Here is a 56,930-nt window from a genome sequence, read left to right on the forward strand (position 1 = left end):
GGGGCGTTGACTACCGTGAGCATGAGGCGTGCCTTTCCGCCAGCGCTGCAACGCTGACTTGATCAAGTGACTACCGGGATCATTCTGCGGGAAGGCACGCCCTCCCAGATCCACAGGTCTTGATCATTCCTCCTCATCGCTCGCTGCCCGGCCCAAGACGGCCTGCATCGCGTGGGCAAGTGCGGGAACGTCCTCCACAACGACGTAGCTGAGCTTGCCTCGGCCAAGCGACAACGCCCGCCGCCAGTCAATCGGCGCGTCGCTTGGGACTTGAAACGGGTCGCGGTCGACCACGGACGGCCACCCAGCCTCATTCACCTTGTACTCGACTGGTCGCTTCCTAGGGGTGTACTTGCCCGAGCCCACATACGAGAGGACTGCTTCGCGAGCCGCAGCCACTGCCGGGGCTGTGACCTCCCAGAGGAATTCGTTAATTGGGTCACCGGTCACCATCTGACCGCTCCCTGCAGACGGCCACGCACGGTGGGCAACTCCCCTCGATATTGCCCGCTTATTGCCCGGGCGGCCAAATATCGCCTTGACCTTGTGGTCCCGGCTGGGATCGAACCAGCGACCTCCCCGGTGTGAACGGGACGCTCTTCCACTGAGCCACGGGACCGCGCGTGGCGCCTCACGGCGCCGGTGCACGAGGGAGAAGATTACACGTGTGGTGCCGCGGAACCAAAATCGCCCCCGCAGGCCCCGCGCGGCACCGGTCACCTGGGCTCCGACGTCGTTATGACCTGAAACGTGGCGCTGACCAGGCGATTTGGTATCCGACCGATGCGTCGGATAGTGTTCACAATCGCTTCGTGAGCAACAAATGGTCCACAAGATCAGCTCACGATGCATGCGGATGTAGCGCAGCTGGTAGCGCATCACCTTGCCAAGGTGAGGGTCGCGGGTTCGAATCCCGTCATCCGCTCGGCGCGAGTCGACTCGCATCTGGTGGTGTGGCCGAGTGGTGAGGCAACGGCCTGCAAAGCCGTGTACACGGGTTCGATTCCCGTCGCCACCTCCACCACCAACTCCATACTCGCGCGATTAGCTCAGCGGGAGAGCGCTTCCCTGACACGGAAGAGGTCACTGGTTCAATCCCAGTATCGCGCACCACTGTTTTCGCAGGTCAGGCCCGGTATCCGCCGGGCCTTTCTTGTTGTCGTGCAACCCTGGGCCTATTTGTCGGTACCCGAATGTATGTTCTAAATATGCCCGACGAAGTCCCGCTCTACCCGTCCCCAGCAGACCCGCCCCCTGCAGACCCACAACCTGCAGGCCCGACGCCTGCCGGCACCGCCCGTGCCGCGGCCGGACGCGGCGCCGTGGAGACCCTGCTCGCCCAACTCGCCGACGACGAGCGGCACTACGCTCCGGAGCTGATCGAGATTCTGGTCAGCTCCAACGCGGTCCGGTCCTCCGCCGATTACCGCATTCTGCAGGCTGCGAGCCTATTGCACGAAGAACGCGAGGCCGATTACCTCGAACGCGTGCACCAGGTCGTCGGCGACGGACGATTCACCGACCCGGCGGAACTCGAGGCCCATGTGCGCGGACTCGTGCGCGAGGGAATCACACCCCAGGAGCGCTACGGCCCCGATGGCCTCGAAGCAGCCATCTGCGAGGTCGGCGCCGCACTCACCGTTGCGCCCGGGCGCGCCCGCGAGATCATCATCGCCGGGTCCGTCATGCGGTATCGCCTGCCCGATGTGGGGCTCGCACTGGCGATCGGGCGCATCGATTTGCAGCGAATGCTCGACGTGGTCGCGCGCACCAGTCTGGTCGACGACGACCACATTGCCGATCTCGACACCGCACTGTCCGAGGCAATCATGTCCCGAGAGCCCATGTCCACCACGCGGTTTCGCACCATGATCGATGCCACCATCGCCGCGATCGATCCCGATGCCCTCGTCCGTCGCCGCCGCTCCGTCGAGGAGGACCGGCACATCTCGATCCGACCCGACCGCGCAACGTTCGGACAGTCACGAGTGTCCGGCAGCCTCGCGAGCGAAGCGGCAGCCGCCGTCGATTCCCGTCTCGACGCGATGGCCGCGGCGGTGCACACCAAAGGCGACGGTCGCACCAAGAAGCAATTGCGGGCCGACGCACTTCTCGCTCTCGCGCGGGGCGAACAGAGCATCGCGTGCACGTGTGACGAATGCCGGGCGACCCCGACCACGGCCGGCCCCGAGATCGCGCCGACGGGTATCACCGCGCAGCCGCTCACTCCCGCGCCTCGCCCGACGTTTCACATCGTGGTGAACCTGTCCACCCTTCTCGGCCTCGACGAGACGCCGGGGTTCATCGACGGTCAGGGGCTCATCGATGCCGCAACGGCGCGCGATCTCCTTCGCGAAGCCAAGCGGAGCTACATCAACCCCGGACATGAGGAGCAAGCGCGGCAAGCCTTCACCTATGAGGTGCCCCGGAAACTGCGCGCCCTGGTGAGTGCCGGTGAACTCTGCTGTACTTTTCCCGGATGCACCAACCCCGCGTGGCGATCGGACATGGACCACACCGAACCCTTCGACCACCGCAACCCTGCCGCGGGTGGAACCACCACACGCCGGAACATCAAGCCGCTCTGCAGAATCCACCATCGGGCAAAAACTCACGGCGTGGGCTGGCAGGATCGTCAGACCGCCCTGGGCGAGGTGTTCTTCAGAACGCCCGGCGGGTACGTGTTCGCCGGCAACTCCTTCACCGGAAGCGACCTGTTCACGTCGCTACGAATGGGTGAGAAGCCTCCCGATCACCCCGGCCGCCGGCGAATAGATTCGCTCCGGGCCCGCCGGGCCGCCAAGATCACCCGCATCGCCGAGCGGGCCGAAGAGACGTGGAACCGCGAGAACCCACCACCGTTCTGACACCTGCGGCGGTGGCACGACGCACCGGCAGATCGCGGGAGCCTGCACCGTAGACACCCCACCGGACGGCATAGTGGGTGCCATGAACATCGACTACCGGCCCGGGAGCTTCGCCGTGCGCGACGCCACCGGCGACACCCAACGGTTCGACGGCGACCGATTCAAATGGCAGATCACCGACGGCCTCCTCGTCGTCAGCATGACCACCACCGACACCCGCAGCGCCGTCCCCTACGAGGTGAGTGAGATACGCGAGATCTACTCCGGCTCCTGGCGGCTGCAGCTGGAATGAGCACCACTCGCGGCCGCAGAGCCCACCCGCCCTCGACCCGCTGCCCGAGAACTAGACTGAATTCATGAACACCCCCTTGATGCCCGGCTGCGACAACCCCGACTGCACCTGCGGGCCTGACTGCAAGTGCGGCGAGAACTGCACCTGCGGCAAGAAGTAGTGCCAGAGGCCACCTCCCCCGGCGCCGGAACAGCACCGGCCACCGGGTCGCTGACTCTCGCCCTGGTGTCCGACCCGTCGCTCGCCTCGGCGATCGCCGACGTCGCCGCCGCCACCTTTCCGCTCGCCTGTCCCCCGCACTCCGAGCCGGCCGACGTCGCGGCCTTCATCCGCGAGCACCTCTCCGAGCCGGTGTTCGCCGGCTACATCGCCAGCGACGAGAGCGACGTGATCGTGGCCCGCGACGACGTCGGCACCATCATCGGGTACACGCTTGTACACCACCGGCCACCCGCCGACACCGATGTCGCCGCGGTCATCACCGACCGCCCGGCATCGGAGGTGTCCAAGATGTATGTACTGCCCGATCATCACGCCCGCGGCCGCACCGACCCACCGTCACATCTCCTGATGCGCGCGGCCGTCGAGCGCGCCGCAGACCGCGGCAGCGCCGTCATATGGCTCGGCGTGAACCAGGAAAACGCACGGGCGCAACGCTTTTACGAAAAGATGGGCTTCCGGCGCGTCGGCGTCAAGTCATTCGACCTCAACGGCAACATCGAGCATGACTTCGTGCTCGCCATGTCTTTGCGCTGACCACGCCCGAGCCGTTCAGCGCGCGGGCACATCCAGCGCGCGGGCCAGCGTGGGCCACGCCTTGTGAAGGTCGATGTTCCAGTAGCCCCACGAGTGCAGACCCTCGCGGAAGTCGTAGGTGATCGGAACGCCGGCGCTGTCGGCACGCTTCTTGAACTCCTGAGTGCAGTGCAGCGCCGCACCCTCGAGCGCACCACCGACGGGAGAGGCGATTCCCGCGACTCCCAGCCGCAGGTCCGGCAGTCCGTTACCCACCGCCACATACATCGGCTTGCCCTTGAGCGCCGCGATGTGCTCGGCGGGATCGTGTGCGGCCCAGGTCTTGTCGTCGACGGGCCCCCACATGTTGTCCGGATTTCCACCTCGGGTCTGCACGGTGGCCGCCGTGGCCTGTCGCAGTTCGGGCGTGCCCTGATCGAGGCAGCCGCTGAATGCCGCGACGCCCGCATACATTTCGGGATGGCGCACCGCGATCGACATCGCCCCGAGCGCGCCCATCGACACCCCGCCGATCGCGTTGACACCGGTGGTGGTGAACCGCTCGTCAATCAACGGAGGGAGTTCCTTGGTGAGGAAGGTCTCCCACATGTTGGTCCTCAGCACCGGATCGGTGCGGACCCAGTCGGTGTAGTACGACCCGGTCCCACCGATCGGAAGCACCACGTTGACAGGCTTGTCGGCCATGAACTTGACGATGTCGGTCTGGAACGTCCAGCCGCTTTGCGTGTAGTTGGTGTACACACCCCCGTCGATCCCATCGAGCAGATACAACGTCGGACGCGGATGCGACCGGTCCGCGGGAAGCAGAACGGTCACGGTGACCTGCCGGCGCATCGCGGGCGAGAACACACTGACCTGAGCCCGCGTCGGACTCTGCATCACGACCTTGTCGATACGAGCGCCGCCGGCCGCGGCTACGCCCGCACCGGGTACCGCCGAGGCGGGCGTAGCCCCGCCGACCAGCACAGCAACGAACATTGCCGCGGACACCACGGCAACCACCACAGACTTCTGCACCAAATCCCCCACGGATAATGGACATGAACTTGCGTCCCTTTGACACGGTCTACGCCGCCGTGCGCGACCGGATGCACACCAGTACATCACGTCGAGATTACATCTGTACTCCAAACGCGACATTCGCGTATGCCCATGGCGACCGCCCCGTGCCGCAACCGTGACCGACACCGGTCACCGCAGCCCGGCAGCCCGGATTCGCCGGCAGAAGGTGGCGGTCAGACGGTGGAGGTCAGACGGTGGAATCGGCGAAGCGCGACAGCGCGAGCAACCGCGACGTGGCCCGCAGGTACTTCTTGCGGTAGCCGCCGGCGAGCATCTCGTCGGTGAAGATCTCGTCGAGTTTGCTCCCCGACACCGTCACCGGGATGTCCGCGTCGTACAGGCGGTCGGCGAACACGACGAGACGTAGCGCCACGGACTGGTCGTCTGCCGGATGAACCCCGCGGATGCACACCAGGGAAACCCCGTCGACGAGGTCCTTGTACTTCGACGGATGCATCTTGCTCAGGTGCCCACACAACTCGTCGAAATCGTCGAGTGTCGCGTTCGGGGTGGACTCGGCGATCTCGACGAGTTCGTCGTCCGATTTGGGCTCCGGCGCGGGCGGGAGGTCGCGGTGGCGGTAGTCGGGTCCGTCGACGCGGACCGTTTCGAACACCGACGCCAGTTTCCGGATCTCCCGTAAGAAGTCCTGTGCGGCGAACCGGCCCTCGCCGAGTTGTCCGGGCAGCGTGTTGGAGGTCGCGGCGATCGACACGCCCCGCGCAGTGAGCTCGCTGAGCAGCCGTGAGATCAGCATGGTGTCGCCCGGGTCGTCGAGCTCGAACTCATCGATGCACAGCACACTGTGCTCCGAGAGCCGCTCCACCGCCTGCATGAACCCCAGTGCACCCACCAGATGCGTCACCTCGACGAACGTCGCGAAGGATTTCGGCGCGGGCATGGCGTGATAGATCGAGGCGAGCAGATGCGTCTTGCCGACGCCGAAGCCGCCGTCGAGATAGAGTCCGATGCCCTGTTTGGGCTGCTTGCGGGAGAAGAGGCCCTTCTTGCCGTTGCGGCTCTTGGCGGCACGCTCGACGAAATCACGCGCGGCTGCCACCGCCTGGGACTGCGTAGGCTCGTTCGGGTCGGGGATGTAGCTGTCGAAGCTCACCTCGTCGAACGTCGCGGGCGGCACCATTTCGTCGATCAACGCGTCGGGAGAAACGACCGGATTGCGGTCGACGAGACTGGCCACCATATGGGGAGCCTAGCCACAGCGGTTCGGAGGACGAGATGCTCTACGTGCAGAAAGCGACCCAGGTCACATTTTCCCAGGACGAGGCGACCGACTACCTCGCCGACCTGTACGCCTATCCGGAGCCGACGGCAGGCGCGTGGGTCCGCGCCAACATGATCGCCACCATCGACGGCGCAGCGTCGGTGGACGGCACATCGGGCGGACTCGGCGGTGACGGTGACAAGACTCTGTTCACCGTCCTGCGCGGCCTCGCCGACGTGGTCCTGGTGGGCGCGCGAACCGCCATCGCCGAGAACTACCGGCAACCCTCCCCCGATTCGTCCTTCGCCGAACGCCGCGCCGCGGCCGGGCAGGCACCCGCCCCCGCACTGGCGCTGGTGTCCCGATCGTTGTCGATCGATCCCGCCTATCCCCCGTTGCGTGGTCCCGGCACCACCGTCCTCACCTGCTCGGCCGCCGATCCGCAACGCCGGTCCGTCCTCGCCGACGCCGGCGCAAGCCTCGTCGACTGCGGCGACGAGACCGTCGACTTCCGGCTCGTGGTCGAGCACCTCGCCGCGGCGGGACAACCACGCATCCTGTGCGAGGGCGGTCCGAGTCTGCTCGGCTCACTCATCGCCGTCGACGCGCTCGACGAACTGTGCCTGACCACCAGTCCGTACGTGGCCGGCGGTGACGCCGGGCGCGTCGCCGCCAGCGCCGGGTCGGGGTCACTGCACGCACTGCGTGCCGCCCACGTGCTCACCGACGACGACGGCTATGTCTTCAGCCGCTGGACCCGTTGACTACGCTCGCCCTCATGCGAGGAGCGCGACGCGGCCACCGAGGGTCCGAGACGACTCGACCGACCCGCCGCCTCACCGTCATCGGGCTGAGCGCGGCGACCACCGCGCTGCTCTTGTCGTCCTGCGCCGTCGGCCCGGACACGGGGCCCGGACTCGTCCCGGCGGGTGAGGGCGGCGGGCAGGCGCCGGCCTCGTCGAGTGCACCGCCGCAGATCCCCGCACTGGAGACGCCGCGCGATGATCTCGACTGGCGAGAGTGCGGCTCCACCCTCGCGTCGGACTACTCCACCGACAAGCCGTCCGGGGTGACCCTGGAATGCGCCAGCCTCCAATCGCCGATCGACCCCGATCGCCCCGACGACACCATCGACATCGCACTCACCCGCGCCCGCACCGCCACCACCCCCGCGGATGCCGCTCCGCTGGTCCTGACGTCGGGCGCCGACATGCCCTCGTCGCGCACCCTGCTGCTGCTGGCATCCGGGCCGGGGCAGCAATTGCTGTCCACCCACCCGGTGGTGGCGGTGGATCGCCGCGGCATCCCACAGAGCAGCCCACTGGACTGTCTGGTCCGGGAGGATCGCACCACGATCGCCAACAACGGACTCCCCGCGGCCACACAGTCGGCCCGCATCAGCCGCCTGGTCACGGCCGCGACGTCGTCCGCGGACGGCTGCACCGAGACGCTCACACCCAACCAGTTGCAGTTCGGTGTCGCCGGTGCCGCGTCGGATCTCGAGACGCTCCGAAAGAAGTGGGGAGTCTCGCGGCTGGGCCTCATCGGCGTCGGTGAGGGCACCGACGTGGTGATCGCCTACACCGCGCAGTACGGCGGGCGCACCGGGCGCATCATCCTCGACACCCCAACCCCGTTCGGTGCCAATGCGCGCGACACCGGCGCGACGGAGGCCACCGGGGTGCAGGCCGCCCTGCGGACCTTTGCGCAGCGGTGCGCGGCACTGCCCGGATGCGCTTTCGGCGCCAACGGCCAGGCGACGATGGGCAGCGTGCTGACGAAGGGACGCGCCGGAACCCTCGGTGGCGGCCTGTCGGACACCGAAGCGCTCGCCGCGATCACCACCGCGCTGGCACTGGCCCCGAACGATCCCTCCGCGGTGACCAGGGTGGCGGCCGCGATCGCGGCCGCCGACAGCGGGAACACCGCGCCACTGGCCGCCTATTCGGCGACCGCCGGATCACTGCGGCTGACCGACGGACAGATCGTCGCCGCCTGCAACGACATGACCGGCCCCGTGGGCCAGAACGAGATCTCCGGGCTCATCGATTCGTGGACCAAACAGAACCCGCTGACCGGGGCCAACAGCGCGCTGGCCCTGGCACGGTGCACCGGCTGGGCGGCCGCCACACCGGTCAATCCGCCCAGTTCCTTCCCGGTACCCCCGCTGGTCTTGAACAGCACCGGCGATCCCGTCAACGGCGGCGCGGGCGCCGCAACACTGGATTCGCTGTTCGCCAAGTCGGGCACGCAGCCGACGACGGTGACCTGGGAAGGACTGGGCTACTCGGTGGTCGCGCGTAGCGCATGCGCCGCCGACGTCGTCGCCGACTATGTGCGCGCCGCTCCGCTGACCGGGCCGTCCGAACGGGGTTGCCCAGCCTGACCGGCAGCACCCCGGGGGTTCTGCGCAGGATCTGCGGCGCCGCGTAGTACGGTTCGCGGGTGGCAGTTCTCGACAGGTATCTGTACCCACAGATGAGCGTGACGCGCATCGTTCCGCTGGTGTTGTGGCCGCTGACCATCCTGACGATCGTGCACCGCTCACTGATTCTGGCGGTCAACGGTGATCGCACCGACGATTTCGCGCCGGTCTACCAGGCCGCGCTGGCATTTCTGAACCGCCAGCCGGTCTACAACGAGAACCTCAACACCGTCGACCCCCACTACCTCTACCCCCCGTCGGGCACCCTGCTGATGGCACCTCTGGCCGTCATCGATCCCGAACGGTCGCGCTGGCTGTTCATCATCGCCAGTGTGCTGGCGCTGCTCGTGTGTGGGTACCTCATCACGCGGCTGTTCGGTTTCTCCGCGCGGTCGTGGGTGTTGCCCGTGGTGCTGTTCTTCTTCTTCAGCACCGAGACCGTCGCCCACACCCTGATCTTCACGAACTTCAATTCGTTTGTGCTGCTGGGGATGTTGGCCTTCATGATGCTGATGATGCGCCGCCACGACTGGTGGGCGGGAGTGCCCATCGGGCTGACCCTGGCGATCAAACCGGTGCTGGCCCCGCTGCTGTTGCTGCCGTTGCTCAACCGGCAGTGGCGCGTGCTGGTGACCGCGATCGTGGTGCCGCTCGTGCTGATGGTGGTGGCCTGGCCGCTGTCCAACGATCCGGGCCGATTCATCTCCCACACGCTGCCCTATCTGGGTGAGGCCCGGGACTACTACAACAGCTCCATCGCCGGCAACGGTGCCTACTTCGGCGTGGCGCCCTGGCTCGTGGTGCTGCTGCGGATCGCCTTCACCCTGATGGCCGTCTTCTCACTGTGGTTCCTGTACCGCTACTACCGGACAACCAACGAGTTGCTGTGGCTCACCACGTCGTCGGGAGTGCTGCTGTGCACCACGTTCCTGGTGGGATCGCTGGGTCAGGGCTACTACTCGATGCTGTTGTTCCCGCTGCTGATGACCGTGCTGCTGCCCGGATCCACGGTGCGCAACTGGCCTGCCTGGCTGGGCGTGTACGGCTGCATGACCTTCGACTCGTTCTACTCCGAACGCTGGCAGGCCTTCGGCTGGATGCTCGAGTACAACAAGGTCACCTGGGGCTGGTCGCTGCTGATGATCGCGGTGTTCTGTTCGCTGCTGTTCCGCTACCTCGACATCCGGCAGCTCGGATCCGCGGCCACACCGCAGCGGGCACCCACCGACAGCATCGACGACGCCGAACCCGCCACCTCGCCGGTCACCACCGCCGGCTGACCGAACCTGGCGCCCCATCGCGCCCGCTCGTACGGTGGAGAAATGACCTCCGACACCACCGGCAACGAGACCTCCACTCCTGCCGACTTGGCCGACCTGACCGACGAGCAGTGGAAGCAGCGGCTGACGCCCGCCGAGTACCGGGTGCTCCGCAAGGCGGGCACCGAAGCGCCCTTCGCCGGCGAATACACCGACACCACCGCCGTCGGCGTCTACCGCTGCCGCGCCTGCGGCGCCGAACTGTTCCGCAGCCAGCAGAAGTTCGAGTCCCACTGCGGCTGGCCGTCGTTCTTCTCCCCGCTGGCCGGCGACGCCGTGATCGAACGCTCCGACGACTCGATGGGTATGCGCCGCACCGAGGTACTCTGCGCCAACTGCGGGAGCCACCTCGGTCACGTCTTCGAGGGCGAGGGCTACGACACCCCGACCGACCTGCGGTACTGCATCAACTCGATCAGTCTGCGACTGGAAGAACAGACGTAAGTCCGGCGCCGACGACGTTCGCGCGCTCTAATCCCACTGGGCGAGCCGTTTGCTCACCGGCCCTTCCAAGGCCACCGAGGTAATCGTCTGCCCCTCAGGAACGTCGAAAGCAACCGCGCCCGTGGCCGTCTGGCCCGCCTCCAGGGCGTCCGGCTCGAGTGACCCGTCCACGGTGCCGAGTGATCCCTCGACGTACTGGCCCGTGTTGGTGGTGGCCGACAGATACGCCGGATTGACCGTCCACGTTCCCTCAGTGGTCTGGACAGTCACCATCACCGAGTACAGGGCACCGTCGACGCTCGCCCATTCCGTCGCCTTTGCCGGCGTCGGCGCCGACACCGTCACCCGCGCCGCATCCTCCTGATAGGTCAGATCCACAGCGGTGCCGAAGGCGAACGTCTTCGTTGTATCGGCCTCGACATTCACGGACCCGGAGGCCTGGGTTGCCGAGGAATCCGTGTCTGCGCAGCCCGCGAGCAGTCCGGCGGCACCGGTGACAGCGATGCAGACGGCGATGATGCGGGTCCGGTACCTCATGCTTCGAGCCTCCTTGTCGCGGCCACATGCCCGGCCCGCGACAAGAAGTCCGGGTTGGGTTTTGCCCTAGTGACGCACCCTGCCACCGAATCACTTTCGCGAGCCGCAGCAGTCCACCAAATGGCACGATTTTGCAGCAACTTGTCAGGGCAGGGCGCTTGTCAGGGCCGCCCGCTCATCAGGGCAGGGCGCTCATCAGGGCAGGGCGTCGATGAGGTCGCCGACCTCGGTACGCGGACCCGTGAAGAACGGTGTCTCCTCCCGGACGTGGCGGCGTGCCTCGGTGGCCCGCAGGTCGCGCATGAGGTCGACGATGCGGTGCAATTCGGGGGCCTCGAACGCCAGCAGCCACTCGTAGTCGCCGAGCGCGAACGACGCCACCGTGTTGGCGCGTACGTCCTTGTAGCCGCGGGCAGCCTTGCCGTGCTCGGCGAGGATGGACCTGCGCTCCTCGTCGGGCAGCAGGTACCAGTCGTAGGAGCGCACGAAGGGGTAGACGCAGATGTAGCGTCCCGGCTCTTCGCCGGCGAGGAATGCGGGCACGTGACTCTTGTTGAACTCCGCGGGCCGATGCAGGGCCGCGTTGCTCCACACCGGATCACAGACCCGGCCGAGCACCGTTTCGCGGCGGAAACGGCTGTAGGCGGCCTGCAATTGCTCGATCTCCTCGGCGTGCCACCAGATCATGAAGTCGGCGTCGGCGCGCAATCCGGACACGTCGTAGACGCCACGCACCACCACTCCGGTGTCCTGCAGTGACTTGAAGAAGTCCGTGGCATCCGATTTCACCTGATCACGATCGTCCGGTAGTTCGCCGGGACGCACGGCGAACACCGAGAACATCAAGTAGCGAATGGTCGAATTCAACTCGGCGTAATCCAAACGGCTCATGACCCCAATCGTGCCACCGGCGCGCCACCTCCCGATACCCAGGTGGCCACCGTCACCGCGACGGGCCCCGGGGTCGGGAGTGCTCAGTTCAGATGCGCCAGCAGGCCGGTCACGGCACGGCCCGCCTGACCGATACAGGCGGGCACACCGACACCGCCGTAGGAACATCCGGCCAGTTCGATGCCGTCCGGCGTGGCCGCCAGCACCTGCGACATCGCGGCCAGGTGACCCGGTGCGTACCGCGGCAACGTCCAGCGCTGCACCCTCGTGTCGATCACGTGCGAAGACGGCGGCGCGACACCCGCGTCCGCGCACACACTGTCGAGGTCGGCCAGCGCCAGCTCACGAAGTCGCGCGTCGATCCCCGGTTGCACGCCCTCGTCGGGAACGGGATCACCGTAGCGGCCGAACGAGGCACGCACGGACCGCGGTCGACCGGGCTCGCCGAGGTGCGCCCACTTCTGCGAACTGAACGTGAATGCTTTGGCGTGCAGGTCTTCTCCGGTGGCCACCAACACCCCGGAGTGCTCCGGCAGTTCGGTATCGGCGTCGAGGGTGATCGACACCACCGCCGACGGTGCCTGCTCCACATCGCGCAATGCGGTGACCGACTCGGGTGCCACGTCGGCGAGCAACCGGGCGGCAAGCCAGGCCGCCACCGTGATGATCACGCCGTCGTAGTCGCCCTCGACCTCGTCGTGCCCGCTGCGCAACGCCCACCGATCGCCATCGCGGTGCACCGCGGTCACCGGCGAACCCAGGTGCACGTGCGGTTGCGCCGCATCCACCAGTGCATCCACCAGCACCCGGTAGCCACCGGGCAGGCTGCCGAACACCGGACCCGATCCCGCGTTGCCGCCGGTCAGTGCCGCGACCCCGGCGCGCAACCCCGGCGCCCCTCCGTCGAACTCCGCGGCCAGCGCCGGAAGTGCTTCGCGCACACCGATATCGGCTGCCAGACTGGAATACACCCCACCGAGCATCGGATCGACGGACCGGGCCACCACCGTCGGGCCGAAGCGGTCGGAGACGAGTTCGCCGACCGAGATGTCGTCACCGGGTGTCCAGTTCCACGGACGGTCGGGTTCGGCCGCGATCCGCTCGAGGTCGGCGGCCGAGGCGAGCCCGCTGACCGCGTCGGCGTCGGCCGGGATGCCCATCAACGCCGGCCGTGGCAGGTCGTGAAGCCGCCCCGCCGCCCACACCGCCGGCCGTCGCGCGGTCGGCGACACCACCCGGTCGGCCAGGCCGAGGTCGTCGAGCAGGTCGAGGGCTTCGGGCCGGCGCACGATGAAGGCCTCGGCGCCCACATCCACCGCGATCGGTCCCACCTCGACGGTGTGCAGGATCCCGCCGAGCCGGTCGTCGGCCTCGAACAGGTCGATCGTGACCGACTCTCCCAGCGCCTGACGCAGGCGATAGCACGCGGTGAGTCCGGAGACACCCCCACCGACGACGGCGACGCGTCGGGTTCCGGACGCGCCGGCCGTATCGGTCCCGGTTGCGGTCACGTTCCCGTCCTCACCCACCGCGTCACATCCTCGGCGTCAGATCGAATGAACCAGATCGACGACGTGGCTGAGCACGTCGGGATCGGTACTCGGCAGCACCCCGTGCCCGAGGTTGACGATGTGGCCCGGCGCTCCGGCCGCGATGGCCCGCTCCCCGTCGGCGATCACCCGCCGCACCTGCTGGTCCACCACGTCGGGTCCGGCGAAGAGCACCGTGGGATCGAGGTTGCCCTGCACCGCCACCCCGGGGCCCACCCGGCGCACCGCTTCTTCGAGGGGCACCCGCCAGTCGACGCCGATCACATCGGCACCCGCGTGCGCCATCGACGCCAGCAGTTCGCCGGTACCCACGCCGAAATGGATGCGCGGCACCCCGGCCTCGCCGATCTCGGCGAGTACCCGCCCGCTGTGCGGTGCCACGAAGGTCCGGTAGTCGGCGTCGGAGAGGGCACCGGCCCACGAGTCGAAGAGCTGGACGGCATCGACGCCTGCATCGATCTGCACCCGCAGGAACGCAATGGTGATGTCGGCGAGGCGACCCATCAACGCTTGCCACAGGCGCGGTTGGCCGTACATCATCGCCTTGGTGAGCGCATAGGTGCGGCTCGGGCCGCCCTCGACCAGATAGGACGCCAGCGTGAACGGGGCACCCGCGAACCCGATGAGCGCCGTCTCATCGGACAGTTCGTCGAGGAGCAAGCCGATCGCGTGCGCGATCGCACCGACCGACTGTGGGTCCAGCAGCGGCAGATCGTCGACGTCGGCGGCGGTGCGCACGGGATGGGCGATCACCGGGCCGGTACCGGCGACGATGTCGAGATCAACACCGGCCGCCTTGAGCGGCACCACGATGTCGGAGAACAGAATCGCCGCGTCGACGTGGTGTCGGCGGACCGGCTGCATCGTGATCTCACACACCAGCGCCGGGTCGAAACACGATTCCAGCATCCCGTGATCGGCACGGATCTCGCGGTACTCGGGCAACGACCTGCCCGCCTGCCGCATGAACCACACCGGGCGCCGCGCGGGCCGCTCACCCCGGGCGGCCGCCACCAGCGGCATACGGGAATGGGTTCTGCGGGTGCGGACCGGCGGTGTCATCATCGATCACTCTGCCATGCCGCCATGAGCGCATCGCCGATGAGGGCACCCTGGCCACGGTTTCGGCGCGCCTCCCGGTGCGCTCGGCGCCCGAGCCTTACCGTCGATGTCGTGACCTCCTCCGGAGCTGCGACCGAGCCCGCCGACTTCCGCGCCGCGGTCGAGTCGTTGCACAGCGCCCGCGTCCGGCGAGACATCGAGGTCGGGCCGATCCGCCCGCCGCAACGCCTCGCGCCCTACAGCTACGCCGTCGGCGCCGAGGTGGCCTCCGCGGATGCTGCCGACGCCGACGTTCCGGTCGATTCCGCGGGCACCGCCTTCGGCCGGCTGATCCTGCTCTACGACCCGGCCGGCCAGGACGCCTGGAACGGCACCATCCGTCTGGTCGCCTACATTCAGGCCGAGGTGGAGGCCGCGCTGGCCATGGACCCACTGCTCCCCGAGGTGGCGTGGAGCTGGCTGGCCGACGCACTCGGTGTTCAGGTGGGCTCGACGACGTCGTCGGGCGAACAGACCAGCCGGACCGGTGAGCCGATCGCGGTGACCGCACTCGGCGGCACGGTCACCTCCACCACGTCGGTGCGCTACGGCGACATCGCCGGACCGCCGCGGGCCCATCAGCTGGAATTGCGGGCATCGTGGACTGCGCCCTCCGCCGACGGCCTCGGCGGACATCTCGAGGCGTTCTGCGATGTGCTGTCGGCGGCCGCGGGCCTGCCACCCGTCGGGGTCACCGAACTCGGGTCTCCGTGAGCGACACGCCCGACGGCCCCGGCGACACGACAGACGATACGGCGCCCGCTGACGATGCGCCGGTGGTCGAACCGCTGCTCGCACCCGCCGACGGGGTACCGCCGGTACTCTCGCGGGCGACCGACTTCGCCGCGGTGGCCACCGCGCTCGCACAGGGGCACGGTCCCGTCGCGGTGGACACCGAACGCGCCTCGGGTTACCGCTATTCGCAGCGCGCCTACCTGATCCAGCTGCGCCGGGCCGGGAGCGGATCGTTCCTGCTCGACCCGATCACCGAACCCGCCGCCCTCGCACCCGTCATCGAGGTCCTCGACGGTCCGGAATGGGTACTGCACGCCGCCGATCAGGATCTGCCGTGCCTGCGCGAGCTGGGCTTCCGGTGCGCCCAGCTCTACGACACCGAACTCGCCGGCCGGCTGCTGGGTCTGCACAAGGTCAACCTCGCGGCGATGGTGGCGGAGTTCTTACACCTGGGCCTGCAGAAGGGCCACGGCGCGGCCGATTGGTCGCGGCGTCCGCTTCCCGCCGAATGGCTCAACTACGCCGCACTCGACGTCGAAGTGCTCGTCGAGTTGCGCGACGCCATGGACCAGGCTCTACGCGATGCGGGCAAAGACGCGTGGGCGCGTGAGGAATTCGCGTTCATCCTGCAGCGACCCCCGACACCACCGAAGACCGACCGCTGGCGGCGCACCACCAACGTCCACACGATCACGAACACCCGATCGCTGGCCGCGGTGCGCGAACTGTGGACCGAACGCGAACGGATCGCACAACAGCGTGACGTGGCTCCCGGCCGGGTGCTTCCGGACTCCGCGATGGTGACCGCGGCCGCGGCGATGCCCACCAGCGTCGACGAACTCACCCGGCTGCCGGTGTTCGGGGGACCCAAACAGCGTCGTCAGTCCGGCACATGGTTCGCGGCGATCGATCGTGCCAGAGGGCTACCGGAATCGGAGTTGCCGTCGCGGCGCGGCCCCACCACGGGCCTGCCGCCGGTGAGTCGCTGGGAGCAACGCAATCCCGAGGCAGCGGCAAGGGCGGCCCGGGTGCGGCCGCGCGTCAAACAGATTGCCGATGCGCACGAACTACCCGTGGAGAACTTGCTCGCACCCGACCTCGTGCGCCAATTATGCTGGGACGGAATCGATCTGCCCGCCACCCCGGATTCGGTGGACGAGCGGCTGCGGGCCGGCACGGCGCGACCCTGGCAGCGTCAACTGTGCGACGAGGCCATCGCCGACGAACTCAACGCAGCCGCCACGGTGACCGAGCCCGACACCTGACGGCGCGAGCCAGCGCTTGCGCGACCTACTCGGTGGCGCCCTCGGTGTCGCCGGCCTTCAGCTCTCTTGCACGCGCATCGAATTCGGCTCGTTCGAGTTCCGGGGCGGTCTGCATGCCGGCCACCGTCGCGGTGATCGACCGGGCCAGATCCTGAGCCGTCAGCCCCAGATCGGAGAGGATCTCACCACGGGAGGCGTGTTCGATGAAGCGTTGCGGAATTCCGCGGACCTGCACCGGCACATGGACATCCGACTGGGCGAGGGCAGCGCTCACGGCCGCGCCCACACCACCGCTCACACATCCGTCCTCGAGCGTCACCACCAGCCGGTGGCGACGCGCCAGGTCGATCACCGATTCCGGCACCGGCAGCACCCACCGCGGGTCCACCACGGTGGCGTCGATGCCCTGCCGGCCCAGACGGTCGGCGGTGTCGACGGCCAGCGCGCAGAACGCGCCCACCGCCACGATCAGCACGTCACCGGACGCCTCACCCACACCGGGAGCCGAGCGGCGTAACACATCGGCACCGTCGGCAAGGCGCTCGACGGCCCGGATATCCTCGGGCACAGCACCTTTGGAGAATCGCAGGGCGGTGGGTCCGTCGTCGACGGCGAGTGCCTCGTCGAATTCCTCACGTAGGCGCATCGCGTCGCGCGGCGCGGCCACCCGCAGACCGGGCACCATCGCCATCAGCGACAGATCCCACATGCCGTGGTGGCTGGGGCCGTCGGGACCGGTGATGCCCGAACGGTCGAGCACCAGGGTGACCGGCTGTTCGAGCAGCGCCACATCCATCATCAGCTGGTCGAAGGCGCGATTGAGGAATGTCGAGTAGATCGCCACCACCGGATGCATGCCGCCGAGGGCAAGGCCCGCCGCAGACGTGAGTGCGTGCTGCTCGGCGATGCCGACGTCGAACATGCGCTCGGGAAACTTCTCGCCGAACGCACTCAACCCGGTGGGTCCGGGCATCGCCGCGGTGATCGCCACCACGTCGGAGCGCACCGATCCGGCCTCGACGAGCGCGGACGAGAACACCGAGGTCCAGTCCTGCGGGGCCACCGACTTCGCGCGTCCCGTCTTGGGGTCGATCACGCCGGTGGCGTGCATCTGGTCGGCGGCATGGTTCTCGGCATGGATGTAGCCGTTTCCCTTGCGGGTGACGGTGTGCACGATCACCGGTCCCCCGAAGGCGCGGGCCTGGCGCAGTGCCGCCTCGAGCGCACCGATGTCGTGGCCGTCGACCGGACCCACATATTTGAGGCCGAGGTCGGTGAACATCGCCTGCGGCGCGAGGAGATCCTTCATGCCGCTCTTCATGCCGTGCAGCACCGCATACGCCGACGGTCCGACGACCGGGACGTGCTGGACCATCCGGCGGCCCTCGTCGAGGAACCGCTCGTATCCCGGCTGCAGACGCAGGCCCGACAGGTGGCGGGCCAGCCCACCGATGGTGGGGGCATAGGAGCGGCCGTTGTCGTTGACCACGATCACCACCGGCCGGTCGGCGTCGGCGATGTTGTTCATCGCCTCCCAGCACATGCCACCGGTGAGCGCCCCGTCGCCGACCACCGCGACCACGGTGCGGTCCTGCCCGGTGAGCGCGAACGACTTGGCCAGACCGTCGGCGTAGGACAGCGCCGCCGACGCGTGCGAGGACTCGACCCAGTCGTGCTCACTCTCGGCGCGTTCCTGATAACCGGTGAGCCCGCCGCGCTGACGCAGGTGGTCGAATCCGGCAGCCCGGCCGGTGACGATCTTGTGCACGTAGCTCTGGTGCCCGGTGTCGAAGATCACTGGATCGGTGGGTGAATCGAAGACGCGATGAACCGCGAGAGTCAGTTCGACAACCCCGAGATTGGGTCCGAGGTGGCCGCCGGTCGCCGACACCTTGTCGATGAGGAACTCCCGGATCTCGAGGGCCAGATCGTCGAGTTCCTGCTCTGACAGGGACTTCAGATCGGCCGGAGACGAGATCTGCTCGAGAAGACCCATCGAGTTCCTCCATACCCAGTGTGCGGACGCGTGGCTGTCGCGACCGTGTCCGTCCAGTGTACGGATCGGGGCACCTCTCACCGGCCCGCCGGCCGCCGTAGGTTGATGGGATGACCGGATTCGACGCCACCGCCGCACACCCACTGCCGGGCGGCCAGCCGCCACCCGGGGTGACCGAGATCGCCCGCCGTATCGCCGCCGGCGAGATCTCGTCCGCGGACGTCGTCGACGACGTTCTCGTGGCGATCGAGCGGCACGATCCGCAGCTGAACGCTTTCATCCGGGTGTTCGCCGACAGTGCGCGAGCCGACGCCGCCCGACTCGACGCCGCCGCGGCGGCAGGCCAAGTACACGGGCCGTTGCACGGGGTGCCGATCGCGGTGAAGGACGAGAACGACACCGCCGGTGACGTCACCACCTTCGGTGGGCGTGCGTTCACCACGCCCGCTGCTGCCGACAGCGAGATCGTGACCCGCCTGCGGCGTGCCGGTGCGATCATCGTCGGCAAGACCGCCATGCCCGAGTTCGGGATCTGGCCGTTCACCGAATCACGTGTGTTCGGTCTCACCCGCAATCCGTGGACCGCTCCGGGCGAGCCGTCGCGATCACCCGCCGGATCGAGCGGGGGCAGCGCGGCCGCGGTGTCCGCCGGGCTGGTGCCCGCGGCCATCGGCGGCGACGGCGGCGGTTCCATCCGACTGCCGTCGGCCTGGTGCGGTCTGTTCGGCCTCAAGCTCGGCCGCGGCCGGATCAGTTCCGCACCGCACGCCGCGCTGTGGCGCAGCCTGGGCACGCTGGGACCGCTGACCCGGTCGGTGGCCGACGCCGCCCTGATCTACGACGCCATCGCGGGTACGGTGCCCGGCGACCGGTGGCGTGACCCGTCACCGCTGCCCGACCTCACCGCAGCAGCCGCCGTCGATCCGCCGACGTTGCGGATCGGGATGGCACCGAACGCTCCCGGCTTCGGAAATCCGTCACCGAGCGCCGCGGTGCTCGCGGCACTCGCCAACACCGCCGACACCTTGCGTGGCCTCGGCCATGACGTCGTCGACATCGATCCCGGGTATCCGATGATCTCGCTGGAGTTCGTGATGGAGATGCTGGGCGGGGTCCGCGACGAGGCGGCCGAAGCCGACCGGCCCGACCTGCTCGAGGCGCGAACCAGGCGGGTGGTCCGCCTCGGTGCACTGGTCGACGGGCCGCGCCGGACGCGGTGGGCGCAGCGACGCCTGGCCCGCGCCGCGAGTGCGTACAACGATCACCTCTTCGGCCCAGCCGACCACGGGCCGCACCTCGATCTGCTGCTCACCCCGACCATCGGTACGACCGCGCCGATCGCCGGGCGGCTCGATTCGGCGTCGGTGCTGCGCGCGGCGGTCGCCGCGCTGCCGGTATCCGCGTACACGTCGATCTGGAACGCGCTGGGCAACCCGGCGGCCTCGCTGCCCGCCGGGTTCGACGCGGCCGATCTGCCCATCGGTGTGCAGCTCGTCGCGGCCCCCGGCCGCGAGGACCTGGTGGTGGCGCTGGCCGCCCAACTCGAGCGTGCCGACCCGCGTCACCGCGTGCGGATACCGCAGGCCTACGCCCGCTGATCAGCGGGCACGGGTCAGGCAGGCGATCGCCTCGACGTGGTGGGTCAGTGGAAAGGCGTCGAAGGCCCGCAGGTCGGTGATCGCGTATCCCCGCTCGGCGAACAATGCCAGGTCCCGGGCGAATCGTGCCGCGTCGCATCCGACGTGGATCACCACCGTCGGGTCGGCGGCGGTGATCCGATCGATCACGCGGGCTCCGGCGCCGGTCCGCGGTGGGTCGAGCACCACGACATCGGGTGCCGGTAGCCCGGGCACGATGTCGGCGACCTCGCCCTGATGTGTGTGCAGGCGCGGGTCGTCGGCGAACACGCCGGCTGCCGCGGCGAGTGCCGCGGTGTCGGAGTCGACGAGGTGGACGGCCGTGGCGCCGGTGTGATCGGCGAGCGCGCCGGCGAAGATCCCGGCACCGCCGTACAGATCCCAGCACACCGCCGGATCGGGGCACGCCGAACCGAGCACGAAGTCGGCGACGGTCTGCGCGTACACCTCGGGTGCGTTTCGATGGGCCTGCCAGAATCCGGTGACCGGTATCGACCACACCCGCTCGCCCACCTGATGCTGCGCGAGCTCGGTGCCGTCGAGTACGCGAAGTGACCGCGGTGCATCGCGGCTGCGGCGCCGCCGCTGGGCGTCACGCCGGCGGTCGGTGCCTTTCCGGCCGCGTTGCACAGGTGCGTGGACCGGGGCCAGCTCGGCCAGATGACGACCGCCCGAGCGGTCGGCCACCGCGACGAGTTCGGCGCCGGGCGTGAACCGCCGGTCGCCCAGATCGTCGACGAGCCCGGGAAGGGGCTGCACGCACACCGAATCGGTGACGAGTGCCGAGCCGTGCCGGTGTCGCAGACCGGCACGGCCGTCGGCGTCCACGGCCAACCGGGTGCGGATCCGCCAGCCGGTGGCCGGGGCGCCGAGCGATCGCAGTCCTTCGCCGCCCATCCACCCGTCGACCATGTCCGCGGACAGACCACCCACCCGCACCAGGACGTCGCCGAGCGACGCCGCCTTGAGACCGCGGGCTGCCGACGGCTCGATGAACGCGAGGTCACAGCACCCCGCGCCACGCGCCGCGGCCGGACAGATCGACTCCACCCGACTGGCCGCGGGCGCGATCACCTCGACGGTCTCGGCGCGCCAGAAGGCGTCGCGGCGCGTATCGGTGATCTGCGCGACCACGGTTTCGCCGGGGATCGCGCCGCGCACGAACACCACGCGGCCGTCGGCCGCGCGGGCCACCGCCTCTCCCCCGTTGGCCAGACGATCGGGCCGCAGTTCGACGACCGGGCCGGCAGCGGCGTCCGGGCCGGCAGCGGCGTCCGGGCCGGTGGCAGCGGCGTCGGGACCGCGCGCCTTGTCGGGACCGGCCACCTCAGCCCAGCGCCCGCCGGGTCTCGCCGGGCGCGTTGTACTCGAGATCGGCCTTGCGCCGATCCGACGAACTGAGCTGCCACGGCACCGAGGTCACCATCACCCCCGGCTCGAAGAGCAGCCGCGTCTTGAGCCGCAGCGCGGACTGGTTGTGCAGGATCTGCTCCCACCAGTGACCCACCACGTACTCGGGGATGAACACCGTGATCACGTCCCGCGGATGTTCGCGACGCACGCGGCGCACGTATTCGATGACGGGGCGGGTGATCTCGCGGTAGGGAGACGCGATCACCTTCAGCGGCACGGAGATGTCGCTCTCCTCCCACTGCGACACGAGGATGCGGGTGTCGCGGTCGTCGACGTTGACGGTGATCGCCTCGAGCACGTCAGGCCGCGTGGCGCGGGCGTAGAGAAGCGCGCGTTTGGCGGCGAGGTGCAGCGTGGACACCAGGACGATCGAGTGGGTGCGGCTCGGCAGCACCGACTCGGAGTCCTCCTCGACCCGCTCGAGTTCGGCCTGCACCGAGGCGTAGTGGTGATGGATGAGTTTCATCAACACGAACAGGATCACCATCGCCAGGATGGCGATCCAGGCTCCCGCGGTGAACTTGGTGATCAGCACCACCACCAGCACCGAGGCGGTCATCACCAAGCCGACGCTGTTGATCACCCGGGACTGTTTCATCCGGCGCCGCGCGCTCGGATCGGTCTCGGTGCGCAGCAGCCGGGTCCAGTGACGCACCATGCCCGTCTGGCTCAGCGTGAAGGACACGAACACACCCACGATGTAGAGCTGGATGAGTGCGGTCACCGCACCACCGAACGCGACGATGAACGCGATGGCCGCCAACGCGAGGAAGATGATGCCGTTGCTGAAGGCGAGGCGGTCACCACGGGTGTGCAGCTGCCGCGGCAGGTACCGATCCTGCGCCAGCACCGAACCGAGCACCGGAAAGCCGTTGAATGCGGTGTTCGCGGCGAGCATGAGGATCAGGGCGGTGGCCACCGCGACGAAGAAGAAGCCGATCGGGAAGCCGTCGAAGACGGCGTGCGCCAGCTGGGCGATCATCGCCTTCTGCTGATACCCCGGCGGAGCGCCGATCAGGTCCTGCGACGGGTCCATCACGTACTTCGCACCGATCTTCTCCGCGAGGGTCACGATCCCGAGCAGCAACACGATGGCGATCGACCCGAGCAGCAGAAGTGTGGTGGCCGCGTTGCGCGACTTGGGTTTCTGGAACGCCGGCACCCCGTTGCTGATCGCCTCCACCCCGGTCAGCGCCGCGCATCCCGAGGAGAACGCACGGGCGATGAGAAAGACGAACGCGATACCGACCAGGTGATTGTTCTCGGCGTGGATGCCGAACCCGGCGGTCTCGGCCTGCACGTCTCGACCCAGGATGAAGATCTCGACGTATCCCCAGATCAACATGACCAGCACGCCGAAGATGAAAGCGTAGGTGGGGATGGCCAGCACGCTGCCCGATTCTTTGATCCCGCGCAGGTTGACCGCGGCGAGCAGGACGATGGCCGCGACGCAGAACCACACCCGGTGATGCTCGACGAACGGGATCGCCGAGCCGATGTTCTCGGCGGCCGACGAGATCGACACCGCCACGGTGAGCACGTAATCCACCAGCAGCGCGCTGCCGACCGTGAGTCCGGCGGTGGGACCGAGGTTGACAGTGGCCACCTCGTAGTCACCACCACCGGAGGGGTACGCGTGGACGTTCTGCCGGTAACTGGCCACCACCACCGCCATCACGATGGCCACCGCGACGGCGATCCACGGCGCCATGGTCATCGCGCTCAGTCCGGCGACCGACAGGACGAGAAAGATCTCCTGCGGCGCATACGCCACCGACGACATCGCGTCGGAGGCGAAGACGGGGAGTGCGATGCGTTTCGGCAACAGGGTGTGGCCGAGTTTGTCGCTCCGGAACGGCCTGCCCAGCAGCAGTCGTTTGGTGGCGACCGACGCCTTCGACACGGTAGACACCACGCAACACTAAGACCTCGGTGCATCGAAGGCCACCACGACCCTCGGCGAGCGCGCCTGCTCCCGGATACATCACCCAATTCGCGGTCGGCGTGCCGCACCACCACTGCGCCGGGTAGGTTCAGATCGCGCGGCCCCGTCGCGACGGATGTCGCCGCGGCCGGACCGGTCACAACGCAGAGAAGGGCTCGGTGTGCGGGTAGTCATCATGGGATGCGGGCGCGTGGGATCGTCGCTGGCGATGGCCATGCAGAAGCGCGGTCACCAGGTGGTGATCATCGACCGCAATGCCACCGCCTTCGAGCGTCTGCCCGACACCTTCACCGGCGAGACCGTCGTCGGTGTCGGCTTCGACCGTGAGGTGCTCACCCGCGCGGGCATCGACAAGGCCGATGCGTTCGCCGCGGTGTCGTCGGGCGACAACTCCAACATCATCGCCGCACGGGTCGCGCGAGAGACCTTCGACGTCGAGCGGGTGGTTGCGCGAATCTACGATGCCCGGCGCGCGGAGGTCTACGAACGGCTGGGTATCCCGACGGTCGCGACGGTGCCGTGGACCACCGAACGCTTCGTCTCGGCGCTCGGCGAGACGTCGACCACCACCGAATGGCGCGACCCGTCGGGCACCATCGCGATCGCCCAACTCGAACTGCACGAGTCGTGGATCGGGGTCACCTCGGTGAAGTTCCAGGAGCTTACCGGCGCCCGGCTCGCCTTTCTCAGCCGTGTCGGCCGAGCGATCCTTCCGGAAGCGAAAACCGTTCTGCAACAGGATGACATCGTATTCGCGGCAGTTCGGCTCGACGACCTCGCGCGGGTGCGGGCAGAGGTGGCCGCACCCGCGAAACTCGACGACTGACCCGACGGTCCACGGAGGAGACAACATGAAAGTCGCGATCGCAGGCGCGGGCGCGGTGGGCCGGTCGATCGCCCGCGAACTCATCGCGGCCGGTCACGAGGTGACGCTCTTCGAACGTCTGCCCGCTCACCTGGACACCGAGTCGGTGCCCGGCGCCGCCTGGCTGCTGGCCGACGCGTGCGAGCTGACCAATCTCGAGAAGGCGCAACTGCAGTTGTTCGACGTGATGATCGCGGCGACCGGCGACGACAAGGCCAACCTGGTGGTCAGCCTGCTCGCGAAGACCGAGTTCGCGGTCAGCCGTGTCGTTGCGCGCGTCAACGATCCGCGTAACGAATGGCTCTTCGGTGAGGAGTGGGGTGTCGACGTCGCGGTGTCGACGCCGCGCCTGTTGGCCTCGCTCGTCGAGGAAGCCGTGTCTGTCGGTGATCTGGTGCGCCTGATGACCTTTCGTCAGGGACAGGCGAATCTCGTGGAACTCACGCTGCCCGCCGACACCCCGCTGGCGGGTAAGCCCGTCCACAAACTTGATCTGCCGCGCGACGCGGCCCTGGTGGCCATCCTGCGTGGCGGGCGGGTGATCGTGCCGCAACGCGACGACCCCATCGAAGGTGGCGACGAACTCGTCTTCATCGCCCCCGCCGAGACGGAATCCGCTCTGCACGAGGCGATGCGGATGGCCGGCTGAGCGACTCCCACACCAGGGAGATCAGTGCTATGTCTGCGGTTGCTCGTCGCGGCCGGCCCGCCGAACCAGCAGCACGGTGACCAGCACCGAGATCGCGGTCAGCGGCCAGCCCATGCCGATGCGGGTCGCCGCCAGCCACCCGGTGGCACCGTCGTCGTAGAGCGACGACTGTGCCAGGTAGCGCGCCAGGAAGACCAGTGCCCAGAACGCGGTCGCGACGTCGTAGGCGATGAGCGTGCGCCGATGCCGTCGCCACTGTGTCCCGGTTCCGTTGATCAGATTCCACGCGACGCCGACAATCGGCCAGCGGACCGCGATGGACACCGCGAAAACTCCCGCGTAGACCAGCGCGGTCCAGATGCCGAACAGGAAGTAGCCTTTGGCGTCCCCGACACGGTGGGCGATGAACACGCACAGCGCGACGCCGAGTAGCCCCGACACCGCAGGAGTGAGGGGTTCACGTCGACCCAGTCGGATCCCGAACACCACCAGCGCCGCCGCGAGCGCGCCCACCGTGGCCACCTGAAGGCCCCACGCGGCATTCATCGGGACGAAGACGATCACCGGAATGGTGGAGTAGATCAGTCCGGCGACACCGCCGATCTGGTCGAGAACCGTGGCCGGCGCCGCGGCACCGGACCGGTCGTCGGAGGGGTCAGTCGTCTCCGTCGCCATGCAGTTCGTAGTAGGGGTTGTAGATCACCTTGACGCCGTCGTGCTCGCCGACGCGACCGCGAACGGTGATCTTGCGGCCCGGCTCGATCCCAGGTATCCGGTTGCGGCCGAGCCATTTGAGGAAGACGATGTCGCTGCCGTCGAAGAACTCCGCCTTGACGCCGCTCTTCGCCGCGCGCGAGCAGGTCTCCACGGACCTGAGTTCGCCGTGCATGGTCACCTCGTCCCCGCGACAACACTCCACCGCGCGTTGCGCGCCGGTGGCCGCGGACTGCTCGGCGATCTTCTCCGCGTCGGCTTCGCCGAGGTCTTCGGTGAGGCGCCGTGTGAGCCGTTTGAGATATCCCGCTGTAGGCATCACAACCTCCAAGTACGAAATCGGTGGTCACATCGCGGTGTGCACATCTACTGGGCTTTCAGAGCACGCCGCGTGGGGCACAGCGGAGCGCGTAATCGTCAGCGTAGACCTCTGTACTCGTAGCACACAACGCGAGGCATGATCGATTCATGCCCGCAAAGGACACCGGCCACACGGCAGCGCCGACGGCCCTGATCGCTGTGCCCGGAACGGGTTCCGACGCCGACTACGTCGTTCGCGCCTTCGGTCCGGCGGCCCGGATGCTGGGCGTGGAACTCATCGCCCCCGACCCTACCGACGACCTGGTCAACGGCTACCTTCGGCACTTCGATCACGCGGCCGCCACCCACCGTCGCGTATTGGTCGGCGGCGTGTCGATCGGCGCGGCCGTGGCGCTCAGGTGGGCACTGGGACCCGCCGGCGCCTCACGGTGCGCCGGTGTGCTCGCGGCGCTGCCCGCGTGGAGCGGCGACCCGGACAGTTCACCGGCCGCGACGTCGGCCCGGCTGACCGCCGAATCGCTGCGCGACAACGGATTGTCGGCGACGGTCGGCGCGATGGCCGCCGACTCTCCGAAGTGGCTCGCGGCCGAGCTCACACGGTCGTGGCGTGCGCTCTATCCCGGCCTGATCGACCAGCTTTTCGCCGCCGCCGCCCACACCGCGCCCGACCTCGCGGACATCGCCGCACTGCGCGCGCCCCTCGCCGTCACCGCGGCCGTCGACGACCCGCTGCATCCCTATTCGGTGGCCGAGCAGTGGTGCGCGGCCGCGCCGCGCGCCGACCTGACCGCGGTGCGGCTGGCCGAGTGGGGTGCCGATCCGTCGCTGTTGGGCACTTCGTGCGCGCGAGGGTGGCTGCGGATAACCGGCTCAGCGGCGACGCCGACGGAATCGCTGCATCGCCGAGCCCGATGAACGCGGCTGCAGGTCGTCGTCGGCGGCGCCCGGTTCGTCGGCGGGATCGGTGGCCGGCACGTCATCGGTCACCGGGACCCGCGACTGATCGTCGGTGACCACCACCGCCTGCTCGAGCTGGTCGAGCGCGCCGCCGGGAATCCGGTTGTCTGTGGTGTCGAACGATTCGGCGTCGCCGCCCGACGGATCGGATGCCCAAGGATCTGACGCGGAGGTATCGGACGTGGAGGTATCGGACGTGGGGGTATCAGACGCGGAGGTATCAGACACCGAAGGATCAGACGCGTAAGCACCGGCGCCAGAAGGATCGGCGTCGATCTGATCGGCATCGGGCGGGGGAACGAAGCCGGGCGGCACCTGCGCACCCTGTGCGGCCATCTGGGCGAACATCTGTTGCTGCGCGGCCGCGACCTGCTCCGCCAGGACCGGCGGCAGGACGATCGGCAGCATCTCGCGCGGTGGCACCGGCTCGGCGCCGCGCCGGATCACCGACTCGGCGAGCACCGCGCGCGCGAGTTGGGCAAGTTCGGTGGCCGACTCGGTGGGCCCGCTGGCCACGCATCGCACCATCCAACGCGGACCGTCGACCCCGATGAACCGGTGCACACCGCCGGGGACCTCCGCGACGATCTCGCGTCCCCAGTGACCGTCCTCGACGCTGGTCGTGGCACCGTCGTTGCGCAGGGATTCCACCAGTTCGCGCACCACCTCGCGCCAGAGTCCGGGCGATTTCGGTGCGGCGAACGCCGTCACACTGATCCGTCCGTGGGGGGTGACGAGGTAGACGGCCTCCGGCTGGTGGTCGGCGCTCATCTCCACCGTCACCTGTCCGCCCTCGACCACGGGAACCAGCACCGAGCCCAGATCGAGGTGCGAGTTCTCCAGATCCTCGGCCGGGGTGTCGAGCGCCGCGATGTCGTAGGGTCCGGCCGCCTGGCCGATCCGCAGTACCGACTCGTCTTCGCGTGCCATCAGTTCAGGTTCTCCTCACGGGCTGACGGGTCCTCGCTCCCGAGTATGGCGTGACCCCCGCTCGATCCGTAACCACCCACGCCGCGACTGGTGTCGTCGAGTTCGTCGACCTCGACGATGTCGGGCAGTTCGACGCGTTGCACGACCAGCTGGGCGATCCGGTCGCCGCGTGCGATGGAGATCGTCTCCGCCGGGTCCAGGTTGACCAGGCACACCTTGATCTCGCCGCGATATCCGGCGTCGATGGTGCCGGGGGTGTTCACGATGGACAGACCCGCACGTGCGGCGAGCCCGGATCGTGGGTGGACCAGCCCGACCGTGCCCACCGGCAGTGCGATCGCGATGCCGGTGCCCACCACCTGCCGGCGACCGGGCAGGAGTTCGAGATCGATGGTCGAACACAGATCCACCCCGGCATCGCCGGGGTGGGCGCGGGTGGGCAACGGGATTCCGGCGTCGAGACGCCGCACGCGCAGCGATACGGCCGTGGGGTCGGGGGTGAATTCTGCGGGCACGCACGCAGACTACGCTGGCCGTGTGAGCGAACCCGAACCACCCGAGGCGGCACATTCGGCGACATCCGGGTCGTCCACGGAGTCGGCGGTCGACCGCTATACCGAGCGTTTGTGGGTTCCGTGGTGGTGGTGGCCGGCCGCCGCAGTGGTCACGGCCGTCGCCGGGTACGAGATCCAGTTGTCGGCCCACCGCGCGTCGTGGAGCTTCATCGGCTACATCGGCGTCGGCGCACTCTGTGTCTTGATGCTGTGGTCGCTGGGCCGACCGACAGTCCGGGTGACCGCCGACGGTGAGTTGCGGGCGGGAAAGGCCCGACTTCCGCGCTCGGTGATCGCCCGGGGGGCCAGTGTTCCGGCGAGCGCGAAGAGCGCGGCCCTCGGTCGCCAGCTCGATCCCGCCGCATTCCTGATGCACCATGCGTGGGTCAAGACCATGGTGCTGCTGGTGCTCGACGATCCCGACGATCCGACGCCGTACTGGCTGGTCTCGACCAGACATCCCGGCGAGGTACTCGCCGCCCTCGGCGTCGCTGACGCGACCGCCGGTGCGGGCGACTGATCGGGATCGGTCAGGCGCAGTCGACGCAGATCATCGAGTTGCCGTTCTCCCGCGCCAGTCGGCTGCGGTGGTACACGAGAAAGCAACTCGTACAGGTGAACTCGTCGGCCTGCTTGGGGATCACGCGAACCGAGAGCTCTTCGCCGGACAGGTCGGCGCCGGGGAGCTCGAACGATTCCGCGGTTTCGGATTCGTCGACGTCGACCGCCGACGACTGGGCCTCGCTGCGTCGCGCCTTGAGTTCCTCGAGCGAATCCTCGTTGAGTTCTTCGGTCTCCGTGCGTCGCGGCGCATCGTAATCAGTAGCCATTGTGTGCCTTACCTCGTTCAGTGGAGCCGACCGATCAGCTCGGCTTGTGGCCGCGCCGATCGTTGGGCGCAGTGCTCGCCGGGATTGTCTTGCCGGCGTCACGTCAACGTCGTGACCGGTGCAATTCGTTACCCGCAAACCATCGGACTTATGTGACCTTGATCACATTGAGCTGTGATCGATACACACCCGATGGCCGGCGGTGCGGAGTGCGGGCGCCCGAACAGTAGTCCATCGGGTTGCGACGGTCAACACCATGACCATCGCGATTCATTCCCGGCGGCCACGGGTCCGCCGATCTCGCTGCCGACGGCACCCCTCCGGCGCGCCGCACCGGCCTGTCGGGGGCCTGCCCCGCGAGCCTCTACAGTGGGCGCATACCGCACACGTGTGTGGAGAGGAGCGGAGTCCACGGTGGTCTCGAAGATTACGGTCGGCTACCCGACCGACGAGAAGGGTCGGCCATACCGACGACGCCGCTACCGCCCGGCGATCATCGCGGCCGTGGTTCTCGCGATCGCCGGCGTGATCGTATGGGCGGTCGCGCTCACCGACACCAACGCGGGCGCGGTTCCCACCGACTGCAACCAGCCCACGGCGGCCAGCGCCACATCCTCGGTGGCTCCGGGTGCACCGGCCGGTCCGATGCCAACGCCGACGGCCGCAGCGCCGAAACTCACCGCCGCCGACCGTGACGAGATGCTCGCGGTGCCGCCCGCTCCCCTGTCGGCATTCCAGGTACGTGTGCTCAACGCCTCCACCAAACGCGGTGCGGCACGCTCGGTCTCCGACGATCTGACCGCCCAGGGATTCAATCCGGTACCCGAGGCGCCCTACGCCGACGACACCGTCTACCCCAACCGCGACCTGAACTGCGTCGCGCAGATCCGCTTCGGTCCGGCGGGCAAGTCTGCGGCCGCCGCGGTCTGGCTGGCGATCCCCTGCGCACAACTCGTCGACGACGGGCGTCCCGGGACGTCGGTCGACGTGGCGCTCGGTGAGTACTACCAATCACTCGAGCAGTCCCAGGACACCCAGGCCGCGCTCGAGGCCCTGCGCTCGGCCGATCCCCGCAACCCCAAGGCGGGCGTCGATCCCGGACTGGTCAAGGCGGTTCACTCGCAGTCGTGTTGACCCGACCCGGTTGACCCGGTGCGGCCGCCCAACCGACCCGGCCGGGTTCAGGCGTCGGGGCCGAGCGGTCGTCGCGCACCGAACTCGTCGAGGGTCGCGATGAACTCGTCGGCTATTCCACTCGCGACGGCGATCGTGGCGTGGCCGTCGGCCGACCGTGAGTCCGGCGGCGGCGTGAGTACCACCGCGCCTGCCTCGGCCGCGATCAGACCACCTGCGGCCCAGTCCCACGGGCTCAGTCCATGCTCGAAGTGCGCGTCCACGGCACCGGAGGCAACCATGCACAGGTCGAGTGCCGCCGCACCGATCCGGCGTACATCGCGCACCCGCGGCAACAGTGCCGCGACGATGGCGCCCTGGGCCCGCCGACGCTGCGCCGCGTAGCCGAAACCGGTGGCGACCAGCGCCATGTCGAGTCGGTCGACACCGTTTGCCCGCAGCGGCGTTCTCACCCCGTCGGCGTGCATCCAGGCACCGCCACCGAGCGTGGCCGAGTACAGCACCCTCCGGGCGACGTCCACCACCGCCCCGGCCACCGACCGCCCGTGCACCTGCGCAGCCACCGACACCGCATACGCGGGGATTCCGTAGAGGAAGTTCACCGTGCCGTCGATCGGGTCGACCACCCACCGCACACCCGACGGCACCTCCACGCTGCCACCCTCCTCCTCGCCCAGGATCGCGTCGCCGGGCCGCAGTTCACCCAGACGTGAGCGGATGAGTTCCTCGCTCTCCGTGTCGGCGAGGGTCACCGGGTCGGTCGGCGTCGACTTGGCGGCCACTCCGTTGTCCACCGGGCCACCGGCCCCGAACAGTTCGGGCCGCCGGCGGCGGACATGGTCGGCGGCCGCGCTCGCCACCTCGACGGCCACCGCGCCGAGCGCGGCCACCCCCGCCGCATCCACCCCCACCGGATCGTTCGTCTGCCCGGCATCTGCCCACACGTCCCCTGAAGTCTCCACGCCTCCATCATGTCAGCCCGCGGACAGACACCCGTCAGGCAAACACTGGGCAACCGATTGCGCGGAGATCACGCACCACGGCCCCGACGTGGATAGCCTGAACAGGCACGACATCGCTACCCCGCGCCAGCACCGAGAGAGGACGCCGTCATGACCGACGAGCCCGCACCCGACACCAGCACGACGCCAACGAATCTCGGATTCGGGGTCGACGTCGGCGGATCCGGCATCAAGGGCGGGGTGGTCGATCTGGACACCGGTGAGCTGGTCGGCGAACGGTTCAAGGTGCTGACCCCGCGACCGGCCACACCCGACGCCGTCGCCGACAAGGTGGCCGAAGTGGTGGCGCACTTCGATTGGACCGGACCGGTGGGTGTCACGCTTCCCGGCGTCATCACCGACGCCACGATGCGCACGGCGGCCAACATCGACAAGTCGTGGATCGGTACGGACGTCTACAAGTTGTTCAGCGCGCACCTCGGCGATCGCGAGGTGTCGGTGCTCAACGATGCCGACGCGGCGGGCATGGCCGAGGACGCCTACGGTGCCGGGCGCGGTGTGGACGGCGTGGTGATGCTGCTGACCTTCGGTACCGGCATCGGGTCGGCGATCCTCATCAACGGCACGCTGGTACCCAACACCGAACTCGGGCACATGGTCGTCGGCAAGAAGGAGGCCGAGCACCAGGCCGCGTCGAGGATCAAGGATGAGAAGGGCTGGAGCTACGAGAAGTGGACCAAGAAGGTCAGCAAGGTACTCGAGGCCTACGAGGTGCTGTTCTGGCCGAAGCTGTTCATCGCCGGTGGCGGCATCAGCCGTAAGAGCGACAAGTGGATCCCGTTGTTGACCAACGCCACGCCGGTGGTGCCGGCCAAGCTGCTGAACACGGCGGGCATTGTCGGCGCCGCGATGGCCGAGGCCCAAGGGCTGCGGGTGTAACCCGGTTGCCGGGTTACACCGGCTTCGGCACCCCGGCTGACCTGCTGCTTGTCACATCGGCGGTGATGTTGTCGTTACAATGGTCGACACCGGTGATATGCACCGACAAGCCAACCTGATTCCAGCGGCGGTCCGCTGCGAATCTGTGTGTGTGAGATCGCGTTCGGAAAGGTTGTACGTGGCAGCCACCAAGACCCGCCAAAGCGACGCCGAGGTCGAGGAATCGACAACGTCGACAGCCCCGGCAGCCGCCAAGGAACCCGCAAAGAAGACGGCCAAGAAGGCCGCGAAGAAGGCACCCGCCCGCAAGGCGCCCGCGAAGAAGGCAGCCAAGAAGGCCAACGCACGGAAGGCGCCTGCGAAGAGCGCCGGCACCGAGCCCGACGCCGAGGTCCCCGCCGACGAGTTGGAGTCCGACGAGGCATCGATCGACGACATCGACGGCCCGGATGCCGAGCTCGACGACGTGGAACTCGACGCCGAGGACCTCGAGGTGGATGACGACGCCGAGTCCGATGACGACGCCGAGGACTCCGCCGACGACGAGGATTCGGCAGACGACGAGGATTCGGCAGACGACGAGACCGACACCACCGCGAACGCGCCGGTGGCCATCGCCGTTGTCACCACCAAGGCCGAGGAGAAGTCGAAGGACGACGCCCGCACCGCAGGTGACTTCGTCTGGGACGAGGAAGAGTCCGAGGCCCTGCGTCAGGCCCGCAAGGACGCCGAACTCACCGCGTCGGCCGACTCGGTGCGCGCCTATCTCAAGCAGATCGGCAAGGTGGCCCTGCTCAACGCGGAGGAGGAGGTGGAGCTCGCCAAACGTATCGAGGCCGGTCTCTACGCCACCGAGCGGCTGCGCCGGATCGTCGAATCGGGCGAAAAACTCAGTACCGCCCAGAAGCGCGACCTCAACTGGATCTCCCGTGACGGCAATCGCGCCAAGAATCACCTCCTGGAGGCCAACCTGCGCCTCGTGGTGTCGCTGGCCAAGCGCTACACCGGTCGCGGCATGGCGTTTCTGGACCTCATCCAGGAGGGCAACCTCGGTCTGATCCGTGCGGTCGAGAAGTTCGACTACACCAAGGGCTACAAGTTCTCCACCTACGCCACGTGGTGGATTCGGCAGGCCATCACCCGCGCCATGGCCGACCAGGCGCGCACCATCCGTATTCCGGTGCACATGGTGGAGGTCATCAACAAACTCGGACGCATCCAGCGCGAACTGCTCCAGGACCTCGGCCGCGAGCCGACGCCGGAGGAGCTCGCCAAGGAGATGGACATCACGCCGGAGAAGGTGCTGGAGATCCAGCAGTACGCGCGCGAACCCATTTCACTGGATCAGACCATCGGCGACGAGGGCGACAGCCAGCTCGGTGACTTCATCGAGGACTCCGAGGCCGTGGTCGCGGTGGACGCGGTCAGCTTCACGCTCCTGCAGGATCAGCTGCAGTCGGTTCTCGAGACGCTCTCCGAGCGCGAGGCCGGTGTGGTGCGGCTGCGGTTCGGCCTCACCGACGGTCAGCCACGCACCCTCGACGAGATCGGTCAGGTCTACGGCGTGACCCGCGAACGCATCCGCCAGATCGAGTCGAAGACGATGTCGAAGTTGCGCCACCCCAGCCGGTCTCAGGTGCTTCGGGACTACCTGGACTGATCTCCGTCGTCTGGCGCCTGGCCTGACGACAGACGTGCACCGGTTGCGTCGTTACCGCAGCGGGGCCCTTGGTCCCACCGTGGCCACTTGGTCTTCTGACCTGCTACCAGACGCCCGGCACGAGTCGGTGGCTGTGTCGTGTGTAGTCGGGCCAGGTGTCGGGAAAGGCGCGAGCAAGCATCGTCTCCTCGACCCGAATCCGGTACAGGTAGCAGGACGTGAGGACGACCGCAGCAAAGAGCCCACCGGCCCACGTCTGAAATCCGAGCGCTGCTCCGGTGAGGGTGAGAATGGTGGAGGTGTAGCCGGGGTGGCGCAGGTGCGCGTACACGCCGGTGGTCACCAGCTGTTGCCCGTCCTGGATCCGCAGCGTGCGGGTGTACGACCCGGCCAGCGACGTCATCGCGCGGACACGAAGGAACACGCCGGCGACCGCCACGGCAGCTCCCACCAAGCCGATGATGCGCCAGTTGCCGTGGAAATTGCCAACATCTCGCAGCAGCCACGGCGCCAGCAGCGCGACGACGATTCCAGCGATGACCACCGCGGTGCTGCGCCGGTCTTCCGGCGCCCCGGACCACTGCGCTGCCTGCCCGCGACCACGGGTAAACAGTTCGAGGGCTCCGTAGGCGACGAGTGCGGCTACTGACATCCAGTAGCTGACGGTCACCAACACGCTCATCGGGGTTTCTCCGTTCGATTGGAATGACTCATACGTTGGCCGGCAATTGCGCGGCGAGAGGCGCTCGAGCCTTGCTGGTCGAGCGCGGCGAGGACGTCATCGCACCAGGCGATCGACATGTCGAGGTAGTCCAACCCGAAGGTGTGCACGAAGGTCGGACCCCAGATGCCGTTCTCGTGGTCGGGGATCGAGCGGTGGGCACCGGGCACCACCTGCGCGAGCTGAGCTCTCAACTCCGCGTGGAGTGCTCGGCGCTCGAGCACGATCGCGCGGATTGCGTCTGCGCCGAGCAGGTCAGCGAACATGAGCTTGACCAGGCCCTCGTCGCGCATCGTCGGCGGCGCGGACGGCGAGCTCAGCCACGTATGGAGCGCCGTCAGGCCGGCATCGGTCAGCCGCCAGCGCTGGCGCGCCTGAGTGCCTTCCGGAGCGCCATGAGCCTCGATCAATCCAGCGTCGGACAGCGCATGCAACTGCGGATACAACTGACCGTCGCTGATCCCCCAGATCATGCCGGTCGATCGGCGAGACGCCTGGCGGATCTCGTAGCCGCTGCGCGGTGCCAGCGACAGAAACCCCAGGATCGCGCGGGCGGTGGGAGTCAGGTTCATGAGGGAAAAATACCTCTGGCAGATACACTCTGCAAGAGGCACTCTCGGAGATGCACTCTGTGAGAGCTGCTGGCAGGTGGACGCAGCGGTGTGACTGTTCTGCGTGCGGCCCCGACCGCCGCTCGACTGACGCATGTGATCCATGTCGCTGTGCGAGTAACGAGGGCGTGTAGTCGTGTTGCGGTCCGGAACACCCGTGTTAAGGGTGAGTGACGACACACCCGGCGGCGCGTCGGAACAATACCGAAGCCGAGAACGTCTGACACAGTGAGGTTGATGCATCGCCCGGATGTGTCGGCTCACGAAGGGAAGGCGACCGACAGGCGCCGGACCGGGACGGAGGAAACAATGTCTGACATCGCTACCACACCCCCGATCTCCATGCCGCTCACCGCTGCCGACCGTTGCGATCGTTGCGGCGCGGCGGCAAAGGTACGTGCCGTCCTGCCCAAGGGCGGCGAGCTTCTCTTCTGCCGCCACCACTTCAACGAGCACGAGGCACGACTGGTCGAGCTCAGCGCCACCGTCGTCGAATCGGCCGGCGAGCTGGTCTAGCGCGCATCACGAGACGTCGCCGACACCCCGGAGCCCACGCGGCCCGGGGTGTTCGCGTATCCGGGACCCGCAGTTCAGCGCCACTCCCGCAGCGCCTTGATCCGTTCCCGTAGCTGATCTGCCGTCGCCATCGCGGTGGGTGGTCCGCCGAGTTTGCCACGTAACTCGTTGTGTACGGCGCCGTGCGGCTTGCCGGTGCGGTGGTGATGCATGGCGACGAGACTGTTGAGTTCGCGACGCAGCGCGTGCAGGTTCTCTCCCGCGACGCGTGTATCGGCCACGTCGGTGACGGCCGGAGCGGCGGATGCCGCCGAACGCGTGTCCACCTGGTCCTGCTGCCGTTTACGCAGCAGCGCGCGCACCTGGTCGGCGTCGAGCAGCCCCGGCAGGCCCAGATAGTCCGACTCCTCGTCGCTGCCGGCGAATGTGGCGGTACCGAACGACGACCCGTCGAAGATCACCTGGTCGAGTTCGGCATCGGCATGCAGCGACTGGAACCCTTTCTCCTCGTCCCCCGGTTCGTCCTGCTGCTTGTTCGCATCCACGAGCAGGGCGTCGTCGAGCCCATCGGCGTCGCGATGCGGTTTGCCGAGAACATGATCGCGCTCGGCCTCCATCTGACTGGCCAGGTTGAGCAGCACCGGCACCGACGGCAGGAACACGCTGGCGGTCTCGCCGGGACGCCGGGAACGGACGAAACGTCCGATCGCCTGCGCGAAGTACAACGGTGTGGCGGCGCTCGTCGCGTACACGCCGACGGCCAGCCGCGGCACGTCCACGCCCTCGGACACCATGCGCACCGCGATCATCCATTCGTCGTCGGACGCGGCGAACTGGGCGATCCGCGACGACGACTTGGGGTCGTCGGAGAGCACCAGCACCGGCTTGCGGCCGGTGATCGACTCGAGGAGCTCGGCGTAGTCGCGGGCGACGGTCTGGTCGGTAGCGATCACCAGTCCCCCGGCGTCGGGCACCCCGTTGGCGCGCAACTGCCCCAACCGGGTGTGCGCGGCGGTGAACACCGCGGGAATCCAGTCTCCGTGGGCGTCGAGGGCGGTGCGCCACGCCCGGGCGGTCTGCTCCGCCGACAGGGGTTCACCGAGCCGCGCCGTGTACTCCTCACCGGCCGACGTCCGCCAACTCGCCTGGCCCGAATACGCCAGGAACACCACCGGCCGGACCACGCCGTCGGCGAGCGCGTCGCTGTAGCCGTAGGTGTGGTCGGCGCGCGACCGCAGCACCCCGCCCTCTTCGGGTTCGTAGGTCACGAACGGGATCGGCGAATCATCCGACCGAAACGGCGTTCCGGTCAGCGACAGCCGTCGCACCGCGTCGGAAAAGGCCTCACGAATGGCATCACCCCACGACTTCGCGTCGCCGCCGTGGTGGATCTCGTCGAGGATCACCAGGGTGCGCCTGTTCTCGGTGCGCACCCGGTGCCGTGACGGGTGCGCGGCGACCTGCGCGTAGGTCAGCGCCACCCCGTCGTAGTCGCTGCTGGTCTGCCCGGTGGAGTTGCTGAAACGGGAATCCAGCGCGATGCCGACCTTCGCCGCGGCCTGCGCCCACTGATGCTTCAGATGCTCGGTCGGGGTCACCACGGTCACCTGGTCGACGGTCCGGTCGTCGAGCAGTTCACGCGCGACCCGCAGACCGAACGTGGTCTTGCCCGCGCCGGGCGTGGCGACGGCCAGAAAATCCGTGGGACGTCGCGTCAGGTATCTGGTCAGGGCTCGCCGCTGCCATGCGCGCAGCGGCGGGGCCGAGGACACGGCAACACTGTCAGCAGAGGTCACGAAACACTTGCTCCCGACGACGTGAGGGCATGAAACAGCCCCTCGGCAACAACCGATGCGATGACGTCGCACCGCAACCCGAGGGGATGGCTGCCATGCTACCGGCACCGGCGGCCGACGCTACCGGCGACACGTGCCGGACACGCCACACCGCCCTGTCCGCGGCCGGCTCGGGCACGCCCGGCGAGGCGATCACCCATCTTCGGCGCGCATCAGGGATGCTGGAGCCATCACCACGTCACGACGCAACCCGGTTCCGCTCACCGACGCGATCACCGCGCCGGTCGAGTCCGCGCGTCCGGATCGCCGCGACCGGCGGCCGGCACCGGTGTCGATCGACCTCGCCGTATCCGAGCCGGTGGCCGACGACCGGCCCGACGCAGCCACCCCAGACCGCAGCACAGCCACCCCCGACCGCGACGCTGCGACCAGCGACGGACCGCCGGTGCTGCGCAACATGCACCGCGTGGTGTGGCGGACGATCGTCAACGCGTGGGATCACGGCATCGTCGGGTGGTCGGCGCAGGCGGCGTTCTGGCAGGCACTCTCGCTGCCACCGCTGCTTCTCGGGCTGCTCGGCAGCGTCGGCTACATCGCGGGCTGGTTCGGACCCGACACCGTGGAGGTCATCTCCGACCGGATCATCAGCTTCGCCGACCGCACGTTCTCGGCCAGTGTCGTGACCGACCTGATCACCCCGACCGTCGACAACGTGCTCGGCCGCGGCCGGGTCGGCGTCATCTCGGTGGGCTTCATCCTGTCGCTGTGGGCGGGGTCGTCGGCGGTGTCCTGTTTCGTCGCGTCGATCGTCCGCGCCCATGACCAGCACGAGGTGCGAAACCCGGTGTGGCAGCGCATCTTCGCCCTGCTGCTCTACCTGGTGTTCCTGGCGGTGTCGGTGCCGTTGCTGCCATTGGTGGCGCTGGGGCCGAACTATCTGCACGAGATCTTGCCCGATTCATGGGATCCGGTGGTGAGCACGATCATCGACTACGGATACTTCCCGTTCGTGGCGTTGCTGCTGCTCCTGGTGCTGACCACCCTGTATCACCTGGCGCTGCCCAACCCGCTGCCCTGGCACCGGCTGGTGGCCGGGGCCGTGCTGGCCGGAGTGGTGTTCTGGGTCGCGAGCTACATCCTGCGCATCTATCTGACGGCCATCACCCGCGCCGGATACAGCTATGGCGCGCTGGCCACCCCGATCGCATTCCTGCTGTTCACGTTCTTCCTGGGTTTCGCGATCGTGATCGGGGCGGAATTCAACGCCGCGATCCAGTCGATGTGGCCCGCCGCCCCACCCGCGACGGCCCACGTCCGGCACTGGGTGCACACGCAGACCGCAGAGGTCACCGGCCACATCAAGTCGCTGCCCGACCGCTTGGCGAGCGGTCCGATCCGGCGCGCGCCATCACCCGACGACGGCGTCCGAGATCCCGGTCGGCCGGGCGGCGACTGACGTCGTGGTGGCCGCCGAGCCGATCCCGAGCCGGTCTCAGCTCTTGCGCATCCGGGCGTAGATCTTCTTGCACTTGGGGCACACCGGCGATCCCGGCTTGGCCGAGCGCGTGACCGGGAATGTCTCCCCACACAGAGCGACCACGTGATTGCCCATGACCGCGCTCTCGGCGATCTTGTCCTTCTTGACGTAGTGGAAGAACTTGGGCCGATCGTCGTCACCCCGATCGGTGGCGTCGCTGTCGGGACGTTCGTCGGTCTTGGTGTCCGAGAATTCGTCGAGGTCGGGCCGCTCGATGGTTTCCGTTGCCATGCGCTCTATTGTGCGCCTTTCACCCGCATTCGCCACGGGGCGGGGCGCAACCGCAAACGACCCGCTCGCGGCGGGTGCATTCCGCCGCAGAAAGTGGAACAGTGGTCACATGGGCAATGAGGGACCGTCACGCGAGCGCGCGGCGTCCGAGGCCTTCCTGATCACAGACGCGCAGGAATCCCTGGACGCGCAGCACAGAGCCCGCGTACGCAAGTATCTGACGCTGATGGCTTTTCGCGTGCCCGCACTGGTGATCGCCGGAATCGTTTACAGCGCAACGGGTTCGGGCCTGTGGGCGCTGGCCATCGTGGTGGCCTCGATTCCCCTTCCGTGGGTGGCCGTGCTGATCGCCAATGATCGGCCGCCCCGCAAACGCGGCGAAGTACCGCATTACAAATACGGTTCCGACCACCGCGTGATCGGGCCGCAGTCGCTCGACGAGCACGCGCCGCGCCGCGCCGACGACACCCCGACGGTCATCGATTCGACGATCGCCGACCCCTGGCATCGGCCCTGACGGGTCACTCACCCGTTCGGACTCCAACTCTCAGCATCTTCTCAGTCCCGAGGATTCTCCGCGGTGCGTTGTCGCAGGTCGCGGGTCCTCCTGGCGCAACGACCGAATCCGGCCGGGAACTATCCCGCGCCAGGGGGCGTTGCACCCTCTGAATGCACTTCGAGTCAGGAGGCCGAATGTCACGCACCACCACGTCCACCACAGTCAGCGCTTCCACCACAGTCATCGACGATGAGCCCGGCCGGTCCCGGCCGGCCATGACCGAACAGGATCTCGACGCCCAGTCACCGGCCGCGGACCTCGTTCGCGTCTATCTCAACGGAATCGGCCGCACCGCCCTGCTCAACGCGGAGCAAGAAGTCGAGTTGGCCAAGCGGATCGAGGTGGGCCTCTACGCCAAGCATGTGCTGGAGAACCGTAAGCGTCTCTCGGCCGTCAAGAAGCGCGACCTTGCAGTCATCGTCCGCGAGGGCGAGGCGGCACGATCGCATCTCCTGGAGGCCAATCTCCGCCTGGTGGTGTCGCTGGCCAAGCGCTACACCGGTCGTGGCATGCCGCTGCTCGACCTGATCCAAGAGGGCAATCTCGGCCTGATCCGTGCGATGGAGAAGTTCGACTACGCCAAGGGGTTCAAGTTCTCCACCTACGCCACCTGGTGGATTCGCCAGGCCATCACCCGCGGCATGGCCGATCAGAGCCGCACCATCCGGCTTCCCGTCCACCTCGTGGAGCAGGTCAACAAGTTGGCCCGGATCAAGCGTGAACTGCACCAGCAGCTGGGCCGGGAGGCCACCGACGAGGAACTGGCCAACGAGTCCGGCATCCCCGCGGAGAAGATCGCCGACCTGCTCGACCACAGCCGGGACCCCGTGAGTCTCGACATGCCGGTCGGCAGCGATGAGGAGGCGCCACTCGGTGACTTCATCGAGGACGCCGAGGCCACCTCCGCGGAGAGCGCGGTGATCGCCGGGTTGCTCCACTCCGACGTCCGGGCCGTCCTCGCCACCCTCGACGAACGCGAACAGCAGGTCATCCGGATGCGCTACGGCCTCGACGACGGTCAGCCGCGCACGCTCGATCAGATCGGCCGCATGTTCGGCCTGTCCCGCGAGCGGGTGCGCCAGATCGAACGTGAGGTGATGGGCAAGCTGCGTCAGGGTGAGCGCGCCGACCGCCTGCGGGCCTACGCGAGCTGACCCCACGCGCCCTGGTTCACGAGCGCTCCTAATTCAATCGTCTCGGTCCGGTGTCCGCCTTGGTGGGCACCGGGCCGATTCGTATCTGCGCGTTGAGCACCGAGGCGGCCTCGGATGAGGCCAGCACCGGGTCGACGATGATCTCGCGGACCTCCGGGATGTCGTCGGCCAGCGTGGAGACGCGCAGCAGGAGATCGGCGAGTTCGGCACGGTCGGCGGGCTCTTCACCGCGGTAGCCGTTGAGCAGCAGTGAGGAGCGCGGCTCGGAGATCAGTTCCTCGGCGTCGACGTCGGTGATCGGGATCGCCCGATATCCGCGATCGCCGAGAAGTTCGAAAGTGCGCCCGGACAACCCGAACGAGATCAGCGAGCCGAACGACGGGTCGTCCCCGACGTGGATCATGGTCCCGATTCCCTTGGGTGCCATCTTCTGCACATGCAGGACGTGATCGCCGGTCAGCTCCACCAGTTCGGCGAAGGCCGTCACTACGGCGGTCGCGTCGGGCAGGTCAAGCCGGGCACCCTCACGGTCCAGCCGGCCCCGCCATCCCGCGGACGTTGCCTTCACCGCCACCGGGAATCCCAGTTCGCGACCGGCCGCGGAGGCCTCGTGCATTGTGTGGACCTCGCGGAACGGCACCACATTGATCCCGTAGGCGGCCAGCACGTGCGCCGACTCGGTGTCGGTGAGGGTGCGGGTCGACGCGCCCTCCTCACCGGTGGCGGTGAGCCCGACCATGGCCTCGCGGACATGGGTACGGGCCAGCTCGGCATTGATTCCGGCGGGTCGGGGAATCTCGGGTTCTGGCCGGCCACGCCATTTGGCGTACTGCCAGGACCGGGCCAGCGCGACCGCCGCACGTTCGGGTGAGCCGTAGGACGGGATGGAACCCCGCTCCGGCAGCCCCGACGGTCCCGGCTTCATCAGGCCGGGCGGAATGCCCTCCACAGCGAGGAAGGTGGTGACGATCGGCTTCGCCGCGTCCGCGTCGGGCGTGTTGGCGGCGGCCATCAGTGCTCGCGCGTGCCAGTCGGCGTCGACGGCGACCGGCGGCACGAACACCACCAGAATGGCGTCGACACCCGGATCCGCCATGGCCTGTGCCACTGCTGTCTCGAACTCCGCTTCCGACGCCCCGGCACCCAGGTCGATCGTGTCGAGCACCTCGAGGCCACCGGTGCGGGCGGTATCGGCGGCCAGACTGCCCAGCACCGACGAATTGCCGATGATGCGGGTGCGTGGTCCCCGTGGCAGCGGCTGGTAGGCGAACAGCGTTGCGCAGTCGAAGAGTTCGGGAATGGTGTCCACCTGGATGACGCCGGCCTGTTCGAGCACCATCTCGGCGATGCGGTCGTCGAGGCTCGCCCCGCCCGACCGGCACGCGCGCACCGGACTCATCGCTCCCTTACCCGATTTGACCGCCACGATCGGCTTACCGCGCGACACGCGCCGTGCGATGCGGGAGAACTTGCGCGGATTGCCGAAACTCTCCAGGTAGAGCAGTACGACGTCAGTGGCGGTATCGGTGTCCCAGTACTGGAGCAGGTCGTTGCCCGAGACGTCCGCGCGGTTGCCCGCGGACACGAAGGTGGACAAGCCGATCTGCCTGCGTGCGGCGGTGTCGAGGATCGCGATCCCCAGGGCACCGGACTGGCAGAAGAATCCGACGTTGCCGGCCGCCGGGATCCGGGGCGCGAGGGTGGCGTTGAGGGCGATGTCGCGGTCGTTGTTGGCCACGCCCAGCGCGTTGGGGCCCACCAGGCGCATGCCGTGGGCACGGACCTGCTCGACCAGGCGGAGTTCGCTCTCCAGTCCCGCCTCACCGCTCTCCCCGAAGCCGGAGGACACGATGACCAGGGTGCGCACCCCTTTGACCAGGCAGTCGTCGAGGACCTCGTCGATCGCGGCGGCCGGCACCGCGACCACGGCGAGATCGATCGGGTCCGGGATGTCACGGACGGTGGGATAGGCGCGGATGCCGCGCACCGACGGCGGGCGCAGCCGTTCGGTGCGCGCCGGACCGTGCCGCCGGTTCGACGCGCCTCGGCGTGCCTGTGCGTCGATGCCGCGCGGCGTGTCCTCGGCCGCGTCGTCAGGGTGGTGCTCGGGGCCGTTCACCGGGAAGACCGGCCCGGTGAATCCGCCGGCGATGATGTTGGCCAACAACGCGTTTCCGACCTTCTTCGGATCGGTGGAGGCCCCGATCACCGCCACCGAGGCCGGCCGCAGCAGGTTGGCGACGCTGCGTGCCTCGGACGCGCGTTCGCGCGCGTTGCGCACCGACAACAACGCCTCGGTCGGGTCGATGAGGAACTCGACGTGCACCGTCGAGCCGTCGAAGGCCCGCGAGATCTGATAGCCCGCGTCGCGGAACACCGTCACCATGTTCGGGTTCTCGCTGAGCACCTCGGCCTCGAAACGGGTGAATCCGTTCTCGGCCGCGGCACCGGCGAGGTGCTCGAGCAGGATCGGTCCGAGTCCGCGTCCCTGGTGTTCATCGGCGACGACGAACGCCACCTCGGCCGAGTCGGGCTTGCCGTCGGCGGCCAGACCCTCATAGATACCGATGGCGATGATCTCACCGCCGAGAACCGCCACCAGCGCGACGCGTTGCCGGTGGTCGACGGTCGTCATCCGTGCGACCTCCCGCGGCGGCAGCGTGGGCGTCGGGCCGAAATACCGCATGTACCGCGTGCGTTCGGAGAGTCCGCTGTGGAATCGCACCACCCGGTCGGCGTCGTCGGGGACGATTGGGCGCAGGTGCACCACGCCTCCGTCGGAGGCGAGCACGTCGGCGATCCAGTGCCGGGGGTAGTCCCAGGGTCCGCGGTTCTCCCCGTCGGCCACCGCGGCGCCGGCCGGATGCGTGCCGTCGGCGGGCGACCCGGCCGTCGTCGACCCGCTCGGTGCGGGATCGCCGGCGGGGTGCGGTGTCGCCGGTGCCGGTCGTTGATCGGCGTCAGTCACGGGGATCCTCCGGGTCGAGGCCATGCAGGGGAAAAACGGCGTTGCGGGTCGCCATGATCGCGCGGTCGGTCTGACGCTGTGCGGTCTCGGCGATGCCCGGGGGCGGCGGTTGTCCGGTGTCACCGTCCCACGCGACGTAATCGACGTCACCGTCGTCACCCATCACCCCGACAGGGTCCTGCGAGTACTCCGAATGTACGGTCGCGGCGATCTGTGTGGCAGTGGCACACCAGGATTCGTCGATACGGGTAGTCGGGTCGACATCGCGGTCGAGGACCACACCGAGCAGGTGGGACCAACTGCGCGGGACCACGTTGACCACGCCGTACCCGCCGCCGCCGACCGCGAGCCAGCGCCCCTCGCAGTAGCGTTCGGCGAGGTCACGCATCGCGATCATCGCCGCGCGCTGGCCCTCGACGGTGAGTGCGAGGTCGGTGAGCGGGTCGGCGAGATGGCTGTCGGCGCCGCATTGGCTGATGAGCACCTGCGGCCGGAACTCGGCGATCAGCGACGGCACCACCGCGTGAAAAGAGCGTAACCACAACCGGTCCGTGGTTTCCGGCATCAGCGCGATGTTCACCGCACTGCCCGCCCCGTCGCCCTCGCCCACCTCGGTGGGCCAGCCGGTGCCGGGCCACAACGTGGCCGGATGCTGATGCAGCGACACCGTGAGCACCCGCGGATCGTGGGCGAACGCCACCTGCACCCCGTCACCGTGATGGGCGTCGATGTCGATGTAGGCGACGCGGTCGAACCCGTTGTGCAGCAACCAGTCGATGGCCACCGCGCAATCGTTGTAGATGCAGAATCCGGCAGCGCGTGACCGCATCGCGTGGTGCATGCCGCCGCCGATGTTCACCGCGCGGCGCACCGCACCGGAGCCGATGGCCTGCGCCGCCGCGAGGGTGCCCCCCACCAACAGTCGCGCCGCCTCGTGCATGCCGTCGAACACCGGATTGTCGGAGTCGCCGAGACCGAAGAGCCGCTCGAGCAACGGTCCCGACAGCGATGCCATCCCCGAACCCACCGCGCGCACGGCGTCGACGTAGTCCTGACTGTGGATGACGGTGAGCGCGTCGTCGTCGATGTCGAGGGGTGGCGCTGTCTCGATGTCGTCGAGCACTCCGAGACTCTGCGCGAGCGTCATCGTGAGTGCGAGCCGAACCGGGTTCATCGGATGGGTATGTGCCCATCGGTATGTCAGATAATCTTCGCTCCAGATCACTGCCGCGGTCATCATCGACCCCACTGTTCTCGCACGTATCCCAGGCTAGTGCCCCAACGCGGCGCCCGAGGCTGATCGGCATGTGAAGCTGAGCTCCTCATGCAGGTCAAGGTACCCTTGGTTAGGACGAAGGGACGGCGCACAGTGAACGATCTGGTCGACACCACCGAGATGTACCTCCGCACCATCTACGACCTCGAAGAGGAGGGCATCGTCCCATTGCGGGCACGGATCGCCGAGCGCCTGGAGCAGAGTGGTCCCACGGTCTCGCAGACCGTGGCCCGGATGGAGCGCGACGGCCTGTTGCGGGTTGCCGGTGACCGTCACCTCGAGCTCACCGACAAGGGGCGCAGTCTCGCCGTCGCGGTGATGCGCAAGCACCGTCTGGCCGAACGCCTCCTGGTCGACGTGATCGGGATGCCGTGGGATGAGGTGCACGAGGAGGCGTGCCGCTGGGAGCACGTGATGAGCGAGAACGTCGAGCGCCGACTGCTCGCGGTGCTGGAGAATCCCACGACCTCGCCGTACGGCAATCCCATTCCCGGTCTCGAAGAGCTCGGACTGGCCGATGCGCCGGTCACCGACGGCGCCACGCGGCTCTCCGACCTGCCCCAGGGCGATCCGGTGGCCGTGATCGTCCGCCGCCTGTCCGAGCACGCCCAGTCCGACGTCGAACTCATCACTTCGCTGCGCGAGGCCGGCGTGGTGCCCAATGCCCGCGTGACGGTCACCTGCAGCCCCAACAAGGTGGAGATCAGCACCCCCGGCCACGACGGTCTGACGCTGTCGCCGGACATGGCGCACGCCATCTTCGTGGAGAAGGTCTGACATCCTCCCAGGTCTGGTCTGAGTCTTCGCGGGCGATGCTGGGCCGGGTCCGGGATCAGCCGGCGTCGCGGAGGGTGGCGCGTGGGATGTCGAGGCCCAAGCGCGCCGCCATCGCATACGAGTCGTCGATGAGTTGCCACAGGGTGTGCGGGCGCATGCCCCGGCGCAACGCCGAGTCCAGGAGCACCGCGAAGTACCACGTGGGGTCGGCCTCGAGTGCGCAGTCCAGCGCCACCGCGGCGTGGGCGCCCTCGCCGCCGATGTAGTGCAGGTGCGCCAGGAGGGTCGCCGCGCTGGCGCGTCCGGTGCCGGTCAGTCTGCGGCACAGTTCCCGCCACAGAGATTCGGCGGCGTGGCGCAGATCGGTCACCGCGAACGCCAGCGCCGCATCGCGCACGCGCAGATCGCGGATCGCGCGATCGAGCCGGGCGACCGTCGCACAGTCGAAGCGCGGGAATGGGGTGGTCAGTGCCTCGAGGATCGCCGCCAGCAGTTCGGCCGACGACTCCGCTTGGCCGCCGGGGATGCCGGCTCGGTCGTCGCAATCGGCACGTCGGCCATCGCAATCGGCAGCGTGACAGTCACCGTCGCAGTGCTCGGTGGGCTCGAGCATGCGGCGCATCTCGTCGCGTTCACCCAACACGGGGCGACCGTTCTCCACCAGTCCGGCGACCGCGGTGGGTGAGGTGCGCGGATCGCGCAGCCGCCCGACGTCGTCCGACCCGGTGTCGGGTGTGCCGGTGTCAGGTGTGCCGGTGTCGGGTGTCCCACAGTGCCAGACGCGGCGCCAGATCGCGCCGGACTCGAAGCAGGGCACGACGTATCCGGCTGCCAGGCCCGCCGAGCCGCCGCAGTGCCTGTCGACGATGGCGATGATGCGGCGGTAGTGCGCGTCGTCGGCGCCGTACCTGTCGTCGCAGACGACGGCGACCACCGTTGTGGCGCCGTAGTTCTCGAGTATGTCGCCGAGATTGGAGATCACCTCGGTCATCGCCGGGGTGGGTCGGCCGTCGGGCCGGAGATCGAGATCGTGCCGCATCGTGGCGTCCACGCGTGTTGCGTCGGCCAGTGCGACAAGGATGAGCGAACGCCGGGGGATGAAGCCGAGGAGGGCGGGGATCGCGGTGAGCAGGCCCGTCGGCGACAGCTGTGGTTGATGTGCCATGGCGCCCATCATCGGGGCGCTCGACGACTCGTCCGGCAAACATCGAACGTCGCGAGCCACCTTGTGCACCGGCACAGGTGCATCCACAAGTTCGGCCTCAGGTACCGAACGCCTTCGCCTGCACCTTGGTGAACAGTTCATGGAGTTGAGCGGCGGCGTCGGGTGCGATGTCCCCGGCAGACGGCCAGCGGTACTGCGCATACACCCGCACGTCACCACGCTGACCCATCAGCGTGAGCGTGCGGGTCATCAGCGGCGCCGCGTCGCCGCCGGTCTGTTCGGTGCGCAGGATGGCAGCCGTCTTCACCCCGGGCAGTGCGGTGGGGGCCGGCCGGACCTGGGTTTGGATCTCGGTGGTGGCGGTCGCCGGGTCGCCGGTCATCGCGCGAGGACAGCGGCGTGCCCGTTCGGTGACGGTATCGAGGTCGTGGTCCACGCCGGCCACCGCGGTGGAGAAGGTGGAGCGTTGCGCGGGCACCGTCGCGACGTAGACCACGGCGCCTTCGGCGGAGACCGCCGCCGGTTGGCAGTTCTGCGGCGAGTAGGCGGACGCGACGGGCCGTCCGATCAGATCACCGAGCGCATAGGCCACCGCGTTCGGCGGCACGCGGGTGGCCCCCGGAACGGGGAAATCGGCGGCGGTGACCGACCGTGCGGCCAGATCGGACGTCCCGCCCACGGCTGCCCCGCCGACGGTGCAGGCGGACGTCAGCAGGCAGGCGGCCACAAGTCCGAGTGCGGCGGGCATGGTCAATCGGGGCACGGTCTCACTGTGCCATCGGCGCCCGCCCCGGCCACCCCGACACTCCGCCGAGCCGGGAATGCCGCGACACCGCGCTGTCGTTGAACAACCGGACATCGCACCTGCCCGTATCCGGGGGCTGCCGCCGCAGTCTCGCCGACCAGCGTGATTGGCCCCATCCACCCGGGATGCGGGACAATGTGAGGTGGTGCACGACCGGCACCGCAGTGACTACGCCGTGACGGTCACAGAGAGGAGGGACGACATGAATTCCCAGCCCGAGCAGCAACGCCCGCTCTACGAACTGGCCTTTCCGGCGCCCCGCGTCGCCGACGACGCCGGGACGGGACCCGTGCTGATCCACGCGCTCGACGGCTTCGCCGACGCCGGTCATGCCGTGGCATTGGCGTCGAAGAACCTTCGCGACACTCTCGACTCCGATGTGGTCGCGACCTTCGACAACGACGAACTGATGGATTACCGCTCCCGGCGGCCCACGATCTCCTTCAGTGGCGAGACCTTCACCGACGTCGAGATGCCCGAACTGATGCTGCACGCCGTTCGCGACAACTCGGGACGGCCGTTCCTGCTGCTGTCGGGTTCCGAACCCGACCTGCGGTGGGAGAAGTTCACCGCCGCGATCGAGCAACTCGCCGACCATTTCGCGGTGACCGACGTCATCGGTCTCAACGCGATCCCGATGGCGGTACCGCACACCCGGCCGGCGGCCGTCACCGCGCACGGCAACGAACCGGACTCGCTCGGTGATCTGCCGCGCTGGGGATCGGCGATGAAACTCCCGGCCAGCGCGTCGATGCTGCTCGAGCTGCGGCTCGGACAGCACGGACGCCGTACCGCGGGCCTGTCGGTGCACGTTCCGCATTATCTGTCGCAGACCGACTATCCGGGCGCGGCTGCCCGGCTGCTGGAAACGGTGTCGGGCCTCACGGGTCTCGACCTGCCGGTCACCGCGTTGGAGCAGGCCGCGGACACGGTCCGCGAGCAGGTCGACAAGGAGGTCTCCGGCAACGCGGAGATCGAGTCGGTGGTGTCCGCGCTCGAGGCGCAGTACGACTCCTTCGCCGCGGCGCAGGCCGAGCGCGCCTCGTTGCTGGCGGCCGACGAATCACTGCCCAGCGGTGACGAACTCGGCGCCGAACTCGAACGCTTCCTCGCCCAGCACTCACGCGACGAGGGTGAGGGCGGGAACGGGTCCGGCGATTCCGGCGACGGTGGTTGGCCATCACAGATCTGAGTGACCCCGCCACCGCGGAGCCCGAGTCGTCGTCGGTGCTGACCCCGGTCGACGACGACGATCGCGCGTTCGAGGCGTTCACCTCGTGGTGGTCGGCGCGTGGCATCGATCTCTACCCGCACCAGGAAGACTCGCTGCTCGAACTGATCTCCGGCAGCAACGTGATCCTGGCCACCCCGACCGGTTCGGGAAAGTCGCTGGTGGCCTCCGGCGCCATCTACTTCACCCGCTGTCACGGCAAGCGCGCCTTCTACACCGCGCCGATCAAGGCACTGGTGAGTGAGAAGTTCTTCGACCTGTGCGCCCAGTTCGGCGCCGACCAGGTGGGTCTGCTGACCGGTGACGCCTCGGTCAACGCCGACGCCCCGATCGTCTGCGCGACAGCAGAAATCGTCGCGAACCTCGCGCTGCGCGACGGTCCGGGGAGCGACATCGGGGTGCTGGTGTCCGACGAGTTCCACTTCTACGGCGAATCCGACCGGGGCTGGGCGTGGGAGGTCCCGCTGATCGAACTGCCCCACACCCAGTTCCTGCTGATGTCGGCGACGCTGGGTGACATCAGCTTCTTCGTCGACGATCTGCGCAGACGCACCGGTCGCTCCACCACCGCCATCACCGGCACCCACCGGCCGGTACCCCTGGAGTACAGCTACGCGATGACGCCGGTCCACGAGACCATCGAAGCGCTCATCGATGCGGGTCGCGCGCCGATCTACGTCGTCCACTTCACGCAGGCGGCGGCGGTGGAGCGGGCACAGGCGCTGCTCTCGGCACGCATCTGCGACAAGGCCGAACGAGCCGTGATCGCCGAGGCCATCGGCGATTTCCGCTTCTCCACCGGTTTCGGCAACACGTTGTCCAAGCTGCTGCGTGCCGGGATCGGCGTCCACCACGCCGGCATGCTGCCCCGCTATCGGCGTCTCGTCGAACGCCTCGCCCAGCAGGGGCTCCTCAAGGTCATCGCCGGCACCGACACGCTCGGCGTCGGCATCAACGTGCCGATCCGCACCGTCCTGTTCGCCGGGTTGAGCAAGTACGACGGCACCCGGGTGCGTCGGCTGCGGGCCCGCGAGTTCCATCAGATCGCCGGGCGCGCCGGACGCGCCGGCTTCGACACGGTTGGTTACGTGGTGGCCCAGGCACCCGACCACGACGTGGAGAACGCGCGCGCGGTCGCCAAGGCGGGCGACGATCCGAAGAAGTTGCGCAAGCTGGTGCGCAAGAAACCCCCCGAGGGTTTCGTGTCGTGGGGCGAGCAGACGTTCCGGCAGCTGGTGGACGCGCCCGATGAGCCCCTGCGCTCGCATTTCCGGATGACCACCGCCATGCTCCTCGAGGTTCTCGGCCGCCCCGGCGACTGCTTCGCGGCGACCCGGCATTTGTTGGAGGACAACCATCTTCCGCGTGACCGGCAGTTGCGCCAGATCCGGCACACCATCCGGCTGTATCGGGATCTGCGCGATGCGGGGATCGTCATCCAACTCGACGAACCCGACGCCGAGGGACGCCACGTCGCACTGAGCGTGGACATGCCGGAGAATTTCGCGCTGACCAATCCCTTGTCGGCGTTCGCGCTGGCGGCCTTCGAGATCCTCGACCCCGACGCGTCGACCCATGCGCGCGACGTGATCTCGGTGCTCGAATCCACCCTCGAGGACCCGCGCCCGGTGTTGATGGCACAGCGCAAGGAGGCACGCGACGCCGCGATCGCGGAGATGAAGGCCGACGGCATCGAGTACGAGGAACGCATGTCCCGGCTCGAGGAGATCACCTGGCCGCGCCCGCTCGCCGACGAGATCGACTACGCGTTCGGGGTGTACCGGCAGGCGCATCCGTGGGTGGCGGGTTTTCCGCCGTCACCCAAGTCGGTGCTGCGCGAGATGCTCGAACGGGCCATGACGTTCACCGATCTCATCTCCGCGCACGGACTCGCGCGCAGCGAAGGAGTGGTACTGCGGTACCTGTCCGACTGTTATCGTGTGCTGCGCCAAGGAGTACCGAACACGGTGATGACCGAGGAGATCGCGCAGATCACCGAGCATGTCGGCGCGATGGTGCGCGAGGTGGACTCCAGCCTGCTCGACGAGTGGGAGGAACTCGCACGCGCCGACACCGCGGACTCGTCGGCATCGTGATGTCTACGAACTCGGCGGGCTGAGCCGGCCCACACCCGGTGCCGGTGCCGGGTTCACGCAACGGTGGCGTGATCGACGCCGGGCGCCTCCACCCGCACCGCGCCGGTCTGGTCGACGAGCCTGCCGATGATCGATGCGAGTCGCCGGTAGGCGTCGTCGCGTCCGGACGACTCGCGATAGACCAGGCCGATGCGCCGACCCGGTCGCGGCGCGGTGAACGACGCGGTGGCCAGTTCACCTCCTGCGGTCTCGGCGGCCACCGCCGTCCCCGGGATGAGTGTCACACCCAGGCCGCCCTCCACGCACTGCACGGCGGTGGCCAACGACGCGGCACGAGTGTGCCCGATGTCGGCGCGCACCCCGGCCAGACGGCACACCTCGAGCGCCTGATCGCGCAGACAGTGCCCCTCGTCGAGCAGCAGCAGCGGCAGCTCCGCCAGCGCGCTCGGCTCCACCCGTTTGCGTCCCGCCAAGGGGTGCCCCGCCGGCAGTGCCAGCACGAAATCCTCGGCATAGAGCGGGATCTCGGACAGCCCCGGCGCATCGGCGGGCAGCGCCAGCATCGCGGCGTCGAGCGAGCCCTCGCGTAGTTGCGCCACCAGCCGGGCGGTTTGGTCCTCCACGACACGCAGCGTCAGCGCCGGCAACTCACCGGCCAGCCCACGCAGAATCGTCGGGAGCACATACGGCGCGACGGTCGGGATCAGTCCGAGGCGCAGCGTGCCGTCGAGCGGATCATCCGAACCTGCTGCTGCGGCGAGGAACTCGTCGACGGCGTCGATCACCGCTATCGCCTTCGGCAGCAGCGACTCGCCCTCCGGGGTCACGAAGACGCGCCGGGTTGTGCGTTCGATGAGTTGGGTGCCGAGTCCGGCCTCCAACCCGGCCAGCGCTTGCGAGAGTGAGGGCTGGCTGACTCCGAGTTCGATTGCCGCAGAACCGAAGTGCCGTTTGCGGGCGAGGGCGACAAAGGCGCGCAGACCAGCCACCGATGGCTGATAACTTCTATCGGACATGCCTATCAGTGTAGTGCTAATCATCACGTTTCGCTTTCGGCCAATCTTCGGCAGAATCAAGGGGCAACCGCACAACACGTAGTTCGCGCGCCACCCACGAACGCCAGCGACACAAAAGGAGCGAGAAGCACACCATGGCTCTTCTGACCATCGGAGACCAGTTCCCCGCATACAACCTGACCGCCGTCATCGGCGGTGACCTGAGCAAGGTCGACGCGCAGCAACCCGACGACTACTTCACCCAGATCTCCAGCGACGACCATCCCGGAAAGTGGCGGATCGTCTTCTTCTGGCCCAAGGACTTCACCTTCGTGTGCCCCACCGAGATCGCCGCCTTCGGCAAGCTGAACGAGGAGTTCGCCGATCGTGACGCCCAGGTGCTCGGCGCCTCGGTGGACAACGAATTCGTCCACTTCCAGTGGCGTGCGCAGCACGAGGATCTCAAGACCCTCCCCTTCCCGATGCTCAGTGACCTCAAGCGTGAGCTGGCCGAGGCCACCGGTGTGCTCAACGCCGACGGCGTCGCCGACCGCGCCACCTTCATCGTCGACCCGAACAACGAGATCCAGTTCGTGTCGGTCACCGCGGGGTCGGTGGGCCGCAACGTCGACGAGGTGCTGCGCGTGCTCGACGCCCTGCAGTCCGACGAACTGTGCGCCTGCAACTGGCGCAAGGGCGACCCGACCATCGACGCCGGCGAACTGCTCAGCGCGAGCGTCTGAGGGGTACCGACGTGAGCATCGACAACCTCAAAGAAGCCCTTCCCGAGTATGCCAAGGATCTCAAGCTCAATCTGAGTTCGCTGGCACGCTCGACCGAGCTCAGTGAGCAGCAGTTGTGGGGCACATTCCTCGCCACCGCCGCCGCCTCGCGCAATGCGAAGGTGCTCAGCGAGATCGCCGACGAGGCCGCCGACACGCTGTCGGCCGAGGCGTACAACGCAGCACTTGGTGCCGCATCGATCATGGGCATGAACAACGTCGCCTACCGGGCCAAGAGCTTCCTCGGCGACGACTACGCCCAGGTGCGCATGGGCCTGCGGATGAACATCATCGGCAACCCGGGCGTCGACAAGGCCGACTTCGAGCTGTGGAGTCTGGCCGTGTCCACCATCAACGGGTGCCACGACTGCACCGCGTCGCACGCCGATGTGGTCCGCAAGGCCGGTCTCACCAAGGAGCAGGTCTGGGAGGCGGTCAAGGTGGCCGCCACCATCCAGGGTGTGGCCCAGGCCATCACGACCACCGAGGTCCTGGCCAACGCCTGACCCGGCGCGCAGATCTCAGCAAAACGCGCACCGACTCCGGGACGCGCGCCTTGCACAAGGCGCGTTCTTTCGAGTCGGTGCGCGTTTGCGTATGAGCGGTCAGCTCAGTGCGGCGGCGAACCGCTGCGCCATCTGCGCCACCTCGTCGGTGGTCATCACGAACGACGGCGAGATCTGCAGCGCGCCCTGCCCGGCCGCGCGGGTACTGACCCCGTGCTTGCGCAGCGTGCCGACCGCCGCCATCGCGGTCGGTGCATCCGTGAGTTGCACGGCGGTGACCGCGCCGAGTCCGGTGCGCACCTCGGTGACCGCGTCGAGGTCGGCCAGGGGCGCGAAGTGCGTGGCCAGGTCGCCCTCGAGGCGGGTCGCCTCGTCGAGGAGATGCTCACGCTCGATGATGTCGAGGTTGGCCATCGCGGCGGCCGCGGCGCCGGCGTGACCGCCGTAGGTGTAGCCGTGCCGCCACCAGACACCCCCGGCGAAGAAGGGCTCGGCCACGCGCGGGGCGACGAACACCGCACCCATCGGCACGTAACCCGACGTCAAACCCTTTGCGGTGGTCATCATGTCGGGTTCGAGGCCGAACCGCGACGAGGCGAACCAGCTCTGCCCGCCGATGCGGCCGAATCCGGTGACCACCTCATCGGCCACGAACAGCACGTCGTGGTCGCGACAGATTTGACGCACTTCGCGCAGATAGCCTTCCGGGGGCAGATAAATCCCGCCGGCACCGATGATCGGTTCGCAGAAGAACGCGGCGATCTTGTCGGCGCCCACCCGCTCGATGAGGCCGAGCAAGCTCTTGGCGTCGTCCCACTCGACGGTCTGGGCGTCGGGCATCAGGGTGCCGTAGCCGTCATGATTGGCCGGGATACCGGCCAGCGAGGTCCCGGCCACATGCATCCCGTGATACGCCTTGGTGCGGCCGACGATGATGTTCTTGTCGGTCCGCCCGAGTTCATGCCAATAGCGGCGGGCGAGTTTGGCGGCGGTGTCCACCGAGTCGCTACCGCCGGAGGTGAAGAAGACCTTGGAACCGGGCACCGGCGCCATCGCGCCGAGACGGTCGGCCAGTGCGTCGGTCACATCCGCGGTGACGTCACCGAACCCGGAGTAGTGGGCGAGACGTCCGAGCTGGTCGGCGACGGCTTCGGCGACCTCGGTACGTCCGTGCCCGATGTTGGTGAACCACAGTCCCGCCGTCGCATCGAGGTATTCGTTGCCCTCGACATCCCAGATGCGGGCGCCCTCACCCCTACTGACCACGAACGGGCCGCTCGCGCCGACCGAGCCCATGTCGGCGAATCCGTGCCACAGAGAACCTGCCATGTGGTCAATGATGCCCAACCGGCGCCCGATGACGTCGGCTACCCCTCCCGCGGGGGTGGCCGCACGCCGCAGGACCGCAACTCGAGCACCGCCAGTTCGTAGACCACCTCGTCATCGCGGTCGCGCCATCGACCGATCAGATCGTCGTCGATGCGCGCGAGTGCACGCAGGGGTTGATGGGTCAACGCCCGCAGGGCGAACAGGTCCAGGTTCGGCGCAGCACCGATCAGCCGCCGTGCCGAACCTGCCCGGCGGGCGAACCGCACGCGAGGGGGCAACCACAGCGCGAGCATCAACATGATCGGCACGACCGCCGCCGCCACCCCGGCGAACATCGCCAGGTGCGCCACCGCCGACGCCTGCGCGGTACCCGCCTCCTGCAGCGCCGTGCCGGCACCACCGGCGGAATCGAACGGCTTGCGGACCCCGTCGGGGATCAGCGGGACGTCGGCCACCTTCTGTCCCGCCGACGTCAGTCCGTCGTGGAGGTGTCTGCCGGCGTCGGCGAGTTTTCTGCCCGGTGTCGCCAGATCCATCACCAACCGGTGCAGCGTGACGCCGATGTAGACCGAGAACGCGATCCAGCACACGGCCGCGATGTCGGCGACGATCTGACGGAACCTCTGGACGGGAATGTCCGCGTAGAGCTTCATCCGACGAGTGTCCACCCGCACTCGCCCGTCACGTGTCCGAACGGGCCGACCTATCCTGGATGTCATCATGTCCGTCTCCCCCGACCCGTCCCTGCCTCATCCCGTGCACAGCGGCACCGCGGAGACATCGACCGGGATCGACACGAGGTCCCTGCGTACCGGCCTGGCGCAGGTGAGCATCGCCGACGAACATCGGTTACGTCGCCGCCTCGACAAGCTCGGACGCTCCCCCTCCGACGAGGCGCTCGCCGCCGCAGCCCGGGACATCGATGCGGCGCAGCGGCGTCTGGCGCGTCGGCGCGCGACCGTTCCGGTCCTCGACTTCCCGCCGGAACTGCCGGTGTCGGCGGCCCGCGACGAGATCGCCGCAGCCATTGCCGACCATCAGGTGGTGGTGGTGGCCGGCGAGACGGGATCGGGAAAGACGACGCAGTTGCCCAAGATCTGCCTCGAACTCGGCCGCGGCATCCGCGGGGCAATCGGCCACACCCAACCCCGACGCATCGCGGCGAGTTCGGTGGCCCGCCGAATCGCCGACGAGACCCGCACCCGGATCGGCGACGCCATCGGCTATTCGGTGCGATTCTCCGACCGCTCCGGCGCCGACACCCTGGTCAAGGTGATGACCGACGGGATCCTGCTGCGTGAGATCGCCACCGACCCGATGTTGCGCGCCTACGACACCCTCATCGTCGACGAGGCGCACGAACGCAGCCTCAACATCGATTTCATCCTCGGATACCTCCACCGGCTGCTGCCGCGCAGGCCCGACCTGAAACTCATCATCACCTCGGCAACCATCGAACCCGAGCGATTCGCCCGGCATTTCAGTGACATCGGGGCGAACGCGACGCGGACCCGTGAGGTGCCGATCCTGGAGGTGTCGGGGCGCACCTATCCGGTCGACGTCGTCTACCGGCCACCCGCGTTGCGCGACGGACCCGACACCGGCGACGAACGCGGTGGTGGTGAACACGCCGACCTCGATCAGATCCAGAGCATCGACGCCGCTATCGGCGAACTGTGGGGCGCCTCCCATTCCGGCGGCGACATCCTGGTGTTCCTGCCGACCGAACGTGACATCCGCGAGACCGCCGACGCGTTGCGCCGCCGCGTGACCGCGGGTGCCGAGGTGGTGCCGCTCTACGCCCGGCTCTCCATCGCCGAACAGCAGAAGGTGTTCACCCCGTCGCGGGGAAACCGGATCGTGTTGTCCACCAACGTCGCCGAAACATCGCTGACGGTCCCGG

General features: G+C 68.3%; 54 protein-coding genes and 4 tRNA genes (1 of these 58 running past the window's edge). 30 read left to right on the forward strand and 28 right to left on the reverse strand.

The window, feature by feature from the left end:
* Positions 1-123: 123 nt before the first annotated feature.
* Both ACWDTD_RS16740 and ACWDTD_RS16745 read right to left on the reverse strand, forming a co-directional pair.
* Positions 124-453 (reverse strand): hypothetical protein, encoded by a 330-nt coding sequence (locus ACWDTD_RS16740; protein WP_449748261.1) that lies wholly within the window; start codon positions 451-453, stop codon positions 124-126.
* Positions 454-547: 94 nt separating this feature from the next.
* Positions 548-619, reverse strand: a tRNA-Val gene (locus ACWDTD_RS16745).
* 233 nt (positions 620-852) lie between these two features.
* On the opposite strand from ACWDTD_RS16745, the gene ACWDTD_RS16750 reads away from it, so the two are divergent.
* From ACWDTD_RS16750 to ACWDTD_RS16775, 6 genes are all read left to right on the forward strand, one after another.
* Positions 853-925: transfer RNA gene (locus ACWDTD_RS16750), tRNA-Gly, on the forward strand.
* Positions 926-947: 22 nt separating this feature from the next.
* Positions 948-1,021, forward strand: a tRNA-Cys gene (locus ACWDTD_RS16755).
* Between the two features lie 17 nt (positions 1,022-1,038).
* A tRNA-Val gene (locus ACWDTD_RS16760) sits at positions 1,039-1,113 on the forward strand.
* 95 nt (positions 1,114-1,208) lie between these two features.
* Positions 1,209-2,867: a DUF222 domain-containing protein gene (locus ACWDTD_RS16765; RefSeq protein WP_449748262.1), complete on the forward strand. Its 1,659-nt coding sequence runs from the start codon at positions 1,209-1,211 to the stop codon at positions 2,865-2,867.
* 82 nt (positions 2,868-2,949) lie between these two features.
* Positions 2,950-3,159, forward strand: coding sequence for a hypothetical protein (locus ACWDTD_RS16770; protein ID WP_449748263.1), 210 nt, complete (start codon positions 2,950-2,952; stop codon positions 3,157-3,159).
* Between the two features lie 210 nt (positions 3,160-3,369).
* Positions 3,370-3,915, forward strand: coding sequence for a GNAT family N-acetyltransferase (locus ACWDTD_RS16775; protein ID WP_449748349.1), 546 nt, complete (start codon positions 3,370-3,372; stop codon positions 3,913-3,915).
* A 15-nt stretch (positions 3,916-3,930) separates the two neighbouring features.
* Here the strand turns inward: ACWDTD_RS16775 and ACWDTD_RS16780 are convergent, their stop codons facing one another.
* Together ACWDTD_RS16780 and zapE are read right to left on the reverse strand one after the other, a co-directional pair.
* Complete coding sequence (locus ACWDTD_RS16780; protein ID WP_449748350.1) at positions 3,931-4,893, reverse strand: alpha/beta hydrolase; 963 nt, start codon at positions 4,891-4,893, stop codon at positions 3,931-3,933.
* 271 nt (positions 4,894-5,164) lie between these two features.
* Positions 5,165-6,178 (reverse strand): cell division protein ZapE, encoded by a 1,014-nt coding sequence (gene zapE / locus ACWDTD_RS16785; protein WP_449748264.1) that lies wholly within the window; start codon positions 6,176-6,178, stop codon positions 5,165-5,167.
* 35 nt (positions 6,179-6,213) lie between these two features.
* Between zapE and ACWDTD_RS16790 the strand changes: the two genes are divergently transcribed.
* Genes ACWDTD_RS16790 through msrB form a run of 4 tightly spaced genes read left to right on the forward strand, consistent with a single transcriptional unit; the run spans position 6,214 to position 10,387 of the window.
* Positions 6,214-6,963 (forward strand): dihydrofolate reductase family protein, encoded by a 750-nt coding sequence (locus ACWDTD_RS16790; protein WP_449748265.1) that lies wholly within the window; start codon positions 6,214-6,216, stop codon positions 6,961-6,963.
* Positions 6,964-6,977: 14 nt separating this feature from the next.
* Positions 6,978-8,585, forward strand: coding sequence for an alpha/beta hydrolase (locus ACWDTD_RS16795; RefSeq protein WP_449748266.1), 1,608 nt, complete (start codon positions 6,978-6,980; stop codon positions 8,583-8,585).
* A gap of 59 nt (positions 8,586-8,644) precedes the next feature.
* Complete coding sequence (locus ACWDTD_RS16800; protein ID WP_449748267.1) at positions 8,645-9,904, forward strand: glycosyltransferase family 87 protein; 1,260 nt, start codon at positions 8,645-8,647, stop codon at positions 9,902-9,904.
* A 42-nt stretch (positions 9,905-9,946) separates the two neighbouring features.
* Positions 9,947-10,387: a peptide-methionine (R)-S-oxide reductase MsrB gene (gene msrB, locus ACWDTD_RS16805; RefSeq protein WP_449748268.1), complete on the forward strand. Its 441-nt coding sequence runs from the start codon at positions 9,947-9,949 to the stop codon at positions 10,385-10,387.
* A 27-nt stretch (positions 10,388-10,414) separates the two neighbouring features.
* Here msrB and ACWDTD_RS16810 read toward each other — a convergent pair whose 3' ends face one another.
* From ACWDTD_RS16810 to hemE, 4 genes are all read right to left on the reverse strand, one after another.
* Positions 10,415-10,924 carry a DUF1942 domain-containing protein gene (locus ACWDTD_RS16810; RefSeq protein WP_449748269.1) on the reverse strand — a complete coding sequence of 170 codons (510 nt, stop codon included), beginning with the start codon at positions 10,922-10,924 and terminating at the stop codon, positions 10,415-10,417.
* Positions 10,925-11,119: 195 nt separating this feature from the next.
* On the reverse strand, positions 11,120-11,815 hold the full coding sequence (gene hemQ / locus ACWDTD_RS16815) for a hydrogen peroxide-dependent heme synthase (RefSeq protein WP_449748270.1): 696 nt from the start codon (positions 11,813-11,815) through the stop codon (positions 11,120-11,122).
* 83 nt (positions 11,816-11,898) lie between these two features.
* Positions 11,899-13,326 (reverse strand): FAD-dependent oxidoreductase, encoded by a 1,428-nt coding sequence (locus ACWDTD_RS16820; RefSeq protein WP_449748271.1) that lies wholly within the window; start codon positions 13,324-13,326, stop codon positions 11,899-11,901.
* 36 nt (positions 13,327-13,362) lie between these two features.
* Positions 13,363-14,388: a uroporphyrinogen decarboxylase gene (gene hemE, locus ACWDTD_RS16825; protein ID WP_449748351.1), complete on the reverse strand. Its 1,026-nt coding sequence runs from the start codon at positions 14,386-14,388 to the stop codon at positions 13,363-13,365.
* Between the two features lie 150 nt (positions 14,389-14,538).
* Here hemE and ACWDTD_RS16830 point away from each other — a divergent pair, with 150 nt between their 5' ends.
* Together ACWDTD_RS16830 and ACWDTD_RS16835 are read left to right on the forward strand one after the other, a co-directional pair.
* The gene (locus ACWDTD_RS16830) at positions 14,539-15,180 is read left to right on the forward strand and encodes a DUF3000 domain-containing protein (protein ID WP_449748272.1); all 642 of its coding nucleotides are present in this window, start codon (positions 14,539-14,541) and stop codon (positions 15,178-15,180) included.
* Positions 15,177-16,466: an HRDC domain-containing protein gene (locus ACWDTD_RS16835; protein WP_449748273.1), complete on the forward strand. Its 1,290-nt coding sequence runs from the start codon at positions 15,177-15,179 to the stop codon at positions 16,464-16,466. Before ACWDTD_RS16830 ends, ACWDTD_RS16835 begins: the two co-directional genes overlap by 4 nt.
* Positions 16,467-16,491: 25 nt before the next feature.
* On the opposite strand, the gene dxs is transcribed toward ACWDTD_RS16835, so the two are convergent.
* Positions 16,492-18,462, reverse strand: a complete 1,971-nt coding sequence (gene dxs / locus ACWDTD_RS16840; RefSeq protein ID WP_449748274.1) for a 1-deoxy-D-xylulose-5-phosphate synthase — start codon at positions 18,460-18,462, stop codon at positions 16,492-16,494.
* Between the two features lie 110 nt (positions 18,463-18,572).
* Here dxs and ACWDTD_RS16845 point away from each other — a divergent pair, with 110 nt between their 5' ends.
* Positions 18,573-20,060: an amidase family protein gene (locus ACWDTD_RS16845; protein WP_449748275.1), complete on the forward strand. Its 1,488-nt coding sequence runs from the start codon at positions 18,573-18,575 to the stop codon at positions 20,058-20,060.
* Here the strand turns inward: ACWDTD_RS16845 and ACWDTD_RS16850 are convergent, their stop codons facing one another.
* Positions 20,061-21,329, reverse strand: coding sequence for a class I SAM-dependent RNA methyltransferase (locus ACWDTD_RS16850; protein ID WP_449748352.1), 1,269 nt, complete (start codon positions 21,327-21,329; stop codon positions 20,061-20,063). It abuts the gene before it with no gap.
* Positions 21,330-21,426: 97 nt separating this feature from the next.
* On the reverse strand, positions 21,427-23,424 hold the full coding sequence (locus tag ACWDTD_RS16855; protein ID WP_449748276.1) for an APC family permease: 1,998 nt from the start codon (positions 23,422-23,424) through the stop codon (positions 21,427-21,429).
* A gap of 193 nt (positions 23,425-23,617) precedes the next feature.
* Between ACWDTD_RS16855 and ACWDTD_RS16860 the strand changes: the two genes are divergently transcribed.
* Together ACWDTD_RS16860 and ACWDTD_RS16865 are read left to right on the forward strand one after the other, a co-directional pair.
* Complete coding sequence (locus ACWDTD_RS16860; RefSeq protein ID WP_449748277.1) at positions 23,618-24,283, forward strand: potassium channel family protein; 666 nt, start codon at positions 23,618-23,620, stop codon at positions 24,281-24,283.
* Positions 24,284-24,308: 25 nt separating this feature from the next.
* Entirely contained in the window at positions 24,309-24,971 is a 663-nt protein-coding gene (locus ACWDTD_RS16865; protein ID WP_449748278.1) for a potassium channel family protein, read from the forward strand.
* Between the two features lie 27 nt (positions 24,972-24,998).
* Here the strand turns inward: ACWDTD_RS16865 and ACWDTD_RS16870 are convergent, their stop codons facing one another.
* Positions 24,999-25,646 carry a DUF3159 domain-containing protein gene (locus ACWDTD_RS16870; protein WP_449748279.1) on the reverse strand — a complete coding sequence of 216 codons (648 nt, stop codon included), beginning with the start codon at positions 25,644-25,646 and terminating at the stop codon, positions 24,999-25,001.
* Entirely contained in the window at positions 25,627-26,004 is a 378-nt protein-coding gene (locus ACWDTD_RS16875; RefSeq protein WP_449748280.1) for an OB-fold nucleic acid binding domain-containing protein, read from the reverse strand. Before ACWDTD_RS16875 ends, ACWDTD_RS16870 begins: the two co-directional genes overlap by 20 nt.
* Before the next feature lie 149 nt (positions 26,005-26,153).
* On the opposite strand from ACWDTD_RS16875, the gene ACWDTD_RS16880 reads away from it, so the two are divergent.
* Positions 26,154-26,921, forward strand: a complete 768-nt coding sequence (locus ACWDTD_RS16880) for an alpha/beta hydrolase (protein ID WP_449748281.1) — start codon at positions 26,154-26,156, stop codon at positions 26,919-26,921.
* On the opposite strand, the gene ACWDTD_RS16885 is transcribed toward ACWDTD_RS16880, so the two are convergent.
* Positions 26,877-27,893, reverse strand: a complete 1,017-nt coding sequence (locus ACWDTD_RS16885) for a DUF3710 domain-containing protein (RefSeq protein ID WP_449748282.1) — start codon at positions 27,891-27,893, stop codon at positions 26,877-26,879. The two genes, ACWDTD_RS16880 and ACWDTD_RS16885, sit on opposite strands and share 45 nt — an antisense overlap.
* Positions 27,893-28,408, reverse strand: a complete 516-nt coding sequence (dut, locus tag ACWDTD_RS16890) for a dUTP diphosphatase (protein WP_449748283.1) — start codon at positions 28,406-28,408, stop codon at positions 27,893-27,895. The genes ACWDTD_RS16885 and dut overlap by 1 nt, the downstream gene beginning before the upstream one ends.
* A gap of 22 nt (positions 28,409-28,430) precedes the next feature.
* Here dut and ACWDTD_RS16895 point away from each other — a divergent pair, with 22 nt between their 5' ends.
* Positions 28,431-28,967: a DUF3093 domain-containing protein gene (locus ACWDTD_RS16895; RefSeq protein ID WP_449748284.1), complete on the forward strand. Its 537-nt coding sequence runs from the start codon at positions 28,431-28,433 to the stop codon at positions 28,965-28,967.
* Positions 28,968-28,977: 10 nt separating this feature from the next.
* Here ACWDTD_RS16895 and ACWDTD_RS16900 read toward each other — a convergent pair whose 3' ends face one another.
* Positions 28,978-29,277 carry a DUF4193 domain-containing protein gene (locus ACWDTD_RS16900; RefSeq protein WP_449748285.1) on the reverse strand — a complete coding sequence of 100 codons (300 nt, stop codon included), beginning with the start codon at positions 29,275-29,277 and terminating at the stop codon, positions 28,978-28,980.
* A gap of 414 nt (positions 29,278-29,691) precedes the next feature.
* Here ACWDTD_RS16900 and cei point away from each other — a divergent pair, with 414 nt between their 5' ends.
* Positions 29,692-30,411: an envelope integrity protein Cei gene (cei, locus tag ACWDTD_RS16905; protein WP_449748286.1), complete on the forward strand. Its 720-nt coding sequence runs from the start codon at positions 29,692-29,694 to the stop codon at positions 30,409-30,411.
* 47 nt (positions 30,412-30,458) lie between these two features.
* Here the strand turns inward: cei and ACWDTD_RS16910 are convergent, their stop codons facing one another.
* The gene (locus ACWDTD_RS16910) at positions 30,459-31,355 is read right to left on the reverse strand and encodes an inositol monophosphatase family protein (protein WP_449748353.1); all 897 of its coding nucleotides are present in this window, start codon (positions 31,353-31,355) and stop codon (positions 30,459-30,461) included.
* 168 nt (positions 31,356-31,523) lie between these two features.
* Here ACWDTD_RS16910 and ppgK point away from each other — a divergent pair, with 168 nt between their 5' ends.
* Both ppgK and ACWDTD_RS16920 read left to right on the forward strand, forming a co-directional pair.
* Positions 31,524-32,312, forward strand: coding sequence for a polyphosphate--glucose phosphotransferase (ppgK, locus tag ACWDTD_RS16915; protein WP_449748287.1), 789 nt, complete (start codon positions 31,524-31,526; stop codon positions 32,310-32,312).
* Between the two features lie 79 nt (positions 32,313-32,391).
* Positions 32,392-33,972, forward strand: a complete 1,581-nt coding sequence (locus ACWDTD_RS16920) for an RNA polymerase sigma factor (protein WP_449748288.1) — start codon at positions 32,392-32,394, stop codon at positions 33,970-33,972.
* Between the two features lie 103 nt (positions 33,973-34,075).
* Here ACWDTD_RS16920 and ACWDTD_RS16925 read toward each other — a convergent pair whose 3' ends face one another.
* Positions 34,076-34,654, reverse strand: a complete 579-nt coding sequence (locus ACWDTD_RS16925) for a methyltransferase family protein (protein WP_449748289.1) — start codon at positions 34,652-34,654, stop codon at positions 34,076-34,078.
* On the reverse strand, positions 34,651-35,307 hold the full coding sequence (locus tag ACWDTD_RS16930; protein WP_449748290.1) for a PadR family transcriptional regulator: 657 nt from the start codon (positions 35,305-35,307) through the stop codon (positions 34,651-34,653). The genes ACWDTD_RS16925 and ACWDTD_RS16930 overlap by 4 nt, the downstream gene beginning before the upstream one ends.
* A 306-nt stretch (positions 35,308-35,613) precedes the next feature.
* Here ACWDTD_RS16930 and ACWDTD_RS16935 point away from each other — a divergent pair, with 306 nt between their 5' ends.
* Positions 35,614-35,820 (forward strand): DUF7455 domain-containing protein, encoded by a 207-nt coding sequence (locus tag ACWDTD_RS16935; RefSeq protein ID WP_449748291.1) that lies wholly within the window; start codon positions 35,614-35,616, stop codon positions 35,818-35,820.
* Between the two features lie 74 nt (positions 35,821-35,894).
* Here ACWDTD_RS16935 and ACWDTD_RS16940 read toward each other — a convergent pair whose 3' ends face one another.
* A complete protein-coding gene (locus ACWDTD_RS16940; protein ID WP_449748292.1) occupies positions 35,895-37,616 on the reverse strand; it encodes a DEAD/DEAH box helicase in 1,722 nt (573 codons plus the stop codon).
* A gap of 229 nt (positions 37,617-37,845) precedes the next feature.
* Here ACWDTD_RS16940 and ACWDTD_RS16945 point away from each other — a divergent pair, with 229 nt between their 5' ends.
* Positions 37,846-39,072: a YihY/virulence factor BrkB family protein gene (locus ACWDTD_RS16945; RefSeq protein ID WP_449748354.1), complete on the forward strand. Its 1,227-nt coding sequence runs from the start codon at positions 37,846-37,848 to the stop codon at positions 39,070-39,072.
* Positions 39,073-39,108: 36 nt separating this feature from the next.
* On the opposite strand, the gene ACWDTD_RS16950 is transcribed toward ACWDTD_RS16945, so the two are convergent.
* Positions 39,109-39,384: a DUF3039 domain-containing protein gene (locus tag ACWDTD_RS16950; RefSeq protein ID WP_449748293.1), complete on the reverse strand. Its 276-nt coding sequence runs from the start codon at positions 39,382-39,384 to the stop codon at positions 39,109-39,111.
* A gap of 109 nt (positions 39,385-39,493) precedes the next feature.
* Here ACWDTD_RS16950 and ACWDTD_RS16955 point away from each other — a divergent pair, with 109 nt between their 5' ends.
* Positions 39,494-39,901 (forward strand): DUF3099 domain-containing protein, encoded by a 408-nt coding sequence (locus ACWDTD_RS16955; RefSeq protein ID WP_449748294.1) that lies wholly within the window; start codon positions 39,494-39,496, stop codon positions 39,899-39,901.
* A 176-nt stretch (positions 39,902-40,077) separates the two neighbouring features.
* Positions 40,078-41,097 carry a sigma-70 family RNA polymerase sigma factor gene (locus tag ACWDTD_RS16960; protein WP_449748295.1) on the forward strand — a complete coding sequence of 340 codons (1,020 nt, stop codon included), beginning with the start codon at positions 40,078-40,080 and terminating at the stop codon, positions 41,095-41,097.
* A gap of 28 nt (positions 41,098-41,125) precedes the next feature.
* On the opposite strand, the gene ACWDTD_RS16965 is transcribed toward ACWDTD_RS16960, so the two are convergent.
* Together ACWDTD_RS16965 and ACWDTD_RS16970 are read right to left on the reverse strand one after the other, a co-directional pair.
* Positions 41,126-44,089: a bifunctional acetate--CoA ligase family protein/GNAT family N-acetyltransferase gene (locus ACWDTD_RS16965; RefSeq protein ID WP_449748296.1), complete on the reverse strand. Its 2,964-nt coding sequence runs from the start codon at positions 44,087-44,089 to the stop codon at positions 41,126-41,128.
* Entirely contained in the window at positions 44,058-45,302 is a 1,245-nt protein-coding gene (locus ACWDTD_RS16970) for an acetoin utilization protein AcuC (protein ID WP_449748355.1), read from the reverse strand. Before ACWDTD_RS16970 ends, ACWDTD_RS16965 begins: the two co-directional genes overlap by 32 nt.
* Before the next feature lie 132 nt (positions 45,303-45,434).
* On the opposite strand from ACWDTD_RS16970, the gene ACWDTD_RS16975 reads away from it, so the two are divergent.
* Positions 45,435-46,118: an iron dependent repressor, metal binding and dimerization domain protein gene (locus ACWDTD_RS16975; RefSeq protein ID WP_449748297.1), complete on the forward strand. Its 684-nt coding sequence runs from the start codon at positions 45,435-45,437 to the stop codon at positions 46,116-46,118.
* Between the two features lie 55 nt (positions 46,119-46,173).
* Here the strand turns inward: ACWDTD_RS16975 and ACWDTD_RS16980 are convergent, their stop codons facing one another.
* Positions 46,174-47,283 (reverse strand): DUF4192 domain-containing protein, encoded by a 1,110-nt coding sequence (locus ACWDTD_RS16980; RefSeq protein WP_449748298.1) that lies wholly within the window; start codon positions 47,281-47,283, stop codon positions 46,174-46,176.
* 97 nt (positions 47,284-47,380) lie between these two features.
* Positions 47,381-48,046 (reverse strand): hypothetical protein, encoded by a 666-nt coding sequence (locus ACWDTD_RS16985; RefSeq protein ID WP_449748299.1) that lies wholly within the window; start codon positions 48,044-48,046, stop codon positions 47,381-47,383.
* 244 nt (positions 48,047-48,290) lie between these two features.
* Here ACWDTD_RS16985 and ACWDTD_RS16990 point away from each other — a divergent pair, with 244 nt between their 5' ends.
* Together ACWDTD_RS16990 and ACWDTD_RS16995 are read left to right on the forward strand one after the other, a co-directional pair.
* On the forward strand, positions 48,291-49,280 hold the full coding sequence (locus tag ACWDTD_RS16990) for a proteasome assembly chaperone family protein (protein WP_449748300.1): 990 nt from the start codon (positions 48,291-48,293) through the stop codon (positions 49,278-49,280).
* The gene (locus ACWDTD_RS16995; protein WP_449748356.1) at positions 49,268-51,415 is read left to right on the forward strand and encodes a DEAD/DEAH box helicase; all 2,148 of its coding nucleotides are present in this window, start codon (positions 49,268-49,270) and stop codon (positions 51,413-51,415) included. Before ACWDTD_RS16990 ends, ACWDTD_RS16995 begins: the two co-directional genes overlap by 13 nt.
* Before the next feature lie 53 nt (positions 51,416-51,468).
* Here the strand turns inward: ACWDTD_RS16995 and ACWDTD_RS17000 are convergent, their stop codons facing one another.
* The gene (locus ACWDTD_RS17000) at positions 51,469-52,455 is read right to left on the reverse strand and encodes a hydrogen peroxide-inducible genes activator (RefSeq protein WP_449748301.1); all 987 of its coding nucleotides are present in this window, start codon (positions 52,453-52,455) and stop codon (positions 51,469-51,471) included.
* A 110-nt stretch (positions 52,456-52,565) separates the two neighbouring features.
* On the opposite strand from ACWDTD_RS17000, the gene ACWDTD_RS17005 reads away from it, so the two are divergent.
* A complete protein-coding gene (locus ACWDTD_RS17005) occupies positions 52,566-53,153 on the forward strand; it encodes a peroxiredoxin (protein ID WP_449748302.1) in 588 nt (195 codons plus the stop codon).
* Between the two features lie 11 nt (positions 53,154-53,164).
* On the forward strand, positions 53,165-53,698 hold the full coding sequence (locus tag ACWDTD_RS17010) for a carboxymuconolactone decarboxylase family protein (protein WP_449748303.1): 534 nt from the start codon (positions 53,165-53,167) through the stop codon (positions 53,696-53,698).
* Positions 53,699-53,797: 99 nt separating this feature from the next.
* On the opposite strand, the gene ACWDTD_RS17015 is transcribed toward ACWDTD_RS17010, so the two are convergent.
* Together ACWDTD_RS17015 and ACWDTD_RS17020 are read right to left on the reverse strand one after the other, a co-directional pair.
* A complete protein-coding gene (locus ACWDTD_RS17015; RefSeq protein WP_449748304.1) occupies positions 53,798-55,027 on the reverse strand; it encodes an aminotransferase family protein in 1,230 nt (409 codons plus the stop codon).
* Positions 55,028-55,065: 38 nt separating this feature from the next.
* Positions 55,066-55,680 carry a hypothetical protein gene (locus tag ACWDTD_RS17020; RefSeq protein ID WP_449748305.1) on the reverse strand — a complete coding sequence of 205 codons (615 nt, stop codon included), beginning with the start codon at positions 55,678-55,680 and terminating at the stop codon, positions 55,066-55,068.
* 67 nt (positions 55,681-55,747) lie between these two features.
* Here ACWDTD_RS17020 and hrpA point away from each other — a divergent pair, with 67 nt between their 5' ends.
* Positions 55,748-56,930: the beginning of an ATP-dependent RNA helicase HrpA gene (gene hrpA / locus ACWDTD_RS17025; RefSeq protein WP_449748306.1), read on the forward strand. 2,846 nt of this gene lie beyond the right edge of the window; the window shows 1,183 of its 4,029 coding nt (coding positions 1-1,183); its start codon is at positions 55,748-55,750; the stop codon falls past the right edge of the window.

The organism is Gordonia sp. NPDC003425 (assembly GCF_053588635.1).

Coding starts and splice junctions, on each gene's coding strand:
- ACWDTD_RS16740 (WP_449748261.1), bottom strand. CDS start 453: ATGGTGACCGGTGACCCAATTAACGAATTCCTCTGGGAGGTCACAGCC.
- ACWDTD_RS16765 (WP_449748262.1), top strand. CDS start 1,209: ATGCCCGACGAAGTCCCGCTCTACCCGTCCCCAGCAGACCCGCCCCCT.
- ACWDTD_RS16770 (WP_449748263.1), top strand. CDS start 2,950: ATGAACATCGACTACCGGCCCGGGAGCTTCGCCGTGCGCGACGCCACC.
- ACWDTD_RS16780 (WP_449748350.1), bottom strand. CDS start 4,893: ATGTTCGTTGCTGTGCTGGTCGGCGGGGCTACGCCCGCCTCGGCGGTA.
- zapE (WP_449748264.1), bottom strand. CDS start 6,178: ATGGTGGCCAGTCTCGTCGACCGCAATCCGGTCGTTTCTCCCGACGCG.
- ACWDTD_RS16790 (WP_449748265.1), top strand. CDS start 6,214: ATGCTCTACGTGCAGAAAGCGACCCAGGTCACATTTTCCCAGGACGAG.
- ACWDTD_RS16795 (WP_449748266.1), top strand. CDS start 6,978: ATGCGAGGAGCGCGACGCGGCCACCGAGGGTCCGAGACGACTCGACCG.
- msrB (WP_449748268.1), top strand. CDS start 9,947: ATGACCTCCGACACCACCGGCAACGAGACCTCCACTCCTGCCGACTTG.
- ACWDTD_RS16810 (WP_449748269.1), bottom strand. CDS start 10,924: ATGAGGTACCGGACCCGCATCATCGCCGTCTGCATCGCTGTCACCGGT.
- hemQ (WP_449748270.1), bottom strand. CDS start 11,815: ATGAGCCGTTTGGATTACGCCGAGTTGAATTCGACCATTCGCTACTTG.
- hemE (WP_449748351.1), bottom strand. CDS start 14,388: ATGCCGCTGGTGGCGGCCGCCCGGGGTGAGCGGCCCGCGCGGCGCCCG.
- dxs (WP_449748274.1), bottom strand. CDS start 18,462: ATGGGTCTTCTCGAGCAGATCTCGTCTCCGGCCGATCTGAAGTCCCTG.
- ACWDTD_RS16845 (WP_449748275.1), top strand. CDS start 18,573: ATGACCGGATTCGACGCCACCGCCGCACACCCACTGCCGGGCGGCCAG.
- ACWDTD_RS16865 (WP_449748278.1), top strand. CDS start 24,309: ATGAAAGTCGCGATCGCAGGCGCGGGCGCGGTGGGCCGGTCGATCGCC.
- ACWDTD_RS16870 (WP_449748279.1), bottom strand. CDS start 25,646: ATGGCGACGGAGACGACTGACCCCTCCGACGACCGGTCCGGTGCCGCG.
- ACWDTD_RS16875 (WP_449748280.1), bottom strand. CDS start 26,004: ATGCCTACAGCGGGATATCTCAAACGGCTCACACGGCGCCTCACCGAA.
- ACWDTD_RS16880 (WP_449748281.1), top strand. CDS start 26,154: ATGCCCGCAAAGGACACCGGCCACACGGCAGCGCCGACGGCCCTGATC.
- ACWDTD_RS16885 (WP_449748282.1), bottom strand. CDS start 27,893: ATGGCACGCGAAGACGAGTCGGTACTGCGGATCGGCCAGGCGGCCGGA.
- ACWDTD_RS16900 (WP_449748285.1), bottom strand. CDS start 29,277: ATGGCTACTGATTACGATGCGCCGCGACGCACGGAGACCGAAGAACTC.
- ppgK (WP_449748287.1), top strand. CDS start 31,524: ATGACCGACGAGCCCGCACCCGACACCAGCACGACGCCAACGAATCTC.
- ACWDTD_RS16920 (WP_449748288.1), top strand. CDS start 32,392: ATGGTCGACACCGGTGATATGCACCGACAAGCCAACCTGATTCCAGCG.
- ACWDTD_RS16925 (WP_449748289.1), bottom strand. CDS start 34,654: ATGAGCGTGTTGGTGACCGTCAGCTACTGGATGTCAGTAGCCGCACTC.
- ACWDTD_RS16935 (WP_449748291.1), top strand. CDS start 35,614: ATGTCTGACATCGCTACCACACCCCCGATCTCCATGCCGCTCACCGCT.
- ACWDTD_RS16950 (WP_449748293.1), bottom strand. CDS start 39,384: ATGGCAACGGAAACCATCGAGCGGCCCGACCTCGACGAATTCTCGGAC.
- ACWDTD_RS16955 (WP_449748294.1), top strand. CDS start 39,494: ATGGGCAATGAGGGACCGTCACGCGAGCGCGCGGCGTCCGAGGCCTTC.
- ACWDTD_RS16960 (WP_449748295.1), top strand. CDS start 40,078: ATGTCACGCACCACCACGTCCACCACAGTCAGCGCTTCCACCACAGTC.
- ACWDTD_RS16965 (WP_449748296.1), bottom strand. CDS start 44,089: ATGGCCTCGACCCGGAGGATCCCCGTGACTGACGCCGATCAACGACCG.
- ACWDTD_RS16970 (WP_449748355.1), bottom strand. CDS start 45,302: ATGACCGCGGCAGTGATCTGGAGCGAAGATTATCTGACATACCGATGG.
- ACWDTD_RS16980 (WP_449748298.1), bottom strand. CDS start 47,283: ATGGCACATCAACCACAGCTGTCGCCGACGGGCCTGCTCACCGCGATC.
- ACWDTD_RS16990 (WP_449748300.1), top strand. CDS start 48,291: ATGAATTCCCAGCCCGAGCAGCAACGCCCGCTCTACGAACTGGCCTTT.
- ACWDTD_RS17000 (WP_449748301.1), bottom strand. CDS start 52,455: ATGATTAGCACTACACTGATAGGCATGTCCGATAGAAGTTATCAGCCA.
- ACWDTD_RS17005 (WP_449748302.1), top strand. CDS start 52,566: ATGGCTCTTCTGACCATCGGAGACCAGTTCCCCGCATACAACCTGACC.
- ACWDTD_RS17015 (WP_449748304.1), bottom strand. CDS start 55,027: ATGGCAGGTTCTCTGTGGCACGGATTCGCCGACATGGGCTCGGTCGGC.
- ACWDTD_RS17020 (WP_449748305.1), bottom strand. CDS start 55,680: ATGAAGCTCTACGCGGACATTCCCGTCCAGAGGTTCCGTCAGATCGTC.